General features: G+C 39.6%; 47 protein-coding genes (1 of these 47 cut by a window edge). 21 read left to right on the forward strand and 26 right to left on the reverse strand.

The features are described from left to right. Positions 1-1,762: the 5' portion of a phenylalanine--tRNA ligase subunit beta gene (pheT, locus tag BUA53_RS05335; RefSeq protein ID WP_072834215.1), read on the reverse strand. Its footprint begins 659 nt before the window's first position; the window shows 1,762 of its 2,421 coding nt (coding positions 1-1,762); it begins with the start codon at positions 1,760-1,762; its stop codon lies beyond the left edge, outside the window. Between the two features lie 1,064 nt (positions 1,763-2,826). Between pheT and dnaB the strand changes: the two genes are divergently transcribed. Further along, positions 2,827-4,380, forward strand: a complete 1,554-nt coding sequence (dnaB, locus tag BUA53_RS05340) for a replicative DNA helicase (protein ID WP_072834217.1) — start codon at positions 2,827-2,829, stop codon at positions 4,378-4,380. Positions 4,381-4,461: 81 nt separating this feature from the next. Beyond that, positions 4,462-5,187, forward strand: a complete 726-nt coding sequence (locus BUA53_RS05345; protein ID WP_245793017.1) for an RsmE family RNA methyltransferase — start codon at positions 4,462-4,464, stop codon at positions 5,185-5,187. Here the strand turns inward: BUA53_RS05345 and BUA53_RS05350 are convergent. Both BUA53_RS05350 and BUA53_RS05355 read right to left on the reverse strand, forming a co-directional pair. Then, a complete protein-coding gene (locus BUA53_RS05350) occupies positions 5,184-5,987 on the reverse strand; it encodes a TerC family protein (RefSeq protein ID WP_072834219.1) in 804 nt (267 codons plus the stop codon). The genes BUA53_RS05345 and BUA53_RS05350 overlap by 4 nt on opposite strands. Before the next feature lie 32 nt (positions 5,988-6,019). Next, a complete protein-coding gene (locus tag BUA53_RS05355; RefSeq protein ID WP_072834221.1) occupies positions 6,020-7,057 on the reverse strand; it encodes a quinone-dependent dihydroorotate dehydrogenase in 1,038 nt (345 codons plus the stop codon). 101 nt (positions 7,058-7,158) lie between these two features. Between BUA53_RS05355 and BUA53_RS05360 the strand changes: the two genes are divergently transcribed. From BUA53_RS05360 to BUA53_RS05375, 4 genes are all read left to right on the forward strand, one after another. Next, entirely contained in the window at positions 7,159-8,334 is a 1,176-nt protein-coding gene (locus BUA53_RS05360) for an acetyl-CoA C-acyltransferase (protein WP_072834223.1), read from the forward strand. Between the two features lie 103 nt (positions 8,335-8,437). After that, positions 8,438-8,848: a response regulator gene (locus BUA53_RS05365; protein WP_072834316.1), complete on the forward strand. Its 411-nt coding sequence runs from the start codon at positions 8,438-8,440 to the stop codon at positions 8,846-8,848. 159 nt (positions 8,849-9,007) lie between these two features. Further along, positions 9,008-9,277 (forward strand): hypothetical protein, encoded by a 270-nt coding sequence (locus tag BUA53_RS05370; protein WP_217652933.1) that lies wholly within the window; start codon positions 9,008-9,010, stop codon positions 9,275-9,277. Between the two features lie 50 nt (positions 9,278-9,327). After that, positions 9,328-11,706, forward strand: coding sequence for a TonB-dependent receptor (locus BUA53_RS05375; protein ID WP_072834227.1), 2,379 nt, complete (start codon positions 9,328-9,330; stop codon positions 11,704-11,706). 48 nt (positions 11,707-11,754) lie between these two features. Here the strand turns inward: BUA53_RS05375 and BUA53_RS05380 are convergent, their stop codons facing one another. From BUA53_RS05380 to BUA53_RS05395, 4 genes are read right to left on the reverse strand one after another with little or no spacing between them, the layout of a single operon-like run. Beyond that, on the reverse strand, positions 11,755-13,569 hold the full coding sequence (locus BUA53_RS05380; RefSeq protein WP_072834229.1) for an ABC transporter ATP-binding protein: 1,815 nt from the start codon (positions 13,567-13,569) through the stop codon (positions 11,755-11,757). Positions 13,570-13,582: 13 nt separating this feature from the next. Beyond that, entirely contained in the window at positions 13,583-14,482 is a 900-nt protein-coding gene (locus tag BUA53_RS05385; protein WP_072834231.1) for a hypothetical protein, read from the reverse strand. A gap of 20 nt (positions 14,483-14,502) precedes the next feature. Further along, entirely contained in the window at positions 14,503-15,279 is a 777-nt protein-coding gene (locus BUA53_RS05390) for a glycosyltransferase family 25 protein (protein ID WP_072834232.1), read from the reverse strand. 12 nt (positions 15,280-15,291) lie between these two features. Next, positions 15,292-16,839: a YifB family Mg chelatase-like AAA ATPase gene (locus tag BUA53_RS05395; protein ID WP_072834234.1), complete on the reverse strand. Its 1,548-nt coding sequence runs from the start codon at positions 16,837-16,839 to the stop codon at positions 15,292-15,294. 99 nt (positions 16,840-16,938) lie between these two features. Between BUA53_RS05395 and BUA53_RS05400 the strand changes: the two genes are divergently transcribed. From BUA53_RS05400 to BUA53_RS05440, 9 genes are all read left to right on the forward strand, one after another. Further along, entirely contained in the window at positions 16,939-17,106 is a 168-nt protein-coding gene (locus tag BUA53_RS05400) for a phosphatidate cytidylyltransferase (RefSeq protein ID WP_072834318.1), read from the forward strand. Between the two features lie 196 nt (positions 17,107-17,302). Then, the gene (locus BUA53_RS05405) at positions 17,303-18,160 is read left to right on the forward strand and encodes a UbiA family prenyltransferase (RefSeq protein ID WP_072834236.1); all 858 of its coding nucleotides are present in this window, start codon (positions 17,303-17,305) and stop codon (positions 18,158-18,160) included. Next, positions 18,157-19,233: a type III polyketide synthase gene (locus tag BUA53_RS05410; RefSeq protein WP_072834237.1), complete on the forward strand. Its 1,077-nt coding sequence runs from the start codon at positions 18,157-18,159 to the stop codon at positions 19,231-19,233. Before BUA53_RS05405 ends, BUA53_RS05410 begins: the two co-directional genes overlap by 4 nt. Further along, positions 19,233-19,946 carry a methyltransferase domain-containing protein gene (locus tag BUA53_RS05415; RefSeq protein ID WP_072834239.1) on the forward strand — a complete coding sequence of 238 codons (714 nt, stop codon included), beginning with the start codon at positions 19,233-19,235 and terminating at the stop codon, positions 19,944-19,946. The genes BUA53_RS05410 and BUA53_RS05415 overlap by 1 nt, the downstream gene beginning before the upstream one ends. Then, entirely contained in the window at positions 19,933-21,084 is a 1,152-nt protein-coding gene (locus tag BUA53_RS05420; protein ID WP_072834241.1) for an NAD(P)/FAD-dependent oxidoreductase, read from the forward strand. The genes BUA53_RS05415 and BUA53_RS05420 overlap by 14 nt, the downstream gene beginning before the upstream one ends. A 42-nt stretch (positions 21,085-21,126) precedes the next feature. Then, entirely contained in the window at positions 21,127-21,489 is a 363-nt protein-coding gene (locus tag BUA53_RS05425) for a CoA-binding protein (RefSeq protein ID WP_072834243.1), read from the forward strand. Between the two features lie 185 nt (positions 21,490-21,674). Further along, positions 21,675-22,139: a hypothetical protein gene (locus BUA53_RS05430; protein ID WP_072834244.1), complete on the forward strand. Its 465-nt coding sequence runs from the start codon at positions 21,675-21,677 to the stop codon at positions 22,137-22,139. A 48-nt stretch (positions 22,140-22,187) separates the two neighbouring features. Further along, positions 22,188-23,774 (forward strand): T9SS type A sorting domain-containing protein, encoded by a 1,587-nt coding sequence (locus BUA53_RS05435; protein ID WP_084079843.1) that lies wholly within the window; start codon positions 22,188-22,190, stop codon positions 23,772-23,774. Positions 23,775-23,843: 69 nt separating this feature from the next. Next, a complete protein-coding gene (locus BUA53_RS05440) occupies positions 23,844-24,317 on the forward strand; it encodes a ribonuclease H-like YkuK family protein (protein WP_072834247.1) in 474 nt (157 codons plus the stop codon). Positions 24,318-24,538: 221 nt separating this feature from the next. Here the strand turns inward: BUA53_RS05440 and BUA53_RS05445 are convergent, their stop codons facing one another. The 4 genes from BUA53_RS05445 to BUA53_RS05460 all read right to left on the reverse strand — a co-directional run bounded on the left by BUA53_RS05445 (position 24,539) and on the right by BUA53_RS05460 (position 26,970). Further along, positions 24,539-24,754: a hypothetical protein gene (locus BUA53_RS05445; RefSeq protein WP_072834248.1), complete on the reverse strand. Its 216-nt coding sequence runs from the start codon at positions 24,752-24,754 to the stop codon at positions 24,539-24,541. 39 nt (positions 24,755-24,793) lie between these two features. Next, on the reverse strand, positions 24,794-25,426 hold the full coding sequence (gene yihA, locus BUA53_RS05450; protein ID WP_072834249.1) for a ribosome biogenesis GTP-binding protein YihA/YsxC: 633 nt from the start codon (positions 25,424-25,426) through the stop codon (positions 24,794-24,796). Between the two features lie 81 nt (positions 25,427-25,507). Further along, entirely contained in the window at positions 25,508-26,212 is a 705-nt protein-coding gene (locus BUA53_RS05455; protein WP_072834250.1) for an SAM-dependent methyltransferase, read from the reverse strand. After that, on the reverse strand, positions 26,212-26,970 hold the full coding sequence (locus BUA53_RS05460) for an EI24 domain-containing protein (RefSeq protein WP_072834251.1): 759 nt from the start codon (positions 26,968-26,970) through the stop codon (positions 26,212-26,214). The genes BUA53_RS05455 and BUA53_RS05460 overlap by 1 nt, the downstream gene beginning before the upstream one ends. 60 nt (positions 26,971-27,030) lie before the next feature. Here BUA53_RS05460 and BUA53_RS05465 point away from each other — a divergent pair, with 60 nt between their 5' ends. Beyond that, positions 27,031-27,636 (forward strand): DNA-3-methyladenine glycosylase, encoded by a 606-nt coding sequence (locus BUA53_RS05465; RefSeq protein ID WP_072834319.1) that lies wholly within the window; start codon positions 27,031-27,033, stop codon positions 27,634-27,636. Between the two features lie 44 nt (positions 27,637-27,680). Here BUA53_RS05465 and BUA53_RS05470 read toward each other — a convergent pair whose 3' ends face one another. Together BUA53_RS05470 and upp are read right to left on the reverse strand one after the other, a co-directional pair. Next, the gene (locus BUA53_RS05470; RefSeq protein ID WP_072834252.1) at positions 27,681-28,691 is read right to left on the reverse strand and encodes a PorP/SprF family type IX secretion system membrane protein; all 1,011 of its coding nucleotides are present in this window, start codon (positions 28,689-28,691) and stop codon (positions 27,681-27,683) included. A gap of 55 nt (positions 28,692-28,746) precedes the next feature. Next, a complete protein-coding gene (gene upp / locus BUA53_RS05475) occupies positions 28,747-29,397 on the reverse strand; it encodes a uracil phosphoribosyltransferase (RefSeq protein ID WP_072834254.1) in 651 nt (216 codons plus the stop codon). Between the two features lie 114 nt (positions 29,398-29,511). On the opposite strand from upp, the gene BUA53_RS05480 reads away from it, so the two are divergent. Further along, entirely contained in the window at positions 29,512-30,627 is a 1,116-nt protein-coding gene (locus tag BUA53_RS05480; protein ID WP_072834256.1) for an anhydro-N-acetylmuramic acid kinase, read from the forward strand. Between the two features lie 45 nt (positions 30,628-30,672). Here BUA53_RS05480 and ade read toward each other — a convergent pair whose 3' ends face one another. Next, positions 30,673-32,325, reverse strand: a complete 1,653-nt coding sequence (gene ade, locus BUA53_RS05485; RefSeq protein ID WP_072834258.1) for an adenine deaminase — start codon at positions 32,323-32,325, stop codon at positions 30,673-30,675. Positions 32,326-32,423: 98 nt separating this feature from the next. On the opposite strand from ade, the gene BUA53_RS05490 reads away from it, so the two are divergent. From BUA53_RS05490 to BUA53_RS05500, 3 genes are all read left to right on the forward strand, one after another. Next, a complete protein-coding gene (locus BUA53_RS05490; protein WP_072834259.1) occupies positions 32,424-35,543 on the forward strand; it encodes a WD40/YVTN/BNR-like repeat-containing protein in 3,120 nt (1,039 codons plus the stop codon). 95 nt (positions 35,544-35,638) lie between these two features. Further along, entirely contained in the window at positions 35,639-36,334 is a 696-nt protein-coding gene (locus BUA53_RS05495; RefSeq protein WP_072834321.1) for a LytR/AlgR family response regulator transcription factor, read from the forward strand. Positions 36,335-36,767: 433 nt separating this feature from the next. Beyond that, the gene (locus BUA53_RS05500; protein ID WP_072834261.1) at positions 36,768-38,936 is read left to right on the forward strand and encodes an ATP-binding protein; all 2,169 of its coding nucleotides are present in this window, start codon (positions 36,768-36,770) and stop codon (positions 38,934-38,936) included. 456 nt (positions 38,937-39,392) lie between these two features. Here the strand turns inward: BUA53_RS05500 and trmD are convergent, their stop codons facing one another. The 12 genes from trmD to BUA53_RS05555 all read right to left on the reverse strand — a co-directional run bounded on the left by trmD (position 39,393) and on the right by BUA53_RS05555 (position 47,701). Continuing rightward, entirely contained in the window at positions 39,393-40,079 is a 687-nt protein-coding gene (gene trmD / locus BUA53_RS05505; protein ID WP_072834263.1) for a tRNA (guanosine(37)-N1)-methyltransferase TrmD, read from the reverse strand. A 100-nt stretch (positions 40,080-40,179) separates the two neighbouring features. Continuing rightward, the gene (locus BUA53_RS05510; protein ID WP_072834265.1) at positions 40,180-40,707 is read right to left on the reverse strand and encodes a c-type cytochrome; all 528 of its coding nucleotides are present in this window, start codon (positions 40,705-40,707) and stop codon (positions 40,180-40,182) included. A gap of 95 nt (positions 40,708-40,802) precedes the next feature. Then, a complete protein-coding gene (locus BUA53_RS05515) occupies positions 40,803-41,423 on the reverse strand; it encodes an SCO family protein (protein ID WP_072834266.1) in 621 nt (206 codons plus the stop codon). Next, complete coding sequence (locus BUA53_RS05520) at positions 41,420-43,165, reverse strand: cbb3-type cytochrome c oxidase subunit I (protein ID WP_072834267.1); 1,746 nt, start codon at positions 43,163-43,165, stop codon at positions 41,420-41,422. The genes BUA53_RS05515 and BUA53_RS05520 overlap by 4 nt, the downstream gene beginning before the upstream one ends. Before the next feature lie 37 nt (positions 43,166-43,202). After that, a complete protein-coding gene (locus tag BUA53_RS05525) occupies positions 43,203-43,655 on the reverse strand; it encodes a cytochrome c oxidase subunit II (RefSeq protein WP_084079845.1) in 453 nt (150 codons plus the stop codon). Positions 43,656-43,667: 12 nt separating this feature from the next. Continuing rightward, complete coding sequence (locus BUA53_RS21170) at positions 43,668-43,835, reverse strand: hypothetical protein (protein WP_175546021.1); 168 nt, start codon at positions 43,833-43,835, stop codon at positions 43,668-43,670. A gap of 270 nt (positions 43,836-44,105) precedes the next feature. After that, positions 44,106-44,513, reverse strand: a complete 408-nt coding sequence (locus BUA53_RS05530) for a hypothetical protein (protein ID WP_072834268.1) — start codon at positions 44,511-44,513, stop codon at positions 44,106-44,108. Between the two features lie 105 nt (positions 44,514-44,618). After that, positions 44,619-45,083: a DUF4265 domain-containing protein gene (locus BUA53_RS05535; protein ID WP_072834269.1), complete on the reverse strand. Its 465-nt coding sequence runs from the start codon at positions 45,081-45,083 to the stop codon at positions 44,619-44,621. A 162-nt stretch (positions 45,084-45,245) separates the two neighbouring features. Continuing rightward, on the reverse strand, positions 45,246-45,830 hold the full coding sequence (locus BUA53_RS05540; RefSeq protein ID WP_072834271.1) for an FEKKY domain-containing protein: 585 nt from the start codon (positions 45,828-45,830) through the stop codon (positions 45,246-45,248). Between the two features lie 153 nt (positions 45,831-45,983). Then, the gene (locus BUA53_RS05545) at positions 45,984-46,397 is read right to left on the reverse strand and encodes a DUF7683 domain-containing protein (protein ID WP_072834272.1); all 414 of its coding nucleotides are present in this window, start codon (positions 46,395-46,397) and stop codon (positions 45,984-45,986) included. Positions 46,398-46,544: 147 nt separating this feature from the next. Beyond that, complete coding sequence (locus BUA53_RS05550; protein ID WP_072834273.1) at positions 46,545-47,072, reverse strand: hypothetical protein; 528 nt, start codon at positions 47,070-47,072, stop codon at positions 46,545-46,547. 161 nt (positions 47,073-47,233) lie between these two features. Then, positions 47,234-47,701, reverse strand: coding sequence for a hypothetical protein (locus BUA53_RS05555; RefSeq protein ID WP_072834274.1), 468 nt, complete (start codon positions 47,699-47,701; stop codon positions 47,234-47,236). A 689-nt stretch (positions 47,702-48,390) separates the two neighbouring features. Here BUA53_RS05555 and BUA53_RS05560 point away from each other — a divergent pair. Next, positions 48,391-48,993, forward strand: a complete 603-nt coding sequence (locus tag BUA53_RS05560; protein WP_072834275.1) for a hypothetical protein — start codon at positions 48,391-48,393, stop codon at positions 48,991-48,993. Positions 48,994-49,744 lie beyond the last annotated feature (751 nt).

Raw genomic sequence — 49,744 nt, forward strand, 5'->3', positions numbered from 1 at the left:
TTCCAAATTCAAAAAAGCGAAGGTTGTTATTCTTACGGTTTATGTTGAATGATATTACTTCCAAAGCTGTATGGAGCATGGAGGGTCTCATAATATCAAGTTCGCTGCTTAAGTTATTCAGCAACCTTACACTGTTCTTCAATTCTTCTGGAGAGAAATAAGCCGCATTGGTTATGGAATTGGTTAATATCTCCGTAAAGCCAAGACCTGTTAATACATTGGATATCTTTTCCTTTAAGATCTCGCCCCTGTAATCTTCTTCAATAGAAGGAGAGATGCTGATGGTAGTAGGGATATCAATATTGTCCAGGCCATCTATTCGCAATATTTCCTCCACAAGGTCCGCGGGCAAAGAAACATCGGGTTTGTGATAAGGCACTGCCACTGTCAATGTATCCATGCTGTCTCTTTCAAGGGTAAATCCCAGGCTTTGTAAGATATTTTTAACCGTTTCGGGATGGTAATTTTTACCGCTTAATTTTTTGAGGTAATGGTATTTGATAGATACCAGTGGCTTTGGCTGTGGATCAGGATATAGATCCACGATATCAGATGCTATATTACCGCCTGCAATTTCTTTTATTAGCATTGCAGCTCTTTTAACTACGTTAACCGTATTGGATATATCTATCCCTTTTTCAAACCTTGTAGCAGCATCTGTACGTAATCCATGACGGAAGGAGGACTTACGGATAAATATTGGATCGAAATAGGCACTTTCAAGAAATATATTAGTTGTTTTATTGGTAACACCACTGTGCATTCCACCAAAAACACCAGCAATACACATCGGTTCTGCAGCATCACAGATCATCAGGTCTTCACTATTCAATTTTCTTTCTTTTTCATCCAGAGTAGTGAATAGCGTTCCTTCACTCATGGTCTTCACCACCACCTTATGTTCTTTTATTTTATCATAGTCAAATGCATGCAATGGTTGGCCAGTTTCATGCTGAATGAAATTTGTAATATCTACTATATTATTGATAGGTCTTAATCCAATGGCTTTTAATCTTTCCTGCAACCATTTTGGCGACTCTTTCACCTGCACATTGGAAAGACATACACCCGAATACCTTTTGCAGGCCTTATTATTCTCTATTGTAATATCAATCTTTAAGGAGTTGGTATCTGCTTTGAAATCAAGTTTTGGCAATAAAGGCTTTACCTCTTTTTTATCATGGTGTGACAAGTAGGCACAAACATCTCTGGCAACACCCCAATGGCTCATGGCGTCCATTCGGTTTGGCGTAAGTCCGATTTCATATATGGTGTCACTAAAAGGTTGAAAATATTGTTCTGCAGTAGTTCCAACTTGGGCGTCTGCCGGGAGCACCATTATTCCTGCGTGTGAAGTACCTATTCCTATTTCATCCTCAGCGCAAATCATACCATAGCTTTCCACCCCCCTGATCTTAGCAACTTTCATAGTAAGCGGATCGCCTGAAGAAGGATAGATAGTTGTGCCAACTGTGGCCACTACCACTTTTTGACCGGCAGCCACATTAGGAGCACCACAAACTATTTGAAGCGATTCGCCAGAACCTATGTCTACTTTTGTAAGCTTTAATTTATCAGCATTGGGATGCTGTTCTGATGATAATACTTCACCAATTACAAGGCCTTTTAATCCGCCTTTTACTTCTTCAAACTGCTCCATTTTTTCCACCTCCAGGCCCACAGAGGTCAGGATTGTCGAAAGGCGATCAGGATCGATGGTAACAGGCAGATATTCACTTAGCCATTTATATGAAATAGTCATTATAATAGATTGTAGGTCGGCAAAGATAAGACTGGGGCGGAATTGCTGATTCTATTCCCAACGGGGATAAAAACTGAAATACCAATATAACAATTCCCTGGTCGTAAATTCTTTCCATTTACTCTTAATTTATTCCCTTTCCCTAACCATCATGAAACTACCATGAATAGCTCTCATGGTCAAGGCAACTTTCACCATCTCTCAAGATTTTCCCATAAATAAACCATAGATAAGCCGAGGATATCCCGACTCTATAAGAGTCGGCTTATCCTCGGGATATCCTCGGGATATCTTCGGGATATCTATGGGACATCCCCTCCTTTGTTTAGATTTTATCCTTTGGATGGCTAATAGTTCCAATGCAGGTATTATTAAGCTAAAGAGTTCTTTACCTGGAACAGCTTCTTCCAGGCTGCTTGTTATACATAACTTCAAATTCAATTTTCTATCCCTATTTCACTTTGCGGGTTAAACGAGAAAATGCAGATGGCATATAATGAGCTTCTACCCGGTAATTTCTGTTTATAGTATATGGAGGATTTTAGCGGATAACCTACTCAGAATTGAAATAACCCTTTTACTGTATCCCGGTAAATAAAAGGCATAAAAATCTTTTCACAATGCGAATTGAATTGGTTTCAGGCAGGCCCCGCAACAGTTATAGATATTAATTAAGCAATGTAAAGAGCGCTTTCAGGCATAAAACTCCATTCTGTAGTTTCTATCATTCCACCAAATGTTTTTGCCAATATATTTCTTGACAAAACTTGTGCACAAGCGACTGAAAGCTGCGCAAAAAAATCCAATTTTGTGGATATTTTGGTAATCAATGTGTATAAGGGGTATATTAATGTGAGTGTTGAATGAATTTTCTGTGAATTAAAATATTCATCGAAAAAATGATTTTAGTACTTATGCCTGCATTTATATTCGCCGTCTGACTTACTGGGACCCTTCAGATAATAATCTGATAACAATAAATTAATAAAGCCAAACTAATTGAAAGCCCCTATAGGTCATTGATCGAAAAAATCAATGGTTTAACTTTTTGACGTACTTGAATTATGGATCTTACTAACCTCAATCGGGATAAAAAGAATAGGAGAAAAGCCCCTTTAGATCTCAGCACAATGATCTATGGAAAGGTGCCGCCCCAGGCCAAAGACCTCGAGGAGGCAGTGCTGGGAGCGATCATGCTGGAAAAGGGTGCATTTGATGCAGTAATAGAGATCCTAAAGCCGGAATGTTTTTATGTAGATGCGCATCAAAGGATCTATAAAGCCATGCAAAGCCTGGCTAATAAAAGCCAGCCTATAGATATTTTAACTGTTGTTGAAGAGCTTCGCTTCAGAGAGGAACTGGACATTGTTGGGGGTCCTTATTATGTGACCAAGCTTACCAACGCCGTTGTTTCTTCAGCTAACATAGAGGCGCACTCCAGGATCGTCCTACAAAAATTCATACAAAGAGAACTTATCCGTATCAGTGGAGAGATCATTTCTGATGCCTATGAGGACAGTACCGATGTTTTTGACCTGCTGGACCAGGCTGAAAGCAAAATGTATGAAGTAACCAGCAATCACTTAAAGAACAACTACGAATCCATCGATTCTGTACTGGTAAAGACCATACAACGTATTGAGGATCTGAGACATAAGAACGAAGACATTACTGGTGTACCTAGTGGCTTCCCTTCGCTGGACAGGGTGACCTATGGATGGCAAAGTACTGACCTTATTATCCTTGCAGCCCGTCCTGCGGTGGGTAAAACGGCTTTCGCCCTCAACCTTGCCCGTAGTGCAGCCCTGAGTGCCACCAAATCCACACCTGTTGCACTGTTTTCATTAGAAATGAGTGCCGGGCAGCTGGTTCAACGTATTCTCTCTGCTGAAAGTGAGATCCACCTGGAAAAGATTTCCCGTGGAAAAATGGAGGAGCATGAGATGAAGCAGCTGTATGCAAAGGGTATCCAAAGGTTGGCCCAGGCCCCCATTTACATTGATGATACCGCCGCATTGAACATCTTTGAATTAAGGGCTAAATGCCGCCGTTTGAAGAATACTGCGAATATCGGCCTGATCATTATCGATTATTTGCAGTTAATGAGCGGTACCGGCGAAAGAAATTCCAATCGTGAACAGGAAATCTCAACTATCTCAAGATCATTAAAAGGATTGGCAAAAGAGCTGCAGGTACCAATTATTGCACTGTCACAGTTAAGCCGTGAGGTGGAAAAAAGGAAGGATGGAAATAAGATGCCACAATTGAGTGACCTGAGGGAATCCGGAGCCATTGAACAGGATGCAGATATGGTAATGTTCCTCTACCGTCCTGAATACTATGATATCACCCAGGATGAAATGGGAGATAATAACAGGGGGGAAACACACGTTCGTATTGCCAAGCACCGGAATGGTTCTTTGGAAACGATCAAGCTCAGGGCCCTGCTACACATTCAAAAATTTGTGGAAGATGGCGGAGGCAATGATTTTGGCTCCTTTAACATGCCTTCTAATTTCAAGCCTGTATCTGGCAATGATGGCAATGGAGGCGCCAGAATGTTCATACAGACTGGAAGCAAAATGAATGACCTTCCCGACGATGAAGATCCATTTTAGTTACTAACTTTTCCATTATACAAGCTCCTCATGGGAGCTTTTTTTATTACCGGAAGAACCATTCTATTGTTTATAATAAAAATGAATTTTCTTCGCAGTATGGCCCTGCCTTTTTTTTATGTTGCAAACCTGGATGCTAAATCCATCTTACTTGATGAAGACACCTCAAAGCATGTGGTAATGGTGTTGAGAATGAAAAGGGGAGAAGAATTACTGCTAACTGATGGGAAAGGGAAAAAAGTGATTGCGCGGATTGTTGATGGCAACAGGAAAAAGTGTGTGGTGGATATTTTATCATCTGAAATAGATACACCACGAAAGAGGAAAGTTTCAGTTGGAATTTCTATTATTAAAAACACCGCAAGGTTTGAATGGTTTCTTGAAAAAGCCACAGAAATTGGTGTCAGTGAGATTTATCCAATGATCTGTGAAAGAACAGAAAAAGGAAAATTCAGGTATGAGCGGATGCAAAATATCCTTGTAAGTGCAATGCTGCAATCGCAGCAATCTATGTTACCAAAATTGCAAGAACCAACAAATTTTGGAAATGTGCTGAACAAGGAAAACTATATGCAAAAGTTTATTGCACATTGTGTGGAGAGCGACAAGAAATCGCTGTTCGATTATAATTCACGTGAAGAGAGTACTTCAACGCTTGTGCTAATAGGGCCTGAAGGAGATTTTACCTCAGAAGAAATTTCACAAGCTCTATCCCACGATTTTATCCCTGTTGCTCTTGGCGAAACAAGGTTGAGAACAGAAACTGCCGGCCTTGTGGCTGCAACCTTACTTTGTATTGCGCATTAATGAGCTAAATCGGAATCAATAGGTGTGTCTTCATTCAATACAGGTTCGTGTAATTTCACTACTCTTCTTTTAGCAGATTTCTTGCGCATGGTCATATTCAGCACTTCCACCAGGAAGGAGAAGGCCATACCGAAATAAATATAATTTTTCAGGTGTAGTGTTTCTGCACTTTCAGCATCCCATCCTTCAATGACAAGGCTTAATCCTATCATTACCAGGAAAGAAAGAGCAAGCATTTTAAGTGTTGGATGCTTATGGATAAAAGAAGATATTTTAGGACTGAATAAAAACATAATGATCATGGCAATAATAACAGCACCAATCATTATTTCCACATGTTTGGCTGTGCCTCCAGCTGTTATCACGCTGTCGAAAGAGAAAACAGTATCAATGAGCATGATCTGTACAATGCCTTGCATTAATGAAAGATGTACAGGCTTTAACTGGTAATCTTCATGGTCTTCCCCTTCCAGTTTTCCATGTATCTCTTTTACAGATTTATAGATCAGGAACAAGCCTCCAACAAGCATAACAAGACTGGCCAGGTCAAAGCCTTTACCAAAAAGTGTGAACAATGGTTTTCCCTTCTGTAATAACAGCCAGCTTAATCCCATTAACAATATGCTCCTGATAATGATGCCGGAAACCATCCATGCTCGCCGGGCTTTTTTCTTGTTTTCATTTTTAAGTCTGTTAATGATGATGCTGACGAATATTACATTGTCAATGCCCAGCACTACTTCTAATATGACAAGAACTATAAAACTTATTAAACTCTCTGTTGTAAATAAATATTCCATGAATAGGGAAACTATTTTGGGTGTATGTATGGTTATAATGACTTACAGATCTTTTTAACAATAACCGGACCTTGATATATAAAACCGGTCCACACTTCCAAAAGAGAAGCACCGGCACTCATCTTCTTTTTGGCATCAGCAGCGGTAAAAATTCCGCCACTACCTATCACAGGTATGGTGCCCTTTGTTTTTTCAGTGATGTAAGCCAGTACTTCTGTTGATCGTTCTTCCAATGGTTTACCACTAAGCCCTCCCGCGCCAATTGATTGTATTTGGTCGGTGGAGATGGAAAGTTTGTCCCTGCTGATAGTAGTATTTGTAGCCACGAGCCCATCAAGCTTTATTTCATTAGCCAGGTCAATCACATCATCCAGTTGTAACCAGGAAAGATCCGGAGCAATTTTCAGTAGTATGGGCTTAGCTACAGGGAATGCTTGATTCAAAGACTGCAGGTGCATCAGTATTTTTTTCAGAGCGTCTTTTTCCTGCAGTTCTCTCAATCCTGGGGTATTGGGTGAACTAACATTTACCACAAAGAAATCAACATAAGGATGAAGTGCATTAAAGCAGATCTCGTAATCTTTCCATGCTTCCTCGTTGGGTGTAATTTTGTTTTTGCCAATATTGCCTCCAATAATGAATGGTGTGAGATTTTGTGAGGTTTCAGCATTTCTCCACCGCTTTAATCTTTCAGCGATCACTTCTACGCCATCATTATTAAAACCCATCCTGTTGATCAATGCCTTATCAGCCGGCAGGCGAAAAACCCTTGGCTTATCATTACCAGGCTGGGGCTTAGGAGTAACAGTTCCAATTTCTACAAAACCAAAGCCCAGGACTTCAAGCTCCCGTAAGTATTGTGCATTTTTATCAAAACCTGCTCCAAGACCTATAGGATTTTTAAAATGTATACCAAAGAGTTTGACTTCCTTTTGAGGGGCTGCAAAATAATTATGTAAGATGTTTTTCACAAAAGAAACTGAACAGGCCGTTTTCAATAATTCCATTGAAATGGAATGAGCTGTTTCAGGTGAAAAAAGAAATAAAATACGCCGAAGAAACTTGTACATGGGTGTGCGAAGATAGTAATTGAGAGTATTTAGGGCAGGCAAATTGGTTGTTGATGCAACTAAAACACAAATTCTGTACTTTTAAGTATAATCTCTAAGGTATGCAGGAAGCTTATATAGTAGCAGGATACAGAACAGCAGTGGGTAAAGCTAAAAAAGGTGGTTTTAGATTTTACAGACCGGATGACCTGGCCATTAACCTTATAAAAGGCTTATTGGCATCGGTGCCCCAACTGGATAAGAATTTAGTAGATGATGTAATAGTTGGTAATGCTGTACCGGAGGCTGAACAAGGCTTGCAAGTGGGACGTATCATTGCTGCCCGCGCCATTGGTTATGATATTCCAGGGATGACTGTGAACAGGTATTGTGCTTCTGGTTTGGAAACAATTGCAATTGCTACAGCTAAGATCCGCATGGGAATGGCAGATTGCATAATTGCTGGAGGAACAGAAAGCATGAGCCTAGTGCCTACAGCAGGGTGGAAAACTGTGCCTTCCTATTCTATTGCCAAAGATGATCCTGATTATTATTTAAGCATGGGTCTTACAGCGGAAGAAGTGGCTAAGGAATATAAGGTTAGCAGGGAGGACCAGGATGAGTTTTCCTACCGGTCGCATCAAAAGGCAATCAATGCTATAGATAAGGGGTATTTACAGGAAGGTATTCTACCTATGGAAGTGGAAGAGGTGTACCTTGACGATAAAGGCAAAAGGCAGAAAAGGAGCTTTACAGTAGCTATTGATGAAGGTCCCAGGAAGGACACGTCTGTAGAGGTATTGTCGAAATTAAAGCCGGCATTTGCCGCTGGCGGTTGCGTAACAGCTGGTAATTCATCACAGACAAGTGACGGGGCTGCATTTGTAATTGTTATGAGTGAAAAACTGGTTAAGCAGTTGGGTCTTACTCCAATAGGAAGACTGGTAGCTTGTGCATCGGCTGGCGTAGAGCCCCGGATAATGGGAATTGGGCCTGTTGCAGCTATTCCAAAAGTTTTAAAGCAGGCTAATATGAATCTTGGTGATATAGACACTATAGAGTTGAATGAAGCTTTTGCTTCCCAGTCTATTGCGGTCATCAGGGAAGCTGGATTGGATCCGGAAAAAGTAAATCCGAACGGGGGCGCTATTGCTTTGGGTCATCCATTAGGATGTACGGGAGCCAAGTTGACCATCCAGGTTTTAAAAGATTTGAAACGCTCGGGTAAAAAATATGGAATGGTAACAGCATGCGTAGGTGGGGGTCAAGGTATAGCAGGAATTATTGAAAACCTGTAGTTATTGATGAGCTAAGCATTTAATAATCAACATATTTAATCTCACATATCCTTGCATTTATGGGTAGAAATTGTTAAGTTTGGTTAACACCAAAATGCAACCTATGCCACTTCCACAACCCACCAAAATCCTCTACGTTGACGATGACATGGACGACCGGTATTTTATGAGCCTGTCGATAACTGAAACCGGTACTAATGCTGATCTTGTTTGTGCTTCCAATGGAGCAGATGCCATTGAATATTTAAATTCAATCAATACATCTGATCTTCCAGCATTGATCATCCTGGACCTGAACATGCCGAAATGGGATGGTACGGAAACCTTACATTATCTTAAAAAGCAACCTCATCTTGCTGATATACCCGTTGTGATCCTTACGACATCTAATAGTAATGCGGATAGGGAGAAATGTGCACTATTGGGTGCCAGCTCCTATTATACCAAACCGTACAGATTCGATGAATATAAACAGATCATCAACAGCTTTGGATCTATCCTTGCCCACTCATAGTCTTAACTAAATTTGATATTGCAGCTTGGTTGCAATGCTTTTACTTTGCTGTGAATTTAAAAATCACGGTCAACAGTAAGCATAAGCAACTTGATAATAAAGATCTCCATAAGAAAGTCGGTATCGTTTTTACTGTTATTTGTATTCATGGTAAGTGCTATGCCAAAGGCATTTATTCATGATCTTGTTGCTCAACATAAAGACACTATTTCCTGTACACATGGTCCCGTAAAGACCAATTGCATGCATATACAGGGAATTAACTGCCATTTCGATGAACTGGTAGTAACTATTCCATTTATTTATGAAAAATGCGAAACAGGTGTCATTCCTTACCAGGGTCACATACGATCTTACCATTCTTTCCAGAGTAGTTTCATAGAAACTCCATTTTTATCCGATGCGGGAAGAAGTCCTCCCGTTTGCTAGCAACAGTTAAGAGTTTACGTATTACCTAATGTTAGCAAATCATTTATTGAATGAAAAAGATAATCCTGTTATCTATTCTCAGCCTTACTATATCTATTTCCTTTGCTCAGGATATTAAGAAAAATCAACTTTCAGGAAAGATCACTGATCTGAAGACCGGCGAGCCATTGGCAGGCGCAAGTATTTTGCTGGCAGATTCCAAAAATGGAACGTTTACCGATAGTCTTGGAAATTATGTACTTGACAATATTCCATTAGGACATTCCATCATTGAAGTAACTTATTCAGGATATAAAACATTGGTGGAACATGTTGACCTGAAGGGAAATGATGTACATGATTTTGCCTTAACCTCAACTTATGTTATGAATGAGGGTATTACTATTACTGCTGTTGGCGCAGCAAGCAGTATGAGAAAAACACCTATTCCCATCAACCGGATCAATAAAACTGAATTACTAACCACACCGTCCACTAATATTATAGATGCCCTTACCCGGCAACCCGGTATTAATCAATTGTCTACAGGACCTGCTATTTCCAAGCCTATCATCAGGGGGTTAGGCTATAACAGGCTGGTAGTGGTGAATGATGGTATCCGGCAGGAAGGGCAGCAATGGGGCGATGAACATGGAATAGAAATAGATGAAAACAGTGTTAGTAGAGTGGAGATCGTGAAGGGACCAGCTTCGCTTATCTATGGCAGTGATGCTATGGCAGGGGTTATTAATATTATTACCACCAATCCTGCGCCGATCAACAGTTTTAAAGGCAATATCCTTTCAGGATATCAAACAAATAATAAGCAACGGTCTTTATACGCAAGTTTGGGAGGCAACCAAAATGGTTTTAACTGGAATGCCTGGGGGGATTATAAAGCTGCAGGAGATTACAGGAATAAATTTGATGGACCTGTATTCAATTCAAAATTCAATGAACACAATATAGGTGGCTACATAGGATACAATGGATCATGGGGATTTTCGCATTTGATAGCGAGTAATTTTAACCAGAAGCTGGGAGTAATAGAAGGCATCAGGAATGAGCAAGGTGAATTTGTGAAAACACTTCCTGGAGGTATAGAACAATTGCCCACGGAAAATGATTTCAATAGTGTGGATCCACAGGTGCCTTATCAGCATGTAAATCACTTAAAATTGATAAGTGATAACAGCTTCAAGGTGGGAGCTGGAAAGTTGAGTGTAAATACCGGTTGGCAAAGAAATCAGCGTACTGAATTTGGTAATACAAACATACCATCTCAAAAGAGCCTGGATTTTGACCTGAATACTTTTAATTATAGTACAATCTATCATTTAGCAGATAAGAATGGCTGGACCCATTCTATTGGTTTGGGTGGTATGGCTCAACAGAATAGAAATAAAGGCGTGGAGGTGCTGATACCTGAATACCATTTATTTGATATCGGAAGCTTTTTATACACTCAAAAAACCATAGGCGGATCAACCATTAGCGGGGGAATACGTTTTGATAACCGTTCACTTCAAGCCAGTTACCTGGAAGAAAATGGCGCTGTAAAATTCAATAGCATTGCTAAGAACTATTCCAATGTTTCGGGTAGTCTTGGTGTAAGTTATGAAGCGACAGAACGCTTATTGCTTAAAATTAATCTTGCTCGTGGATTTCGGGCTCCAAGTATCCCGGAGCTTGCCTCTAATGGAACACACGAGGGTACTAACAGGTATGAATATGGAAATGCCGGATTAGGATCTGAAAAATCATGGCAGGGAGATGTAGGAATAGAATTGAATTCAGAACATGTTTTATTCACAGCCAGTACATTTTACAACAGGATCAACAATTTTATTTTCTACACCAAGTTGATGGGAGCTAATGGATCTGATTCATTAGTGAATGTTGATGGAGACCAAATACCAGCATATAAATTTGACCAGCGAAACGCAACGCTTTATGGGGGTGAAGTTTTATTGGACATTCATCCACATCCATTGGATTGGTTTCATTTTGAGAATACTTTGTCTTATGTAAGAGGTCAATTTGCTACGCCTATAGAAAATGTAAAAACTGTTCCGTTTATACCGGCTACCAAATGGATAAGTGAATTAAGGGCCGAGTTAATGAAAAATGGGAAACTGTTGAGGGATCTTCATTTACAATTTGAAGTAGATCATACTTTCCCCCAAAACAAACCTTTCACAGCTTTCGGAACAGAAACAGCCACACCGGGATATACTTTATTAAATGCCAGTATTAGCGCTGATATCAAGAATAAGAATAAAACATTATTCAGCCTTTACCTCATGGGCAATAATATTGCTGATGTTGCCTACCAGAGTCATTTAAGCCGTTTGAAATATACAGACGTTAATCAAATGACCGGAAGGAGAGGTGTATTTAATACGGGTCGTAATTTTATGGTACGGCTTAATATTCCTATTGTATTTTAAAGTCAAAATAATTAAAAAGACCCCTTTCTCCGGGGTCTTTTTAATTACTTAATTGGAAATGGCAGGTGTTGTTACCGGTGTATTTTTTCTTTCCCCTATTTGTTGTCTCCACATTGCATAATACAATCCTTTTTCTTCTAACAACTCTTCATGTGTTCCTGTTTCTATGATCAGGCCTTTTTCCAATACAAAGATCCTGTCTGCATGCATTATAGTTGATAGACGGTGTGCTATTAGTATCGTGATCTGGTCATTGAATGAAGATACATTCCGGATGGTTTTATTGATCTCTTCTTCCGTAAGTGAGTCAAGAGCAGATGTAGCTTCATCAAAGATCAGGAGCTTTGGTTTTCTGAGTAATGCCCTTGCGATACTTAATCTTTGTTTTTCTCCACCTGAAAGCTTTAGGCCACCTTCGCCAATCATGGTTTCAAGACCTTTTTCTGCTCTTAATAAAAGGTTTTGACAGGACGCCTTTGTCAGTGCTTCCACCAGGTCTTCATCACTGGCAGATGGATTTACGAACATGAGATTCTCTTTTATTGTTCCACTGAATAATTGTGTATCCTGCGTAACAAATCCTATCTGGTTCCTCAGGTCGTCAAAGTGAATTTTGTTTTCATCAAGGCCATTATAAAAGATATTGCCCTGTTGCGGGCGATATAAACCAACCAATAATTTCATAAGGGTGGATTTGCCTGAACCGGAGGGTCCAACAAACGCAATGGTTTCTCCCCTCTGCGTTTGAAAACTAATATTATCAATCGCTTTATGCATGGCAGTCTGGTGCTTAAAGCTAACTTCTCTGAATTCCAGCTGGCTGATAGGGCCCAGGTGTTTAGGATGTTCCGGCTGAGGTTCAGATTTTTTTTGCATTAAGGAATTGTAATTATTAAGAGAGGCTTCAGCTTCCCTGTAGCTTAATATTATATTGCCAATATCCTGTAAAGGTCCAAAGATGAAGAACGAATAGATCTGCATGGTCACTAACTGGCCCGCATTCATTTCTTCTTTAAATATGAACCACATTAACATGAAAAGTATCACCTGCCTTAATGTATTGACAAACGTGCCCTGTACGAATCCAATACTCCTGATGCGCTTTACTTTAGTAAGTTCCAGCCCCAGGATCTTATAAGTGTTCTTATTCAGTCTATCGACTTCCTGGTTGGTAAGCCCCAGGCTTTTCACCAATTCAATATTTCTCAGTGATTCTGTGGTTGTTCCGGCAAGAGAAGTAGTTTGGGCAACAATGGTTTTTTGAATTGTTTTTACCTTTTTGCTCAGCAGGTTGGAAATGATCATTAATATGGCGATACCTCCAAAATAAACAATGGGTAAAAGAGGGGAGATGCTTGCAGCAAATACCGCCACAATTACAATCCCTACTAATACAGTGAAAAGAATATTTACAAAGTTGTTTATGAACTTTTCTGTATCAGTTCTAACCTTTTGAAGAACACTTAGTGTTTCCCCGCTCCGCTGGTCTTCAAATTCCTGGTAAGGCAGCTTCATCGCATGTTGCAAACCATCAGTGAATACCTTAGCCCCGAATTTCTGAACTATTACATTTAAAAAGTAATCCTGGAAGTTTTTAGCAATACGGCTTATCATAGCAACTCCAATGGAACAAAGCAGTAAATAGACAACTCCGGGGGCTGTCCAGTTGAATTGCCAGAAAAATCTTTCCTTATCCATCTTTGCTCCTTTCTCTATAGACTTTACAAAGGCATTGCTAAGGTTTACCAACTTTCCGAATATTATCGGATCAATAAGAGAGAACCCAATATTCAAAGCAGCCAATATTAAAATAAGGGCTACTAAAAGTTTATAAGGTTTTAAATGCGCTATTAATATTTTCATATGATCACCTGTTCTAAATTTTCTTTTCGTAAGATTTTATATTCCAGCCTTTGCCGGCAAAAGTGTTGATCCATTTCTTATAAAACGGCAATGAATCAAATTGTTCTTTCTTTTTCCAGATAGCTTCGATGTCTAATTTGTTTAGAGCCTTTACCAGGTTAGGTACACTTTCTTCAGCATTCTTATTGAAAAAACTACGCAATAACCGAAGTAAAGCCTTCTCGTCCTTAAAATAGACGACCCTGTCATCACTATTTTTTATTTGTTCTTTATTAGCCTGGAGGCAATAACTGTAGGCAAAGGATTCAATAATAGGATGAGGATGCTGTTTATACAAAAGATCTGATAATTCAATTATATCTTCTATCACTTCTTTGGATGAAGAGTTTATACCAATTACGGATGGGTTGAATAATTTCAGATCTATGACTTCCAATGAACTTCCATTGCTTTGGAAATTATTATCTGATAAAAGCTTTTTTAGTTTTTGGGCAGGGATACTTTTATTATTTGCAAATTGTCCCAGGCATGAAAGCATACAGTAATTTCCAGCCTCCAGTTCTGAAAAAATGGCTTCAACTGGCATTGTCAAATAACAATTGTTCTGCAGGGAAAGGATATTACCATGGAAATGAGTTGCCACTTCTGCGAGTATTTTCATAGAAACCCTTTCACTGTTTCCCTGCTCACCTGCCCATTCCTTTCGTTGCGCCATCGAAACTTCTTTGATGCCAAACAGTGAAAAGAAAGGAATAAATGATTCAAAGTAGGCGGGCTGATCTGTATAAAGAAATATGGCAATATCTGGAGGAGGATTCAAATTATATACCTCCAGGTATTTTAAAATGGCATACCTGCATTTATTAATATTGTCAATTCCCTGAATTGCTTGTAAAACCAGAACATTCGCCATTAAATAAAGTTAAGAATTGATTAGTGCCCAATATATGTGCTGAGCTTTTTTGTTTCGCCCTGTGAAAGTTGGTTTATAAGCTTTGGCCGGGTAATATAAGCTTTAACCAGTTCGTTTGTAGCCGCATAAGCTAATAGGTTATCAGGGAAGAAGCGAATAGGCTCTTGCAATTTATTAAGCTTTTCTGCGCCCGACCTGGTAACTGCATAAGCATGGGTATGGTCGTGGTATCCTGAGGAGTAAATATGCGGGGATAATTTCTTTGCATACATATTCCTGATCGTTTTATGTGAAAAGCGTGTCAACCCAAGTGTTCTTTGTAAATGATACATCAACTGCTTGAAATAAAAAGCGGGCTTAAATTCTTCATTTCTTTCATACCCAAGGTAAAGTAATTCCCAATCAGCGGGAAGTTCTTTCAGCATTTGGGGGAATGTTGAAATATTGCTTTTGTCAATAATTATATCATCTTCCAAAATCAATACACGCTTATAATTATTCTTAATTACATCTTCATAGATTAGTTTATGGCTCCACGAGCACCCGATCATGCCCGGGGGCATAGGTTTATTCCAGCGGTGAGCTTTCCTGGCAAGCGCTTCATTATAAATATTCTGCTCTTCTAACTCACTCACCTCAAATTCATCTTTATCCTGTCCCCAGAACAGCGAATAGTTTAATCCTTTTAATTCTTCTTTGATGTGTTGGTGCCTGTCTGTAGCACGCGATAAGGTGATGACGTATATCTTATCAAAATAATTTTCAAGGCTCTTGAAAAATGATTCCAACTGATCCATATCTTTTCATTATTAACCAGCCCAACCTTCTCTGTCAAGGCTCCTGTACTGGATGGCTTCTGCCAGGTGTTCCACTTTTATTTCTTCACTTTGTGCAAGGTCGGCTATTGTTCTGGATACCTTTAATATCCTGTCATAGGCTCTTGCTGACAAATTTAATTTTTCCATTGCTGCCTTTAACAGGTTTTGGCCGGCAGTGTTGATGATACAGATCTGTTTAAGCATTTTGCTGCTTATCTGTGCATTGCAATAAATGCCTGCATGTTCTTTATACCTTATGTCTTGTATTTCCCGTGCTTTTATCACCCTTTCCCTGATAGAGGTTGAATTTTCCTGGGCTTTAGTAGCTGATAATTCACTGAATTCTACCGGTGTAACCTCCACATGAAGATCTATCCTGTCGAGCAAAGGTCCTGAGATTTTATTGAGGTATTTCTGCACTGCTCCCGGAGGACAGGTGCATTCTCTTTCAGGATGATTATAAAAACCGCAAGGGCACGGATTCATAGAGGCTATAAGCATAAAACTTGCTGGGAAATCTACCGCCACCTTGGCACGGGAGATGGTTACCCTACGTTCTTCCATAGGCTGGCGCATAACCTCTAGTACAGTCCTTTTAAATTCAGGCAATTCGTCCAGGAATAATACTCCGTTATGCGATAAAGAGATCTCGCCAGGTTGAGGATTACCTCCGCCACCTACCAATGCCACATCGGAAATAGTATGGTGTGGACTTCTGAAGGGACGTTTAGAAACCAGTGTTGTATTTTCTGGTAGTTTACCCGCTACTGAATGGATCTTGGTTGTTTCTAGTGCTTCCTGCAGGCTTAAAGGGGGCAAAATGGTTGGTAACCGTTTAGCCAGCATTGTCTTGCCTGCACCCGGAGGACCTATTAATATGGCATTATGACCACCGGCAGCTGCTATTTCCAATGCCCTTTTAATGTTTTCCTGGCCTTTTACATCTGCAAAATCAACTTCATAATCCGATTGTGAATTATAAAATTCCTCCCTTGTGTTGATGGCAATGGGCTCAATACCTTTTTCACCATTTTCAAAGAAATCTATCACTTCCTTAATATGGGTTACGCCATATACTGCCAGGTTATTAACCATGCCAGCTTCCCTGGCATTGGCTGCAGGCACAAAAAGGCCTTTAAACTTTTCTTTTCTAGCCTGTATTGCAATGGGCAGGGCACCTTTTATAGGACGTATCTCCCCATCGAGGCTCAATTCTCCCATGATAAGGTAATGTTCAATAGCCTCAATATTGTTTAATTGTTCGGTAGCTGCTAACATGCCTATTGCTATGGGAAGGTCGAATGCTGTACCGCTTTTTTTTATATCGGCCGGTGCCAGGTTAACCACTATCCGGGTCCTTGGTAAGGTGTAACCATTGGCTTTAAGGGTACTTTCCACCCTTTGAAAACTTTCTTTGATTGCACTGTCAGGAAGGCCTACTAACATAAAACCAACATTAGCCTTCATCCAATTAACCTCTACGGTAATAGTTATTGCTTCTACTCCGTATACGGCGCTTCCAAATGTCTTAACCAACATAAGCAGATAAGTTCTTATAGATCATTGAAGATAATAGAAAGGAATTATGTTTTGTTTCTGCGGCAAAACTTTTGCATTAACAAAGAAAAAGACGAACTCATGAAAAATTATTCATTATTATGGCTTAGCGTACTGGCAATGGCAATGACCCTTAGCTCCTGCGAAGTAGTGGGTGGAATCTTTAAGGCAGGTATGTGGGTAGGTATTCTGGTGGTAGTGGTTGTTGTTGGCTTAATATTATGGCTTGTTGGTAGAGGCAGACGGTAATTTAGATATAATTACTAAGCATCCATGGTGTACTAATAGTTGCATGTAACTGCAAAAGTTCGGAACACCATGGATTTTATTTTAGGAAGTTTCAACTAAAAAGAAATGGATTTCTGCAATCAATGAACCTGGAATAGGCGGTATCAATGCCTGCTATTATTTCTCTTTTTACCTATAGTTTTAATTAACTTTCCATGTGCTTCACCCATCTACCATACAATTACTTAGATTCCATTTTTCCTTGTTCCTGTTACCGGTTTATTTGTTTGCTATAAGCCAGGTTCCAACGGTTGATTTCACTAAAGCAATCATAATATTTATAATCCTCCATTTTTTAGTTTATCCATCCAGCAATGGATATAACTCTTATATGGACAGGGATACATCGCCTATAGGAGGGTTAAAAAACCCTTTGCAACCTACTAGGCAATTATACCGTATTACCATCATCATGGATGTAATAGCAGTTCTAACAGGGTTGCTCATTTCAATTTATTTTTCAGTGGGTATTTTACTCTACATATTGGCTTCAAGGGCTTATAGTTCCAGGCAGATACGATTAAAACGCTACCCGGTTATAGGCTTTCTTACAGTGTTTATTTTCCAGGGCGCCCTGGTCTTTTATATTACTTATATAGGAACAAACCCATCCACTGATTTATATGCACCCATATTGCCTTGTATAATTTCCAGTTGCCTGATAGCAGCTTTATATCCACTGACGCAGATCTATCAACACAAAGAAGATAAGGACGATGGAGTAACTACTATCAGTTACCTGGTTGGAAAACGGGGGACATTTATTTTAAGTATGTGTCTTTTCCTTGGGGCCACTTTCCTTATGTATTTGTTTTTTACACAAAGACATGAAATGAACATTTGGTTCAGATACCTGTTGATTATGTTACCAGTGGTATTGTTTTTTTTAACGTGGATGCGAAAGGTCTGGATATCCGAAAAGGAGGCAAACTTTAAAAACAGTTTGCGCATGAATGTGATAGCTACCTTATGTACAACCATTTTTTTTGTAACCCTTATTTTATTTAAACCTTGAGCCAAATTATCTCCATAGGTACCGCAGTTCCTTCGTTTTGCCATCAACAAATGGATATACTCAGTTTTATGCAAACAGTGTATGCTGTTACTGAGACAGATAAAAGGAAAATGCGCTTTTTATACAAACAATCGGGGATCAACCAGCGGTTTTCAGTTATTTCTGATTACAGTAAGGGAATTAACGATTGGAAGTTTTATCCCCAGTCAGAGAATCTTGAACCCTTCCCTTCGCTGGAGCATCGTATGGCTATCTATAGCAAGCATGCACCCTTGCTTTCTGTAGATGCCATAAGGGATTGCCTGGGGCATACACATCACCCTCAAACAATCACTCATTTACTCACTGTTAGTTGTACAGGAATGAGTGCTCCGGGATTAGATCTGCAGGTTATGGAACTGATGGACCTTAATAAATCCATCGTCAGGAGCTCGATCAATTTTATGGGATGTTATGCTGCAATTCATGCATTAAAAATGGCAAATGCTATTTGTCTTGCAGACAAGCAATCAAAAGTATTGATCGTTTGTACTGAGTTGTGTACCCTACATTTTCAAAGAGATGCTACAACCGATAACCTTACCTCATCGCTATTATTTGGTGATGGTTCTGCCGCGGTATTGGTAACCGGGGATCACGAGGGAGGATGGTACCTTGACGACTTTTATAGTGAAGTAATTCCTAAAGGAAAGAGAGATATGGCATGGGAAATCTCTTCCAGTGGTTTCCAGATGACTTTAAGCGGATATGTACCTGACCTGATAGAAGAAGATTTCAAATCAATACTGGAAAGAGCAATGCAAAAACAAGGTCTTTCTATAGAGGAGGTTTCACACTGGTGTATACATCCCGGGGGGAAGAAAATACTTGAAGCAGTCGCAAAGAGCTTAGGAATTAATAATGATCGATTAAAGGAGTCATATGAAGTACTTCATGATTATGGAAACATTTCATCAGCTTCCATATTATTTGTACTCAAAAAGATTTTTCAAAAGAGCGAAAAAATGACAAAGCTGGTAGGTGCAGCTTTCGGGCCGGGACTTACTGTAGAAACATTTTCAGTTCATAATTGATGTTCACTTCGGCTAAACGATCTTACCAAAAGGAACTGCTGGATAGTTCTGACATACCCTTCAGGGATATCATGCATAACATGCAGGAACTGGAGTTTATTAACAGGTATTTGGGTGGACATGCCATTACTATTGATGGTGTCAATAAATTGATCAGTGAATATGATGTGCGTGAACCAATTAAGATAGTGGAGTTGGGTTGTGGTGGTGGTGATAACCTCAATGCCATACAAAAGTGGGCATGTAAAAGAAATATTCCTGTATTGCTGACGGGAATAGATATTAACCAGGAATGTATTCAATATGCATCATCAAAGCCTGAAAATGCAAATATTCAATTCATTCATTCAGATTACCGGCAAGTTCACTTCCAGGCGAAACATGATATACTTTTCTCTTCATTATTTTGCCACCATTTCGATGACATAGAATTGGTAGATATGCTAAAGTATATGCAACTCAACAGTTCATTCGGGTTTTTTATCAATGACCTCCATCGTCACCCCATTGCCTATTATTTGATAAAATGGCTTACGCAATTGTTTTCCAGTAGTTACCTGGTTAAAAATGATGCACCATTATCTGTTAGCAGAGGGTTTACAAGAAAAGACTGGACATATTTATTTAAGAAAGCTGAAATATCAACATATGCCTCTGAGTGGAAATGGGCTTTCCGGTGGTTAATAACTGTTCATACTTATGGAATTGGCTGACCAATATGATGTTGCTATTATAGGAGGGGGCCTTGCCGGCCTGTCCGGTGCTATAGAACTTCGTATGGCTGGCTATAATGTAATTTTATTTGAACAGGAAAAGTACCCATTTCACAAAGTATGTGGTGAGTATATCAGTCATGAATCTTTAAATTATTTAGAGCATCTAGGCATTCCCATTAGCCAAATGAAAGTCCCTTTCATTGACAACCTTGTTCTGACAGCTCCCAATGGACGCGCATTTAAAACGGCCTTACCCTTAGGAGGCTTTGGTATCAGCCGGTATGAATTGGATAATGCTTTGGCTCAAAAGGCCAAGAAGCTTGGAGTAGTAGTATTGGAGGAAACAAAGGTGGAGAAGGTTGAATTTAATGAACAGTTCACTATTCATTTTAATTCCAGGATTACTAATATAGGTGTTGTTAAGTCAAAAGTTTGTTGTGCAGCATGGGGGAAGAAAAGCAATATTGACCGGAAATGGAACAGGACCTTTTTAAGTAAGAACAACAAGCGTCTGAACAATTACATTGCAGTCAAATACCATATCAGGTCTGCCTGGCCTGAAGGAATTATAGGACTTCATAATTTCAAAGATGGGTATTGTGGAATCTCAAATATTGAAAATGGATTGACCTGTTTATGCTATATGACCACCGCAGGTAATTTGAAAAAAAGTAATAACAGTGTTGAGCAATTAGAGCAATGCATTTTAATGGATAATCCTCATTTGAAAGAGATATTCACTTCCTGTACAAGGATCAAAGAGTTTCCGATAACTATTTCTCAAATCAATTTCCTATCTAAGACAAAGATTGAAAATCATGTGATCATGATAGGAGATGCAGCAGGATTGATAACTCCTCTTTGTGGAAATGGAATGAGCATAGCATTGCATACCGGGAAGATAGTATCACGTCTGGTAATTCTTTTTTTAATGGGAAAGATTACAAGAGCAAATCTTGAAAAGCAATATAGCAGGGAATGGCATCGTCAGTTTTCGAAGCGATTACGAAGAGGCAGACAACTGCAGTGGTTCTTTGGGCGGAAATGGATCAGCAATTCTTTTGTTAGCTTTTTCCAGGTATTTCCATTTTTAGCTAAGCGGGTAATACGAATGACACACGGAAGACCTTTTTAAGGCACAAGCTTTGTATTTTAGAATGCCGGTAATGAATTAAGAATGATGAAGAAGACTTTAGTTTTAGGGGCCTCAGACAATCCTGCCAGGTATAGTTATTTAGCTATTAAAAAATTAGTAGCACATCAGCATCCTGTAGTGGCAGTTGGCAGAAAGAATACAAAAGTTGGAGATATTAATATTTATAAAGACCATGTGGCAGAGGGGGGAATAGATACAGTGACGTTATATTTGAATCCTAAGAACCAGGTTGAATATTATGATTATATTTTAAACCTTAAGCCTAAACGAATTATATTCAATCCGGGTACCGAAAATGATCATTTAATAGCAAAAGCGAAGGAAAACAATATTGAAACTATTATTGGTTGTACACTTGTTATGCTTAGTACGGGTCAATACTAATCATTGGGAAAATGAGTTATCGGAGATCTACGTCTTTAATCAGTAATAACACTTAATCTTTAAAAAATTATTCATTATCGCTTTGATGTAAAATTGTTTTTTACAAATTTGCACTATAAGAATCCTTGAAAACCAGCAGCTAATCCCTGCTAAAAGTTAGTAAATAACTTTTAAATCCAAGTCCGATGAATATCCTGAAAACCTGCGTCTTTTGCGCATTTTTAATTGCCTGTGGCTTATCCTCCTTTGCCCAGGGTAAAGTTCCCATAAACGAGCCTGATCATAATAAGCCGTATCTTTTTGCAGATCTTCCTGACCATATGCCTTTAAGGGTTTCGAACCTGGAAACCTTGTTCAATCTGGAAATTGGTGCGCCAGTAAATGTTACCCTGTCTGGCAATTTTCATATTATCGGTTCTGTTATTTCAAAATCTCCTGAAAAAGATTTGAATGTAAAAAGCATTGTTATCAAGTCTATAAACAGGAAAGGTGCCATTTTCACCTATACAAAAACAGTTAAAGAAGATGGTACTGTAAAATACCTGGGTAGAATAATAAGTACAAGGAATTCCGATGCGTACGAAATTGTGAAAGAAGAAGACCAATACATTTTAAAAAAGAAAAATCTTTATGATATAATAAGTGAGTAAAATCCTTTAGATCCGACAATCCTATCCAAATCCAATTCGAACCTTCCCATGAAAACTCTAACTTCTTTCTTCCTTTCTGTGCTGATCTGTATGACAGCATTCGGCCAGGTAACAGCTTATAATAGTAATCCTTCTTCCGTTGCTACTATTTATTTAGATTTTGATGGTCAATATGTACAAGGAACAAGTTGGAATATGGGTGGTTCCGCAATAAACTGTGCGCCTGCAGGCATTAATGCTTCTCAAATAAAGGAAGTATTTCAAAGGGTGTCAGAAGATTATCGACCCTTTGATATTAATGTTACAACAGACTCTACGAAATATTGGGCAGCTCCTATAGATCGACGAATACGTATAATACTCACAACAACATCAGATTGGTATGGTAATGCTGGTGGTGTATCCTATATGGGTTCTTTTACCTGGGGAGATAATACACCTGGCTTTGTATTTACAGCGCTTTTAAATTACGTACCAAAATATATTGCAGAAGCTGCATCTCATGAAGTTGGGCATACCTTAGGTTTGAAACACCAGGCTGCCTATGATAATAACTGTAATAAATTATCAGAATATAATACTGGTATAGGTTCTGGAGAAATAGGGTGGGCGCCTATTATGGGTTCGGCCTATTATAAAAATTTTACGCTTTGGAACAATGGTGCCAATCCATATGGTTGCACCAATTATCAAAATGACCTGGAGATCATTACGGGCTATAATGGGTTTACTTATCGTGCTGATGATTACACGGCAGATTTTAAAAAGCCGACCAAGGTTAGTTTTACAAATGACAAGTTTTCTCTAAGTGGAATAATTGAAAAAAGTACAGATGTTGATGTAGTTAGTGTTACCATCCCGTCTTTTGGAAGGTTTAAGCTGGATGCTGAGCCTTATAATATAGGTGATGGTTATTCAGGTGCTAACCTGGACCTGGAAGTAGACCTCATGTCAAATGCCACAACAGTTCTTGGGACATATAATCCTGCAACTACTTTAAAATCTGGAATAGATACCATGCTCAATGCAGGAACTTATTATTTGCGACTTCAAGGCAAAGGGAATTCATTTACCAGTGCATATGCCAGTCTTGGATCTTACAACCTGCTTGGTCAATTTGGAGCTGGCATCATCCTGCCATTGCATAAGTTGGAACTTCATGGAGTAGTAGAAAAAGGACTGCACAAATTAGACTGGGAAATAGAAGCGGAAGAAACAGTGGTTAAACAAACCCTTGAAGTTTCCACAAATGGACAAAATTTCCAGGTAGCGGCTCAGCCAGGCTCTACAGAAAGAACCTATAATTATTTTGCCGGCACGGGTGCCAACCTATATTATAGGTTAAACGTGGAATTTGACAACGGTCGCCAGTACTATTCTAATATAGTATCGCTAGGTGATAATAAAGCTCAAAAACCATCTTTAGTAAGTAACCTGGTTAGGGGTAATTTAACCATAAACAGCCCTGGGTTATATAATTATTCTATTATTGATCTTAACGGCCGTTTGGTCTTAAAGGGATCGCTTTCCCAGGGAATTAATACCATTTCAACATCCACAATGAATCCAGGTATGTTCATCATTCAATACCTTAACGACAATTCGAGGTTTGCAGAGAAGTTTATAAGGCAATAAGATATTACCAGATCCGTGCCCCTTGGTAAGTAGGAGGTTTTTCCGTAACTTGGAAAAACCTCTTTTTATATGAAATGGAGAAAATTCAATGGAGAAACCATTAATCTGCCCATTTACGATGCTGTTGAAAATGTCATCAGGAGAGAAACAGCGGCAGGTTACCGTTTAAAAGTTTGTATAGGAACAGACTCCCAAGTTAAAGGCCAGGAAACCGAATTCGCTACAGTGATCGTATTCTTAAGAGAAGGTCACGGAGGCTTCATGTTTATCCATAACGAGAAAACCAGACAGCAATTCGCTATCAAAGAGCGAATGTTAGTTGAAGTTGCCAAGAGTATAGAGATTGCATATGAGCTATGCAATCTCTTTACTATCTATGATGTTGATATGGAAGTTCATGCGGATATCAATACTAATCCTCATTTTAAAAGTAACGATGCATTGAAGGAAGCAATGGGTTATATCCTGGGTATGGGCTTTGCATTTAAGGCCAAACCAGAAGCTTTTGCCAGTAGTAGTTGTGCAAATAAAGTAGTGAATTGAAATTATTATTCACTGTGTAATCAGGGGAAATGTATTGTAGAAAATATTTACCGGGGCAATTAGATTAATTGTCTTGTTAAATTGTTTTCATCCAAATCATTTGCTCAATTTCCTTCGGAAGAATTATAACCAAGGGTATTAAATGTTTTGCCTGCTTGCCAAAGCTTGATTAAGAAATTGTAGCCTTTTTCATTTTTATAAGGTGAACCGCCAGCATAAGTTTAATAATTAACTTTTGCCATCCTTAGCACTATGCTTTTCCTATGTTCTTCATTGCCAGATATATTCTTTTCTTTTTGCAGGGGAGCATAGGTAGTTTTAACGGGAGCGTATAATTGATCTAATTTACGTGAATCTCTTTCGGCATAGGAAAAAGTAATGATGACCAGAATAAATAGAATTACCACTATATTTCTTTCCTGTACCCTTCTTTTCATAACTTTTCCTAAACTATTGCAATTTAAATTATAAAAAAACTATACCCTATCTTTTTTGTGTTTTTCATAAGCAGTATTAAGTTCGCTTATAAAACTCAATATTGGACGGGATCCAGTTCTTTTGATGGCAGAAGTAACAAAATGCGGTGGAGGTTCTTCCCAGGTTTTAAGCAATTCCTTTAAAAAATCATTTACATTATTTGCGGTTTCTTTTTGGGTTGACTTGTCAGCCTTGGTAAAAACAATAGCGAAAGGCATTTGCCATGCGCCAAGCTTATTAACAAACTCCAGGTCTATCTTTTGCGGACTAATCCTGCTGTCTATTAATATAAAAAGATTTACCAGGTTTTCACGGCTTTTTAAATAGCCATCTATCATTTTCTGCCAACTGTTTCTTTGTTTTATCGAACGTTTGGCATAGCCATAACCAGGAAGATCTACCAGGTACCATTCCTTTTTATCGCTGGAAGTAATGAGGAAATGATTGATCATTTGAGTTTTACCAGGGGATGAAGACACCTTTGCCAGTTCTTTTTTATTACATAACATATTAATTAGGGAGGACTTTCCCACATTGCTTCTGCCTATAAAAGCGTATTCCGCCTTTTCAGGTGGAGGGCACTTTTCAACTGAAGGACTACTAATCAGATAACTTGCCTGGATAATTTCCATCCTGCAAAGTAAGGGAATAGACTACGTTCCTACCACGGGAATTCTTGCCAATAGTTACAATATGCTGCTATTCACACGTACTTATTCACCTGAATACAGTAGAAAAATGGATGGTCGTTTATGCAAAGGTGGCAGTGCGGTTTTCCATTGCTTCGCTGTTTTTGTATGTATAAACTCTGTGGGAGCAGTAATGTCTGCTGCAACACAGATAAGCGTTTGTGGTTGGCAGGATTTAATCAACGACTCCATTAATTGATTATTCCTATATGGCGTTTCAATAAATATTTGAGTGCAGTTTTTATCTTTTGATGCTGCTTCCAGTTCTTTTATGGCTTGAACCCTTTTAGATTGGTCAATGGGTAAGTACCCTAAAAACTGGAAATGTTGCCCATTCATGCCACTTGCCATCAAGGCTAATAATACTGAGTTGGGCCCTACCAGCGGCTTCACTGTTACATTCATTTGTTGGGCAATAGAAACCAATGCCTGGCCAGGATCTGCAACTCCCGGACAGCCCGCTTCACTAATGATCCCTATTGTTCTTTCTTCTTTAATGCATTGCAGAAATGATGATTTTACGGCGGCGTTGGCCTCTTTCATGTTGTGCCATTGATAATCATCTATCACCATTTCTTTCCAAAGCAATTTCAGGTATCTCCTGGCAGTGCGTTCATTTTCCACAAAGAAAACCGAGCATTTTTTTACTGCTTCCAATATATAAACAGGCAAGCACCTGGTTTCACCTTCAGCTAATACGGTTGGAATAAGGTAAATACTAGCAGCCATTATTGATTTTTAATTCTATGTAAGCTTAATGTGGCAGCCACCACAGCATATGCCGGCGCCAAAACCCAACCAATGATCACCACACCATGCATCAGGTAGAACATAAGTCCGTTTCCAATAGCCAGTCCTTTGTGCCGACTTATAAAGTTGATGCTTTCAGTGGAAGAAAAATTATTACGTTCACAACTATAATCCATCATGGAAAAACCATAATAGTAACATTCAACAAACAGGGCTATCAAGGGTGTTATCCATCCGGCCAGGGGCACAAGGGATAACAGTATCAAAGAAACGGCATATAAAGTTTGCCAGGCCGTATTGCGCAAGGCAAGACGTATTCCCCTGGCAGCGTCTTTTAATAATTGGCTGAAACTAAAAGGAAATTCTCTTTCCTCAATAATGCTGGATGTTTTTTCGCTCAGGTAGGCAAACACCGGTGATCCAATAATGAGAAAAAGATATTTAAATAAGGAGAAATAAAAGAATACAAGTATCAATCGAAGCATGATGCCTGCCATCAGGAATAAAAAATTCAGGAAGGCATTGGTTTGATGCTGCAACCAGGTTTCAAGGCCAATACTTTTGCTAAGCCAGGTTACTGCGCTATCCGAAGAATTCCAGAAAAAGTACATGCCTGCCATAAATAATATGGTATATATAATCCCCGGAATCAGGATCCATTTCCAAAGGTTATGCTTCCTGATGAATTGGTGTGCATCAAAATAGGATTGTATAGCTATTACGATTTCTTTTAGCAAATAGTAGATTTGAATGGTAAATATATTGGAATTTCATTACCCTAAATGATTGGTGAGAATATGAAAAAACTGCCTTTGTCTTTTTATCTTAGAAATGATGTGGTCAAAATATCAAAGGAACTTCTTGGAAAGGTATTGGTAACAAATTGGCATAATGAGCTTACTTCTGGAAGAATAGTTGAAACAGAGGCATACGAAGGCGAAATAGATAGAGCATCGCATGCTTCAAAAGGGCGTACTCCGAGAACACAGGTATTATTTGGTGAGGGAGGCAAAGCATATGTGTATTTATGTTATGGTATACACCAGATGTTCAATATTGTTACAAATTATACTGATGCTCCCCATGCTATATTAATCAGAGCCGTAGAACCCCTGGAAGGCATTAATATTATGCTGGAAAGAACAGGTAAGGAAAAACTGGATGAAACACTTACCCGCGGACCAGGCAATGTGGGAAAGGCATTCGGTTTTCATACCTCCCAATGTGGAATTTCACTAACCAGCGATGAGCTATATATTGCAGATGATGGGTTTAAAGTTACCAAGGCTATGGTAGGTACATCACCAAGGATAGGTGTTGACTATGCTGGTGATCATGCTGCCTGGCACTACCGCTTTTTTATAAGGGGAAACAGGTATGTAAGCGGGAAAATCAAAAGCTAAAGCTTCATGGAATTACCATATAAGGTCCAGTCCTTTACTATAACTTAAAATTTGGGACAGTTCAGTTTTTTAGCGTTTGGATCCGTGTGTTTCTTGATATAAATGAGAGAAATTTCTGCTCCACCACGCATGTTGGAGGCGGGTTTCAGGCTGGAAGTATTAACATCATAGCTGGCACCTAACTGAAATTCGCCAAATTCAAGCCCTACGTATGGTATGATGGCATCACCGAATCTATACCAGCTACCAAGGTATAAATTAGTAGGGTTGCCCAGGTCCTGTGCAACATTGATCATATAGGCTCCTCCAATTACAGTATTCGTCGCATTGGCCTGTCGGCTATGATTAGCACTGAAATGGAATGCATTGTATTCACCTACAGGTACCATCCCACCTGCTTGTATGGTTACTCTCGGATCTAACAAGTAGTTGCCTTGTTTGAATGTTTCTTTTGGATGGTTTACATGATACATGGATGCTCCAAAATAAAAGTTATTCGAACCATCAGTGGTTCCATTATAAAGCACCCCAAGGTTCATATCAAAATAAGATAGCTTGATCTGGTTGGAGCTAAAAGATTCATCCATCAATCCGGTAAACCCATCTGAACGTAGCATGCTTTCAAATTTAAGACTTGCTATGTCAAGACGTTTGTTGACGTACGTTCCCTGGAATCCCAGGCCGATCTGGTGAAAACCATTTTCATCAAGGGCCTTATGATAGGCTGTAGATAAGGCAAGGAAATTATTTTGTAAAACCCCGTTGCCGCTTTTGTCCGTAAAGGCCATAATGCCAACTCCAAACTGATCATAATCCGGGATGGTATTGCGTAAAATACCTGCATCCATGGATATGGTAGCCGTAGTGAATGCATTATTAATTGTTGGCCATTGATTCCTGTAGTTACCAGCTACTCTGAACACGCCATCAAACTTCCCTGTTAATGCAGGATTAAGCGTAAGGGGTGAAGCGAAAAATTGGGAAAAATTAGGGTCTTGTGCCTTCAAAGAGAACACACAACATATCAGGGAAAAACAAAACAGTAGCTTCCGCATTCATCACAGTTAGATGCGAAAATTACAAAGAAAGGCGTTTACCGCAAAATTCTTTCTATGATTGGATCTTGGCACCATATGCCAAATCGCCTGCATCTCCCAATCCCGGGACAATATATCCTTTCGCAGTCAATTCATCATCAATGGCACCGCACCAGATTATAGCTTCAGGCACCTCACGCCTGAGGTATTCAATCCCTACTGTGCAGGCTATAGCAGTTACCACATGTATGGATTTAGGACTTCCTTCCTCCTTTAAGTATTGAATGGTTTTGACCAGGGAAGCCCCGGTTGCAAGCATGGGATCAGAAATGATCAATACTTTATTGTCTATTTCAGGACAGGACAGGTATTCAAGAGCAATTTCAAACGATCCATCTTTACTGTGCTTACGGTAGGCGGAAACAAAGGCATTATCTCCCTTGTCAAAATAGCTGATCAATCCGTTGTGCAGTGCAAGCCCTGCTCTCAGTATTGTGGTAAGAACGGGTTGTTCCTCCAATACTTCACAAAATGCCGTACCCAGGGGCGTTTGAATTTCTTTTTGTACAAAAGGTAATCTTTTGCTGATCTCAAAAGCGGCCACTTCACCAATTCTCTCCAGGTTACGCCTAAAACGCATCCTGTCTTTTTGTATTTCAACGTCACGAAGTTCTGCTACCCAGTTGCTTACTAAAGAATGTTCCCTGCTTAAATTGATTACCATTAAGTTGAATTTCTACCTTCGCCCCAAAAATATAAAGAAGAATGCAGTTTAAGGCTATTTAACTGAATTCGTTTTTATACAGCTAATTCACGGTTAAAACCCATTTTAAAAATTATGTTGTACAGAGCTATCGGATTAATGAGCGGCAGTTCATTGGATGGATTAGATATTGTATTTGTTGAATTCCAGGAAAACGCAGGTAAATGGCAATATGAGATTATAGCTGCTGAATGTGAAGAATATGCGCAGGTATGGAAAGAAAGACTACAAAATGCAACTGAATTAAATGCCAGGGATTACCAATTGCTGCATGTGGAATACGGACATTATCTGGGGGAGGCGGTTAATCGCTTTATTGACAAAAATAGTTTGCATTATAAGGTAGGTTTGATTGCATCGCATGGTCATACTACATTCCATATGCCTGATAAAAAACTAACCGCACAACTTGGAGAAGGGGCGGCCATTGCTGCCAAAACAGGCTTGCCGGTTGTTAGCGACTTAAGAGCGCTTGATGTAGCTTTTGGCGGACAGGGTGCTCCCATAGTTCCCATAGGTGAAAAACTTCTTTTTCCAGAATTTGATCTTTATTTAAACCTGGGCGGCATAGCTAATATGTCTTTTAACCTTCCCGGAAAATATATTGCATTTGATGTTTGCCCTGCCAACAGGGTTTTAAACCTTATTTCTGAAACCACAGGTAAAAGCTATGATGACAAGGGTCAAATGGCTAAAATGGGAAACATCAATGAGAGCCTGTTGGAGAAGTTAAATGGTTTGTCTTATTACCTGCAGCCTTACCCTAAGTCTCTTGCCAATGATTTTGGAATAGAGGTGATCTATCCAATGATCAAATCATTTGGATTAACACATAATGATGCTTTGAGGACGTATACAGAACATGTGGTTCAACAATTGACCACAGCTATTGAAACTAACTTTATACCGAACGTAGGGCAGGAAGAAGCTATTAAAAGTAACTTCCGAATGCTTGTAACCGGGGGTGGATCATTGAATGATTTTTTGATTGCAACACTATCTCAAAAGCTACAAACAAGGGGAGTAACAGTTATGCTACCCGAAATGAATGTTATTAATTATAAGGAAGCCCTGGTTATGGCATTGATCGGTGTACTGAGGTGGAGGCAAGAGTACAATGTACTGTCTTCTGTTACTGGCGCTATAAGGGACAGTATTGGTGGGGCAGTATGGATTGGCCAGGAAGCATAAAATTCTGGCTGCCCGCTTATTCCATGATAAATAAGGAGACGGGGATCAAACAAATGAAAAACTGTCTCCATTAAATAATCCTTTGTCACTTAGTTTAAGGTGTGGAATTACCAGCAACGCCATAAACGACAGGGTCATATAGGGCGCGCCAAGGGTAGAACCCATTGATTTGGCTGCTTGATCAATAGCTGAATATTGTTCGGCAATGCTATAGCCGTCATTGGCGCTCATTAATCCTGCAATGGGAAGTGCTATTATTGTTTCCTGGCTTGAAGTCGCAAGACTTACCCCGCCTTTATTTTCGATGACAAGATTCACTGCTTTGCAAATTGATTCATCATCAACTCCTACAGCAACGATATTATGTGAATCATGGGCCACAGAAGAAGCAAGGGCACCATTCTTTAGTCCAAACCCTTTGATCCTTGCTTTAGCCACCGGCATATCCTGGTACCTGTTTACAACAACTATTTTTAAAATATCTTTTTCAATATTGGCACCGCCCGCTTCGGAGAGGTTTTCAGCTGTCAAAGTCAATGCATTGGTAATCAGTTGACCATCCAGCGCTTCTATTACATGGACAGCAGATCCCTTCTCAGGAAGACTGGTAGAGAAATCAGAGACGTTTTTTTTACTGCAATTGAAATTATTTACGGCCGTTACAGATGCAGCTTTTGTAGCCTCAATAAGTGATCTGCCTTCTTCAGCAACCAGTTTGCCGTTTACGTAAGTTTGTACCACATCAAAGTTTTCAAGGTCTTTCACTAAAAGGAAATCTGCGAAATCGTTTTTCCTCAGCAGGCCAACTTTCAGTTTATAGTGAACAACAGGGTTCACACAGGCAGCGGCTAAAATTGTAAATACATCAATTCCTCTTGCTGCCGCCCTCTGGCACAGCTGGTTTATATGCCCATGCACCAGGCTATCCGGATGTTTATCATCACTGCAAAACATCATCTTGTCAGGGAAGTCAGGAAGCAGGTCGATCAGGGCGTCAAAATTGCGGGCTGCACTTCCTTCCCTGATAAGTATCTTCATTCCCCGCTGCAACTTGTCCAATGCTTCTTCTTTTGTGAAACATTCATGGTCAGTTGAGATGCCGGCATTAATATACTTTGAAGCTAATTCTCCCGTTAGTCCTGGAGCATGGCCATCCACAGGCTTATTGTATTTATGTGCTGTTTTTATTTTCTCCCTCACTTCTTCATGCCCGTTTAGCACACCAGGAAAATTCATCATTTCACTCAGGTAAAGAATTTCGTCTCTCCGCATCAACAAGTCTATGGCCTTTGCATCTATAGTGGCTCCTGCAGTTTCAAAGCTGGTAGCGGGAACACAACTGGGAGCACCAAAATTAAATTTAAAAGGCACCGTGTTTCCATTTTCAATCATGAAGTTAATGCCTTCCATTCCGCAGACATTGGCAATTTCATGTGGATCACTAACTGTACCCACAGTACCATGAACCACTGCCAGCCTTGCAAACTCCGAAGGAATGATCATGGAGCTTTCTATATGAACATGTGCATCAATAAACCCAGGTATGATGAAGTGATTAAAATCTTTACCCAGGCCTGCTTGCTCATCCACCTTTGTTATTGCTACGATCCTTTCCTTTTCCACCTTTATTTCTGCAGCATATATCTGTTTGGCAAATATGTCTACAAGCTTTCCCCTGATGATAAATGACTCCTTCATTGAATAAAGCTATCAAAATAATTTTGCGGGTTTCCAAAGCATTTCTTTTTTCAATCAATTATGCCTTTGTAACTTTTCCGCTTTAATTGCAAATACACATGAGGAAATTATTGTTATGTATTCCTGTATTTCTTGCTTTTGTGGCACCAGCTCAAAAGAAGAAAAGCAGCCCAGGCCTTGAGTCATCAGAATCCGTTCTTTTATCTAAAGTAAATTATAGATTGGTTGGACCCTTTCGTGGTGGCCGCAGTGGGGCTGTGGCAGGAAGCTTCACTAACAAGAATACTTTTTATTTCGGAGCTACTGGAGGTGGAGTATGGAAAACAACAGATGGTGGTAGCAACTGGAAAAATATCAGCGATAAATTTTTTGGCGGCACCATTGGATCTGTGGCTATAGCACCCAGTGATGAGAATATCATTTATGTGGGAGAAGGTGAAAATACCTTGCGCGGCAATGTTAGTGAAGGTTTGCAGGGTATGTGGCGAAGCGAAGATGGTGGCAGGACATGGAAGAATATCGGACTAAAAGATGGTCGCCATATTGTACGGATTCTTATTCATCCCCGAAACCCTGATATTGTTTGGGCTGCTGTTATGGGGCATTTATTTGGACCCAATCAAATGCGGGGTATTTATAAAACAATAGATGGAGGTAAATCGTGGAAACGGGTATTATATGTGAACGAACAAACAGGTGCTTCCGATCTTGTTATGGAAGAAGGAAATCCTGAAGTGTTGTATGCAGGCACCTGGAGGGCTTTGCGTACACCCTACAGTATGGAAAGTGGTGGTGAAGGAAGTGGGCTTTGGAAAAGTATAAATGGCGGTGAGACCTGGACCAACATATCATCAAAAAAAGGTTTGCCTAAAGGTGTGTGGGGCATTGTATCAGTTGCTGTATCTCCATCAAACCCTGATAAGATCTATTCGCTGATTGAAAACCAGGATGGTGGCATGTTTATGTCTAACGACGCTGGTGAAACCTGGACACTTACCAGTAATGATAATAATATCAGGCAAAGGGCATGGTACTACAACAAAGTGTTTGTAGATCCTAAAAATGACAACCTGGTATATGCGCCCAATGTAAATCTTATGCGAAGCAGGGATGGTGGCAAAACCTTTCAATCCATTAATACGCCTCACGGTGATCATCATGACCTGTGGATAGATCCTTCAGATGGTAACCGGATGATAGTAGCAGATGATGGTGGAGCACAGGTAAGCTTTGATGGCGGTGCCAATTGGAGCACGTATATGAATCAACCAACTGCGCAGATATACAGGGTAAGCACAGATAATTCTTATCCCTACAGAATATTGGGCGCCCAGCAGGACAATAGTACTGTCAGGATTAAAAGCAGGTCTTCCGGGGAAGGTATCACACAGAACGATTGGGAACCAACTGCAGGGGCTGAGAGTGGCTATGTAGTAGCCGATCCTTTGAATCCGGATATTGTTTATGGAGGTAACTATGGGGGGTATCTTTCAAGGCTCGATCATAAAACCGGCGAGAACAGGGCCGTGTCCCCATGGCCGGACAATCCCATGGGAGCAGGTGCAGATGTGCAGAAATACCGCTTCCAGTGGAACTTTCCTATTTTCTTTTCACCACACAATCCCAAACGTTTATACACTGCCGGTAATGTATTGTTTGTAACAGAAGATGAAGGCCAGACATGGCAGCAGATATCTCCTGATCTTACAACAAATGATAAATCAAAACAAGGTCCAAGCGGAGGACCCATTACAAAGGATAATACTTCAGTAGAATATTACAGCACCATTTTTACTGCTACAGAATCTCCATTGGAAAAGGACCTGTTATGGACCGGAAGTGATGATGGAATCATTTCTGTTAGCCCGGATGGAGGAAAGAACTGGTCAAATGTTACGCCCAAAGGTTGTCCCAAATGGATGATGTGGAATTGTATTGAGGCAGATCCTTTCAAAAAAGGTACAGCTTACTTTGTAGGCACACGTTATAAGCTTGATGATTTTACACCTTATATCTATAAAACGGAAGATTATGGCAAGTCATGGAAACTGATCACCAATGGCATTCCTTCTATGCATTTTGCCAGGTGTTTACGTGCAGATCCCAAACGTCCCAGACTGTTATACGCAGGAACAGAATATGGCATGTATATCTCGTTTGATGATGGTGCCAACTGGCAAAGCTTTCAGCAAAATTTACCAATGGTGCCTATAACTGATCTTACTATTAAAGACAATGACCTTGTGGTAGCTACCCAGGGACGTTCATTCTGGATAATAGATGACCTTGGTGTGATCCAGCAATTGGATAGATCAATAGTTGATAAGAATCTGCACGTTTTCCAGGTAAAACCTACCATACGCATTCCTGGCAACCGTTTTTCGCAATCTTTCGGAACACCTAAAAACGCAGGAACCAATCCACCTTCGGGAGTGGTTTTTAAATATTATGTAAAAGAGATCCAGGATTCAACAAAGGCAGTTGTAACTATTTTTGATAAAGAACATCATGAGATAAAATCTTTTTCTTCGGATGCAAAAGATGCTAAGTCTAAATTGGATATTGGAAAAGGTATGAATACATTCTCCTGGAATTTACTATACCCCGCATCCGAAAGAGTAGAGGGCATGGTATTATGGAATGGAGTTCCATCGGGTATCGTTGCTCCTCCCGGGTCTTATTATGCCAGGTTCAAAATTGGGCTGGATTCAGTTGATGTTCCATTTGTGATCACACCAGACCTGACTTATAAAACTACGCAGCAGGAGTATGATCAACAGTTTGCTTTTCTTAAAACAGTTCAGGCTAAGTTTGATTCTACGCAAAAAACCATTAAGGATATCCGTAATTTACGTAACCAGATCAATGCTTTTACCAGTTTACAGGGAAAGGATATTCCTAAAGATGTAAAATCAATGGCAGATAGTATTAATAAGCAGATGACTACCATAGAAGAAAACCTTTACCAGACCAAGGCAAAAAGTGAGCAGGATGTGTTGAATTATCCCATTAGATTGAATGATAAATTATCCGGTCTGTTTGATGTAGCTAACAGTGGCAATTTTGCACCGAGTAAACAATCACAGGAAGTGTTTAAAGATATCAGTGCTCAGGTCGATGAACAGCTCCAAAAATTCAGGACAATTAAAGAAAAAACCATTCCTGCTTTTAATGAGTTGATTCGTCAAAAATCCTTACCTCTTATAGGTATAAAATAATTGGCATGATTATGAAAGCAGGAAGAAGATTCCTGCTTTCATGTTTTTTGTTCGAAGCAACATATGGTTTATTATATTTGTTTATACCCTTAATTATGAAGTGTTTAATTGTAGATGATAATAAGATGGCCAGGATGGCCCTGAAGCAATTAGTAACCCAGGTTCCTTCACTTGAATTGGTGGCTGAATGCAGCGATGCTATGGAAGCTAATGCAGAACTGGATGATACTTCAATTGACTTGTTGCTGCTTGATATTGAAATGCCAGGTATGAGTGGCCTTGAACTTATAAAAAAAATGGGCAATAAAAAGCCATTGATCATATTTACAACTGCCAAGGCAGATTATGCAGTAGAGGCTTTTGAACTGAACGTTGTAGATTACCTGATCAAGCCAATTGCTTTGCCACGGTTCAAGCAGGCAATAGAAAAGGCCAATGAAGCATTGGAAAGCAATAAGGAAGAAGTAAAGGTTGAAGAACAGGGTTTTGTATTTGTCAAGGATAATGGCATTCTTAAAAGAATCAGTATTGATGATATTCTATTCCTGGAAGCAATGGGAGACTATGTAAAGGTCCATACTGCACAGAAATTTCATGTAGTACATGCAACTTTAAAATCAATTGAAGAGAAGCTTCCTTCTTCAAAATTCATCAGGGTTCACCGCAGTTATATTGTTGCTATTAATAAAATAGACTATATACAGGAAGGTACTATCAGTATTGGAAAGACCAGTATTCCTGTAGCGGATACCCATAAAGCTAATCTTAACAAAAGATTGAATCTTCTTTAAAATTTCATCGTAGCTAATATCCCCTTCATCGAAGCGTTTCTTTATTTAAACTAACTGGTGGCCTATACAAAAAAAGGGCGCTTACATTTGTTTTGTATTCATAAAATGAGATCCGGTTTATGAATTCAGTTCATTAGGATTGTATTGTAATCGTTATAGCAATACACCTGGTAACTAAGCAACCAACAGGATATTTCCTGTTTTTTTATGAAAAGATTTATTGTATTCATATTATCCCTTTCTATTCTCATTACTTCTGAGTATTATTTCTTTATTGAAATATTTTCTCAAAAGAGATCATTTGTTCTATTGCCCAGCCTGGTAGTAATGATCTTATCCATCTATGGGATCTTTCGCTTAGCAAAAAAAACTATACTAAGTTCCAAACACAGTAGCCCGGCAAATTGATTTTCGTATTTTCGGTAGCAATACTATGCGCAAACCGGAATTAAGATATGTCGTGTTATGGTTATTTTTAGTGGGTATACTGGTTATCGTTTTTCTCCAGGTAATCTCTGGTTACAATATAAACAGGTTGATCCAGGGCAATCAACGCCTGCAAGGAGAGATCCGGCTTCAGAATGATCTGCGCAAGCTGGAATCAAATTTATTGATGGTGGAGAGCGATATAAGAGGTGCAGTTATTTCCTCTGACCGTTCTTCTTTGAACAATATTGACGGCAGGATTCAATTTATTAGTTCTGAACTTTCCAATCTTCAGCATATTAATAAGGACCAGGTACAGTCATTCGAGATCCACAACCTTCAGTATTTAGTCAATGAAAAATTAAACTTCAGCCGTAAAATACTTGATGCATTTAAACAGCATGGAAAGGATTCTGCAGAATCCGTTATCAATTCCCATAAAGGGCAGATACTCAGGGATAGCATAACGCACGTTATAACAGTACTAGATAATAACCGCCAGGCTAAATTAAACCAGCTTACTGCTACCACTGAATCCTCCGGGCGCAAAGCCCGTCTTTGGGGCCTTGTGGTCACTGCGATAGCCCTCCTGGCAGTTATCCTTGCCTTTTGGTACATCCTTAGCCAGGGACGCCATCAGCAAAGGATAATAAGTTTATTGAATGAATCGGATAAGCGTAACCGTGAAGTGGCTCAAATGAAGGAGCAGTTCCTCGCCAATATGAGCCATGAAATTCGCACACCTATGAATGCTATTTTAGGATTCACTAACCTGTTGCGTCGTACGCAGTTAAATGATAATCAAAGAGATTATGTAAGGAACATTCATTCAGCAAGTGAGAACCTGCTGGCCCTTGTAAATGATATCCTTGACCTTTCAAAGATAGAAGCGGGGATGATGCACCTGGAAGAAGTGAGGTTTAGCCTGAATAGCCTCATCAACTCTGTAGGTGCCATGTTTATTGAAAAGATCAGGGAAAAGCAACTAAGCCTGGATGTGCACATAGATAAAGATGTACCTGATGTATTACAGGGCGATGCCGTTCGTTTAACACAGATACTAGTCAATCTTATAAGTAATGCTGTAAAGTTCACTCATGAAGGCTCTATTAGCATCGCGGTTCATAATGTGGCCATCAGTGAGTCAGAGGTCAGGTTGCGTTTGATCATTTCAGATACCGGTATTGGCATTGCTCCGGATAAACAGAATTATATTTTTGAAAGATTCCAGCAGGCTGATACCGAAATTACCAGGAGATTCGGAGGTACAGGCCTTGGACTTGCCATTGTAAAGCAGCTGGTGGATCTGCAGCAGGGCCATATCAATTTAAAAAGTGTTTTGAACAAAGGCACTGAATTTACAATAGAATTAAATTATAAACTTCCGGATATAGACCAGATGTATTCTGAAGCCCTGGCAGCAGAGGTAGAACCTGTAACCCTTCAGCGTATTAAGGCATTGATAGCAGAAGATAACATCATGAATCAGCAACTGATTGCTCATTTATTTAAAAGCTGGTCCATTGATTTTACTATTGTTAACAATGGCGCTGATGCCATTGAGGAGCTAAAATTGAATAATTACTCCATAGTGTTAATGGATATACAGATGCCTGAAATGGATGGTTATACGGCAACAGAAAAGATCAGGAAAGAATTACAGAATGATATACCCATAATTGCAATGACTGCCCATGCGATGACTGGTGAAAAGGAAAAATGCCTGGCCTTAGGAATGAATGATTATGTATCGAAGCCAATTAAAGAAACAGTCCTTTATAATATCATAGCCCGGCATGCTCAACATGTCACTGATAATGTCAATGATCATATTGTACCTATAAACCTGGAATATCTTCACCAGTTATCTGGCAATGATGCTGATTTTGAAAGGCAGATATTAGAACAATTTCAAATGCAGATGCCCGAAGAACTGAATTTGTTAAAGTATGCTATCCAGGTAAGGGATCATGACAAAATCAGGCGTACAGCGCATACGATGAAATCAACCGTTGGTTATGTGGGCTTATCAGAAGAATTGACCCCTGTCTTATCAGAGATTGAAAACGTTGAACAACTTACAGATGATTCAGTTTTGGAGGAGCGTTATAATTTCATTTCTGCAAGGTGCAATGAAGCGTTGGAAGGCGTAAAAAGATTACTTAAAACCGCTTAAGCTTTCACAATCTTTTATACTACTTCGGCTAATTAAGAACTACCTTACACTTATCGATTTTTTTGGGGCTTTCACCGAAACAAATATTGTACGGAATAGTGGCTATGTACCTTTATATCGCCTTCTGATAGATTAATAGATCGTAAGATTTCTACATAGAATTTAAGAACTTGGTTTCGTATGGTTAAGGGTGAAGCCCTGCTTTTCTAAGCGGGGCACTTTTTTTCCCTAAAACGTTTTACAGAGCTTCCCTCCAATTGCCATAACAATTGGGAAGCAATGTCCTAATCAACAGCGTCCTGTTTCTACAGGAGGCTCTTATTTTAACACCAGGACTTTCTCCCGCAAATATCAAATTAAAATTTACTTGATCTCTGTCAACTATGAACAGATCATGTAAATGATGCGCACAGAAATTAATTAATGATCCCCTATGTAGTAACTCAAACCTCTGGTTTACTCCTCATGCTTCTTATAAATATCCGGTCTTCTTTGCCTGGTTCTATCAATAGCCATTTCATGCCGCCAGTCATCTATTTTTTTAGGATCCCCACTAAGCAATACATCAGGTACTTTCCACCCTTTATATTCAGCAGGTCGGGTATACACGGGTGGTGCCAGTAAATGATCCTGGAAGGAATCTGTTAATGCAGAGGTTTCATCATTCAATACACCAGGCAGCAACCTGCCAATAGCATCAACCAATACAGCGGCTGCAAGTTCACCTCCACTCAATACATAATCGCCAATGGAAACTTCTTTGGTGATATAATGCTCTCTTATACGCTCATCTATCCCTTTGTAATGACCGCAGATCAACAAAAGGTTTTCGTTAAGTGAAAGTTGATTTGCCATTTGCTGATCAAGTGTTTTGCCATCAGGTGTCAGGTAAATGATCTCATCATATTTTCTTTCCTTTTGAAGCGACTCTATGGCATTCACCAATGGTTCGCACATCATCACCATGCCTGCACCGCCACCATACTGGTAATCATCCACCTGACCATACTCATTCACTGCCCATTGCCTGAGGTTATGGGTATTCACCGTGAGCAGACCCTTATCCTGTGCTCTTTTCATGATGGAATGGGAGAGGGGACTGTTCAGCAACTCGGGCAATACAGTTATTATATCAACATGCATCCGGCAAAGATAGGCCAGGCAAAAAAAAGTGCTCTATCCTTTAATCCTTGTTTAAGGGATGGGTAGAGCACAATTGAAACGAAAACCAACGATACACTCTTTACTGATTACGGCGCATGATGCGTTCCATATTCTTTACTTTTACAGCCATCAATAAGCCGAAAATAAGTAGGGTAACAACAGCTAAATAACCAATAAAGAATCCATAGTTGGTGATGGACAATGGTGTATATACAGGGCGTAATTTGCCCGGTTTGTTAAACGGTGCCTTCTCTGTACCTGCACTGGCTTCTGATTTAATAAATTCCACAATGCTTTTGATATTGTCACTCGTAAGATCGGGATGATCAGGCATTGGGATCTTATTGAATTTATCAAAAAGAGCTACTGCATCTTTATCGCCTTTTTTAATTACCGTTTGAGAAGAGTGAACAAAATTAATGATCCAGTCTATGGACCGTCTCTGGTCTACACCGGCCAGGGCAGGTCCGGTAACCACTTTGTTTACATTGTGGCAAGCTGCGCAACGGGAACTAAATATAGCTTTTCCCTCCTCTACAGGAGGCGTAGCCATAACGTGTGAACTTATAAAGAATATCAGAGCTAATTGAGTGATCTTCCTTTTCATTAGTAATGCGTTGTTTTCTTTTCGTTACAAAGCTGAAAGAATAAATTTTCCAAAATGATTACTTCAAACAGTAGAACAGATGATTTTGGTCAGGTTTACCGGCCGTATTCTTTTTCCAATCTTTTAATATCCCTTATTAAATTGTTTACTTCCGCATTATCGGTACCGTTATAAAATCCCCTGATGCGTTTTTCTTTATCTACTAAAACAAATAACTCACTGTGAATAAAGTCATTGGGTCCTCCATCACCATCAGTAGCCACAACCATGAAGCTTTTTCTTGCTAGTTTATATATCTCTTTTTTATCTCCTGTTATTAATTGCCAATTCTTTTGAATATCCATCCTGGTGGCATATGTTCTTAGCTGGCCAACAGAATCCCTCTCCGGATCAACTGTAAAAGAGTTGATAAGCAGGGAGGGATCGTTGATATATAGCTGCTGCACATTTTTCAAATTGCGGATCATCTTTGGACAAATGCTGATGCAATGCGTAAAAAAGAAATTATTGACGGTGATCTTTCCTTCGCAGTTGGCAAGTGAAGCATGCTCACCATATTGATTTACCAACTGGTAATCTGTAATAATATGATCACTTCCACCCAATACCGGCAACCTTGTATAATTATGCTCATACCACTTAACGATGCCATATACACCCATGGGCAACAGCACCACTATGGCCAGGAACAACCAGATGCTAAAATGCTTTTTCATTTATTCACAGTTGCCGCACTTGCCGTTTTATCTCCTAAAGCTGGTGTTTGCAAAGCATCGGTTTTTAAGGTTGTAGATACCGGCACAGGATTGTCAGGAGTAAATCGGGGCGCACCAGGTCCTGGATTTTTTGTTGCATCTAAAAATGCAGGCACGTAGGCTATTACCAGCACTACCGCCATTGTCACCAGCCATGGCTTAAAGGAATCAAATAAGGGTATACGCCTTTCATTATGCAGGTTCTCACTTACAGGGAATTCCAGCATGGCTGCTTCTGTTTGTTTCTTTAGCATGGTACCAAAGAATACTACCAGGAACAGCATGCCCGCAATGAACATGATAATGCCACCTAGTAAAGCAAGTGTAGTGGTTGGCACCCATTCAGGTGTGAACAATTCATTCTTAGGATTCAGGTAAGTCATTCCCAGGTTGGTCCTCCGTGGCTCACCAAGCAATCCGCCCCATGATAAACCAGTGGAGAAGATCAGGATACCAATCACCCATAGGTATGGAATGATCACTGCCACCTTTGGCATGAACACCTTTTTACCTGAGTTCTTTGAATATATATAAAGGCTCATTCCAATAATGGCAAGAAACACAGGCCCTGCAACAGTCATGTGAAAATGACCTGGTAACCAGGCAGTGTTATGCACTACAGCATTCAGTTCACTCGATGAATTCACAATACCCGTAAGTCCACCGAAGATGAACAGGAATAATCCTGAGATCATATAGGCAAAGAGGTATCGGTTTTGATCCAGGTAAGGCAATTTCCCAAAAAAACCCAGCAGGCCTTTGGCACCTCTTTTCCTGCCTGCATACTCCAATGAAGCTGCAAGAGTAAATGCGGTTATAAAACTTGGAATGGCTACGCCAAAAGTCAATAAGCTTTGAAAGATCTTAACCCCTTTAGTGATGGAAGGATCGGAAAACTGGTGGTGCACTCCTACGGGAACTGAAAATAACAGGAAGCCAAATAAAGCGATGCGGCCTGCAAGATCAGAGAACAGTTTACCTCCTGCCAGCTTGGGCAGAAAATTATAAAACATGATGTAAGCTGGCAACAACCAGAAATACACCAGGGCATGACCGAAGAACCAGAATAAAGTACGGGCAAGCGTAACATTTACGGTTTGTTTCCATCCCATAGCCCATGGTAGCAATAACACCAATACTTCGTAAGCAGCAGCAAGCGTACATACAAACCAGATGATAAAATTCACCAGTGTGCCCAAAACAGCCAGTGGTGTTTTTGTATCCGGGTTTTCTTTTCTCCATTGCCTGTAAAGGCGTGACCAGTCAAACAAAGGAATCCATGAACCAACAATCAGTAATGCAGTCCCTAAATAGAAGAAGGGATGTGCCTTTAGCGGAGGGTAGAAGGTGTATAACACCGAAGCCTTGCCGGCCAGCATAGCCCAGGCAGCCATCAGTGTTCCGATGGTCATCAGCCAGAAACTAAGCCAGGCCAGCTTTTTATTAGGCTCCTTCTTTAGAAAGAAAGCAATCGTAGCGTGACCGAAAGCTACAGCAAAGAATGTTGTCAGAACAATGGCATTGATAACGCCATGTAATGTTAGGCCCTGGTAATAATCCAGTTTGGCAAAAGAAGGTTGTTGCAAAACCCCTGCACGGTATATGACCTGCATGAGTCCATGGTAAATTCCTATTGATAAAAGAGCCAGTGGAATTCCTAATTCCCAGTATATTACTCTTCTTAATGATTTTGAAAGTTGCATGTTGATCGTGCTTTTCGTTTTGATATAATTGTGGAGATTATTTGGCTGGATAGTTTACTATGACTTCTGCCTGCATGTTCTGGTGGCCAACACCACAATACTCATGACAGGTGATCTTGTAAACGCCTGGCTTGTCAAACTTTACAGTTTGTTTATTGATGTTGCCATACACGGCCATCATGTTGATATTCTTTTCGGCTATGTTAAATCCATGTACTACATCCTTTGATGTCAGGAAGAAATCAACTTCGCTGCCTACAGGAATATAAATCTGTGATGGTTGAAACTGCCACATCTGTGCTACTGCAAATACCTGGTAGGTATTTTCATCAAGTTTGGTAACCTTAGCCTCAGTATAGGTCTTGTCAAAAGGCAGGCATTCAGGGAGGTCATTATACTTGCTTCTGCCATAGAGCATAGAAAATATAAACAGGGACAAAATAGCCCCGGTAATAAGGATGATCCTTTTTTCAAATTTGTCCAGTACCATTGGTTTGATTGTTTACACTCTTCCGAGCATTATGAAATAGATACCATACCAGATAAAGGCTCCAAGCAGTACTAATAGGATGAAGAATGCAATGGCGCCCCTGGGTTTAAAGTTTTTGTCAAACTCCTCTTCCTGGGAGATTTGTGGCGCATCCCTTTGCACCATTTCGGTGGTTTGCATATCGAAGATTTTTGGTTGTAACAAAAGTATTTTTATGAACCACCCGGATAGATGATAAGAGATTTGAGGAAACATGATTTTAATCAGTTTTCTGAATTGTGGAATGAATGAATTATTGAAAATGTTAGTCTTTATTTATATCAAAAACTATTATTTAGAGTCTGCCGGGTAATAAGGAATGTTCAGAGGTGATGATTTATTGGTCTGCCAGCATAGCATCCAAACAATAGTTTGGAGCAGTTATGTATAAGATAAGCGATCTGGCATCCCTTATTTGTCTAAAACCGTGTGACAGTTCTTGCGAAAAACCATTGTATCGTTTAAATATCCTTCAACAGTGACAGAGTCTTTGGCAACCGTCAATACTTTGTAATGAGTTCCTCTTGCAATTAGTAAAGTATCTCCAACTGTGGACCAAGTAGTGGGAACAATAACATCATCAGTTTCATATCGAAAAACAGAATCTGTTAGTTTTCTGTTGCGAAAATTGTAATAATAAAAGTAGCACTGGCCGTCGGGGAGAAATCTATAACAGGAATTCAAACCACCGATAACCTGATTGTCGCCTGTTATGTCCCAAAAGCAATTGCTCTTCAAAACATCTTCTAAAGTAGGATGCCTATAATCATTACATGAAATCAGGAATACGATTACAGGAGTTAGAAATAGTTTTCTCATTGAATTTAGATGCGGACTTGAAGGAGTTTCCACAATTTTGCCTAACGGTCAGGGCTTAATATAGGTTCGGAATTAGAATTCCATCTGTAGGCATAATGCTTTCTTTCAGTACTTATGTTTGTGAGAAAGAATAGGTTCTGCATAATCAATAATCCCACTGTCTGACAGTTCGGTTAATTTTTGCTTTATTGGTTTATAATCTTTGTCTGCAAGAATTTCAATTACAAAATATCCTTCTTCGAATTTTTCTGATTTACAGTCCATAGAGTTAAAGATGTCCCGGATGTCATTTGTCACTACAGATTTGTTTAAAATTACCACTTGAATGAGCGAGTTACCTGAATATTCAACGGTTTCTTTGTAAGTCAACATCTTTTCTGTATCGTCGTACTCAGCAAACACTATATCGTCGGACGCAACTGGCGCATAAAAGGGAATATTAAAAATTTTATACAAACCCTTTTCTATATTTAAACTTTGAGCCCAAAGAGTTTCAACCGTCCAGTCTTCTAAAGCGTCGCTATAAAATCTAAAGAGTAGCCTTACAAAATTATCATCTTGCTGTGTCATATTTGGTCTCGCTTTGAAGTTGCCTACAACGTTAGACTGCTTTCCGCAGCAGCGGCATTGGCAGTTCTGTCGTTGATTTAGGTTCCAAAGTAAACAAAATGTTCTTTTGCTTCATAGTAGCACTTCAGCCGCTGTTGTGGGAAGCAGATGTTATGGGCAGGCTTAGTTTAGCGGAACGTCCCACCTTACTTCTTTTCGCCATGATACTCCATATTTCTTGTCCAGGAACTCGGCAACTGCTCTGTTATAAAGCCACATACAGTCCGACCAAGGCGGCGTGTCAGCAGAACTCACATACTTCACTTGATACTTTGCTTCAAATGCCCGGTCTACGCTGTCAAACTTATATGTGGCATAGCCTAAGTGACAAAGAAGTTTTGGTAAGCTATCATTGATATCCTTTGCGGCTACCGCAGGGTTATATTCGTTACAGACGACTTGAAGACCACAAGAAAAAGGGGTAGGCTGCCAAGAAATGATAGTGTCTAGGCTGCCCGCCAGGTAGCATTCCACATATATCCGCACGTCTTGTTTTTGTTTCAACTTGAAGGTGAAATTTCCAAGACTGTCAATTTTTGCGATGTTCTGTCGTCGGCCATGTCCGTACAGCTTACTTGCAAGCTGGATATTTCCAAATCCAATTGGACGCCCTCGAATAACAGAATACACGTTGCCCTTGTAGGTGTACTGTCCAACTGCGAACTGGTAAAGGAAAATTAGCAATAGTATGGCTGTAGCTTTTTTCATAAAGGACCGGCTTGCCCATAACGTGAAAGGGCTTTAAGCAGCATGGATGTTTGAATTACTACTGCTTGACTTACTTTGTTGCCAATAAAGATAATTTGTTCAAAACATTTTCAAAAACCCATGTTGCTTAAAACTATTGTTAGCCGCCGCTCTTTAAGCACTTCCGTTATCTATCCAGCACCAAATTTGATAGTCATATTTTTCAAAGTCAAAATCTATATGCTTAAAGTTTGCAAACAAGCCTATTTGAGCTTCATCAATGGAGTATCCATTAAAAAACAAAGGGTCATTTGGTTCTGATTCAAGCACTTTCTTGATTTCCTCTACACTAAGTCCAGAAAGTTCTATTTCGTCAATAATTTCCTTTTGCTCTTTTGAGATTACAGTAAGATCTCTGCAAACAGGACAATATTTTTTCTCCCATAAACCTATGTCCCCCGAGTTTATAAGAGCTTGAAGGTGTTCTTCCAATACTACACTTGATCCTTCAGGATTAAGATGCATTAATTCCGTTTCAGAAATTCCCTTTGAAACTCGAATAGTTCTTAAAATTTCTTCTTTAGTCAAATTGAGTTGCTTGATAGTTGCGGCTAACGTGAAGGGCTTTGCGAAGGTTGGGCATTTTATATTCGTCTGCTTAACACTTGCACGAAAGCTGACTAGCGATTAAAAGTTTAAATTTATTCCGTCTGCCCAACTTTTGCAAAACTATTGTTATGGGCATCGTGCAGACACTTGCCGATACAAGTCCACCAATGTTTGTTTCTGGTTTGTGCTTGTTTTCTTATTTGCTGTCTCGTACCATTGTTTTGCGCACTGCTTTTCTTTTCCTTCGCAATCTATCATGATCTCACCTGCAATTGTCTCTGCCCAAATAGAAATAAAAGAAGGTGTAGCCAGATTCCCTCGCAGAAATAACAATGCCCAGTCAGGGTGCTGCTCCAGGTACTCTTTTGCCCGTAGGCCCAATTCTTCAGATAGAGCACCATCGCTGTTTTTCATAATTTGAGTAGTGAGGTAAAGATAAAATGGTCTTGTTTGGAAATTTTTAGTCAAGATATTGTCCACTATTGAAAAAGTCTTTGCATTATCTGTTGCTTTAAATTTCCCGTGGTAGTAATCCTTTGCAGCTTTGGAAATCCTTTTGTCCTTCAGGAAGCTGGCTATTTCATTCTTGTCCTGAGCCTCAGACCCAATGGAAAATAGTAAAAGGAGGAACGAACTAAAAACTATTCTTTGCATAGTGGGTACTTTATTTGCCCATAACGTGGAAGGTGTTTGTGAAGTGGCTGTATTCTGTGTTACCTCCGCTTCATTTACCTTACTTATGTTGATTACTGATTTTTAGTTCAAATGTAGTTCTGAAGCAGCCATTTTACAAACACAGTGTTAGCGGCGTTGTCTTAGCCTCGTCTATTTACAGCTATATTGTAATACCTCTTTTGGCTTAGGTTAACTCGAAAGTTGTAATAGCAGCTTCCTCCATCTTCAATAAATACCAGCTCTTTCTTCCAGTCTTTCTTTGGGTCACAGACTGCATTTACCCATACTGTGCTTTGCCCTTTATTATCCTTTGCAGAAACAATCTGATAGTTGTGGCGTAAAGTGTCGATTTTTCCTGTTTTCGTATTTGTTGATGTAACTCTCAGATTTAATGAATCTGAAACCCGCTCAATGATTGTCAACAAATTTGCCAGTTGCTGCTTTGTCAGAACATTAGGCTTCAACGGTTCGTCAAATGCTAAATAGACATCCTTTGATGAATAGAATAGAGAATAGTTAAGCGGACTTTTCTCTTTCCTCTCGACGGGCTTTTGACCATATAGCGTTAGAGAAAGAACAAAGGAAACCAAAAGTATAAAAACAGTCATTCTCATAATATTCTATAAAGATGCGGCAAGTCCCTTTCTCCACAAATGGAGGTCTGCTAGTCGCCGCTAACTCGCTAATTTACGCTACGGTCCTTAGAAATGCAATCTCCCTAAAAAACGATTCTACAATAACACTATCAATGAGTTGCAATTGCGTTTTTCATGTTTTCAGATTAACATAAGCCCATCTTTAGTGCGGATCCAAAAACATTAAAAACGCAATGTTACCAAAGCCTTCTCAAAAGCATTAATCCCAGGCAAAACCATATAATCTTATAGGTGTTCTTTGGCGGCAGAGGCAAATACGCATTATTTCAAAAAGCCGCATTAAGGCTTTTACCCGGCAAATAGCTTTTGAAGACCCATTTCCTCCCGGACTTCTCTATAGCTGCGCCCTATCTACTAGCTACCTCCTGTATAGATACTGCGTGGTGATCACGCAGTATCTATACCGGAGCTATACAGTTCCCAGGGAGGAGAACTAGGATTAACAGGATTCAGAAGGATTATTGAGGAGAATGAGGTTCTTTTCATGTCAACCAGTAAACTCGTCAACCCTTTCTTCATTCCCTTCCGGACAAAAGCGGACAAAACCGGTCAAATCGGACAAAAGCGGCCAAATCGGCCGTAGTGCCTTGGTGTTACTAAGTATTTTAGCAATCTTTACAATCAATAAAATCTAATATCATATGGCTAAGCAAATAAGTCATGTAAAGGCAACAGGTACAGTGTGTGGAGACATCAACTTTTATAAGGATGTGGACTGGGGTTTCCTTGTAAGAATGCTTCCTGGTGTGGATTCCAGACGCTTCTGGAAGGACCCTGCCTTTGAAGGCAGCAGGAGAAGCGCTGAAAGGTTTGCAATCGGTAATATCATGTCTTCTATTATCTACCGCTTTGTACCATTAAAAAGAAGATACCCAAGGCTGTTTACCCAGGTAAGAAGAATAGCCATTGCTTTTTTAAAGCAGGGAAGTGAAAAAAGGGATGTGTTTTCAGCCTTGTTCACCTTTCTTACAGAGCAAAAGCGTATTTCCCTTACCCGGGAGCAATTTGAATTACTCCTGTCTTCCTTTGAAGAGGAACTAAAAGGAAGGATACAAGAACAAAAGCCCGAAAAGGAAAAGAAGATGAAGAACAAGCTGGATATCCAGGTTTCTGCACCACTTAGTGAAGAAGACATAGAATACTTTAAGCTTTATATGGATGATATAGCGTGGACCATAAAGTTTGAAGGGGAGTTTCCGGAAGATTACAGAATACCGCTGTTTATGCTTAAACATGCTGTATAAGCGTTTCTGGTTTTTGGTTTCTGGTTCGTAAGGTGGAAGTGTATTCTTTTAGCTGTCAGTATTTAGGTTGAAAAATTGAGTGCAAATAGTATTGATTCTAGCTTTATCCTTTGCAATTTTCTTTGCGCATCCTTAGCGTCCTTCGCGTTACTGTTTTCTTAAAGTATCGCAAAGGAGAGAGAAGGCACGCACAGGGTCGCAAAGGGTTATTGACATTTGAAATTAACTCATACATACCTAACTCACGAGGCGTACCTACGGCACGCTATTGAACCCATTTCTCTTTATCTACCAACCAGATGTCCCTACGGGACATGGTAATGACAAGTGCATCGTATTTTATTTAAACTCTTAATTGTTTCAATAACCATAGATTAATTAATCTGCTTAATTATGTTCCGTAGGAACATTTTGTAGGTAGCAATAAAGTAGTTTATAAGCAGCGTGCCGTAGGTACGCCTGGTGGGTTGATTTATTGTTTTTTGTTTCTGGTTCGTAAGGTGGAAGTGTATTCTTTTAGCTGTCAGTATTTAGGTTGAAGAATTGATTGCAAATAGTATTGACTCTAGCTTTATCCTTTGCATTTTTCTTTGCGCATCCTTAGCGTATTCTAAGGTATAGATACTGCCAAAAAAAGTTTCTAATCAGCTTTTACATTGTTCTCAACAAATGGTGTTTGACGCTTTACAACAGCAAACATTCTATATAAGATCTTATTTCGAACGATATTAATAGTACTCATTTTTGATTT

Origin of the sequence: Flavisolibacter ginsengisoli DSM 18119, from assembly GCF_900129295.1 — a bacterium.
Lineage (GTDB): Bacteria > Bacteroidota > Bacteroidia > Chitinophagales > Chitinophagaceae > Flavisolibacter > Flavisolibacter ginsengisoli.

Bases quoted from the DNA above. Each gene is read 5' to 3' on its own strand.
- BUA53_RS05390 (WP_072834232.1), bottom strand. From the start codon at position 15,279: ATGGATCAGTTGGAATCATTTTTCAAGAGCCTTGAAAATTATTTTGAT.
- BUA53_RS05515 (WP_072834266.1), bottom strand. From the start codon at position 41,423: ATGAAAAAGCATTTTAGCATCTGGTTGTTCCTGGCCATAGTGGTGCTG.
- BUA53_RS05480 (WP_072834256.1), top strand. From the start codon at position 29,512: ATGTTGTACAGAGCTATCGGATTAATGAGCGGCAGTTCATTGGATGGA.
- BUA53_RS05400 (WP_072834318.1), top strand. From the start codon at position 16,939: ATGAAAAATTATTCATTATTATGGCTTAGCGTACTGGCAATGGCAATG.
- BUA53_RS05470 (WP_072834252.1), bottom strand. From the start codon at position 28,691: ATGCGGAAGCTACTGTTTTGTTTTTCCCTGATATGTTGTGTGTTCTCT.
- BUA53_RS05350 (WP_072834219.1), bottom strand. From the start codon at position 5,987: ATGGAATATTTATTTACAACAGAGAGTTTAATAAGTTTTATAGTTCTT.
- BUA53_RS05525 (WP_084079845.1), bottom strand. From the start codon at position 43,655: ATGGTACTGGACAAATTTGAAAAAAGGATCATCCTTATTACCGGGGCT.
- dnaB (WP_072834217.1), top strand. From the start codon at position 2,827: ATGGATCTTACTAACCTCAATCGGGATAAAAAGAATAGGAGAAAAGCC.
- BUA53_RS05380 (WP_072834229.1), bottom strand. From the start codon at position 13,569: ATGAAAATATTAATAGCGCATTTAAAACCTTATAAACTTTTAGTAGCC.
- BUA53_RS05375 (WP_072834227.1), top strand. From the start codon at position 9,328: ATGAAAAAGATAATCCTGTTATCTATTCTCAGCCTTACTATATCTATT.
- BUA53_RS05425 (WP_072834243.1), top strand. From the start codon at position 21,127: ATGATGAAGAAGACTTTAGTTTTAGGGGCCTCAGACAATCCTGCCAGG.
- trmD (WP_072834263.1), bottom strand. From the start codon at position 40,079: ATGCATGTTGATATAATAACTGTATTGCCCGAGTTGCTGAACAGTCCC.
- BUA53_RS05465 (WP_072834319.1), top strand. From the start codon at position 27,031: ATGAAAAAACTGCCTTTGTCTTTTTATCTTAGAAATGATGTGGTCAAA.
- BUA53_RS05490 (WP_072834259.1), top strand. From the start codon at position 32,424: ATGAGGAAATTATTGTTATGTATTCCTGTATTTCTTGCTTTTGTGGCA.
- BUA53_RS05520 (WP_072834267.1), bottom strand. From the start codon at position 43,165: ATGCAACTTTCAAAATCATTAAGAAGAGTAATATACTGGGAATTAGGA.
- BUA53_RS05495 (WP_072834321.1), top strand. From the start codon at position 35,639: ATGAAGTGTTTAATTGTAGATGATAATAAGATGGCCAGGATGGCCCTG.
- BUA53_RS21170 (WP_175546021.1), bottom strand. From the start codon at position 43,835: ATGCAAACCACCGAAATGGTGCAAAGGGATGCGCCACAAATCTCCCAG.
- BUA53_RS05370 (WP_217652933.1), top strand. From the start codon at position 9,008: ATGCCAAAGGCATTTATTCATGATCTTGTTGCTCAACATAAAGACACT.
- BUA53_RS05540 (WP_072834271.1), bottom strand. From the start codon at position 45,830: ATGAAAAAAGCTACAGCCATACTATTGCTAATTTTCCTTTACCAGTTC.
- BUA53_RS05500 (WP_072834261.1), top strand. From the start codon at position 36,768: ATGCGCAAACCGGAATTAAGATATGTCGTGTTATGGTTATTTTTAGTG.
- upp (WP_072834254.1), bottom strand. From the start codon at position 29,397: ATGGTAATCAATTTAAGCAGGGAACATTCTTTAGTAAGCAACTGGGTA.
- BUA53_RS05430 (WP_072834244.1), top strand. From the start codon at position 21,675: ATGAATATCCTGAAAACCTGCGTCTTTTGCGCATTTTTAATTGCCTGT.
- BUA53_RS05420 (WP_072834241.1), top strand. From the start codon at position 19,933: ATGGAATTGGCTGACCAATATGATGTTGCTATTATAGGAGGGGGCCTT.
- BUA53_RS05415 (WP_072834239.1), top strand. From the start codon at position 19,233: ATGTTCACTTCGGCTAAACGATCTTACCAAAAGGAACTGCTGGATAGT.
- BUA53_RS05510 (WP_072834265.1), bottom strand. From the start codon at position 40,707: ATGAAAAGGAAGATCACTCAATTAGCTCTGATATTCTTTATAAGTTCA.
- BUA53_RS05455 (WP_072834250.1), bottom strand. From the start codon at position 26,212: ATGGCTGCTAGTATTTACCTTATTCCAACCGTATTAGCTGAAGGTGAA.
- BUA53_RS05445 (WP_072834248.1), bottom strand. From the start codon at position 24,754: ATGAAAAGAAGGGTACAGGAAAGAAATATAGTGGTAATTCTATTTATT.
- BUA53_RS05385 (WP_072834231.1), bottom strand. From the start codon at position 14,482: ATGGCGAATGTTCTGGTTTTACAAGCAATTCAGGGAATTGACAATATT.
- BUA53_RS05560 (WP_072834275.1), top strand. From the start codon at position 48,391: ATGGCTAAGCAAATAAGTCATGTAAAGGCAACAGGTACAGTGTGTGGA.
- BUA53_RS05365 (WP_072834316.1), top strand. From the start codon at position 8,438: ATGCCACTTCCACAACCCACCAAAATCCTCTACGTTGACGATGACATG.
- BUA53_RS05555 (WP_072834274.1), bottom strand. From the start codon at position 47,701: ATGACTGTTTTTATACTTTTGGTTTCCTTTGTTCTTTCTCTAACGCTA.
- BUA53_RS05550 (WP_072834273.1), bottom strand. From the start codon at position 47,072: ATGCAAAGAATAGTTTTTAGTTCGTTCCTCCTTTTACTATTTTCCATT.
- BUA53_RS05535 (WP_072834269.1), bottom strand. From the start codon at position 45,083: ATGACACAGCAAGATGATAATTTTGTAAGGCTACTCTTTAGATTTTAT.
- BUA53_RS05530 (WP_072834268.1), bottom strand. From the start codon at position 44,513: ATGAGAAAACTATTTCTAACTCCTGTAATCGTATTCCTGATTTCATGT.
- BUA53_RS05360 (WP_072834223.1), top strand. From the start codon at position 7,159: ATGCAGGAAGCTTATATAGTAGCAGGATACAGAACAGCAGTGGGTAAA.
- yihA (WP_072834249.1), bottom strand. From the start codon at position 25,426: ATGGAAATTATCCAGGCAAGTTATCTGATTAGTAGTCCTTCAGTTGAA.
- ade (WP_072834258.1), bottom strand. From the start codon at position 32,325: ATGAAGGAGTCATTTATCATCAGGGGAAAGCTTGTAGACATATTTGCC.
- BUA53_RS05395 (WP_072834234.1), bottom strand. From the start codon at position 16,839: ATGTTGGTTAAGACATTTGGAAGCGCCGTATACGGAGTAGAAGCAATA.
- BUA53_RS05355 (WP_072834221.1), bottom strand. From the start codon at position 7,057: ATGTACAAGTTTCTTCGGCGTATTTTATTTCTTTTTTCACCTGAAACA.
- BUA53_RS05435 (WP_084079843.1), top strand. From the start codon at position 22,188: ATGAAAACTCTAACTTCTTTCTTCCTTTCTGTGCTGATCTGTATGACA.
- BUA53_RS05440 (WP_072834247.1), top strand. From the start codon at position 23,844: ATGAAATGGAGAAAATTCAATGGAGAAACCATTAATCTGCCCATTTAC.
- BUA53_RS05345 (WP_245793017.1), top strand. From the start codon at position 4,462: ATGAATTTTCTTCGCAGTATGGCCCTGCCTTTTTTTTATGTTGCAAAC.